This is a genomic window from Shinella sp. M27 (genome assembly GCF_049199905.1).
Lineage (GTDB): Bacteria > Pseudomonadota > Alphaproteobacteria > Rhizobiales > Rhizobiaceae > Shinella.
In genome coordinates this window covers 29,064-84,589 of sequence record NZ_JBLZPK010000039.1, presented here as the reverse complement: position 1 = coordinate 84,589, position 55,526 = coordinate 29,064, and the positions used below count along the sequence as shown (strand labels likewise).

Below are 55,526 nucleotides of genomic sequence, written 5' to 3'. Positions count from 1 at the left end.
GAGTGACGAAAACGCAAAAGGCGCGCGATTGTCATCGCGCGCCAGGAAATTTGGCCCTAGCTGAAGCGAAAGACGTTCAGCCGGCGCTGACGTAGGGCATGACCTCGAGCACGCCGCGATAGATCATGTCGAGCGAGACATAGAGAATGATCGCGAGGCCGACATAGGCGATCCAGCGATGCTTGTTGAGCAGGTTGGCAATGAAGTTCGCCGCGATGCCCATCAGCGCGATGGAGAGCGCAAGGCCGATGACCAGCACGCTCGGATGCTCGCGGGCGGCACCGGCCACAGCCAGAACGTTGTCGAGCGACATGGAGACGTCGGCGACGACGATCTGGGTCGCGGCCTGGAAGAAGGTCTTCTTCGGCGTGTCTTCGAGGCTCGCCTCTTCCGCGCTGCCATGGCCGCCGCGCAGTTCGCGCCACATCTTCCAGCAGACCCAGAGCAGAAGCAGACCGCCGGCGAGCAGCAGGCCGATGATGGCGAGCAGATGCACCGCCACCGTCGCGAAAAGGATGCGCAGCACCGTTGCCGCGATGATGCCGACGAGGATCGCCTTCTTGCGCTGCGCCGGGTCGAGACCGGCGGCGGCAAGGCCGATGACGACGGCGTTATCGCCGGCAAGAACCAGGTCGATTGCGATGACCTGCAAGAGCGCCGTAAGACCGGCAGCCGTCAGAATTTCCATGCGTCCCACCTTCCGATACGCGAGGCCGAAACGGGCCGTCCCCTGCCCGTCTGATTCCGATCAGTACCCTTTTGGATTTGCGCTTTGCAAGGCGAATACACAATTCCGCGAAAATGCCGATCGGCGGAACTGGCCCGCCGATCGCACGATGCGCAACAAAGGACCTCAGATGGCCTGAGGCATGACCCCGTCGCGTTCGATCAGTGCAAAGACCCGTTCCACGGCACAGGGAATGGGGCCGAGTACCGGCCTGCCGAAGCGGGTGCGCAGCTGTTCGGCGGCTTGGCCGAGCGGGCCGCCGCCGATAATCACGGCTTCGGCTCCGGCCAGATCGATGCAGTCGCGCACCGCACCGGCCAGCGCTTCGGCCAGAAGTTCGGCATCGGCCGCAAGAGCGAGCGGATCGCCCGCCGTGCAGCGGACGCCCGCATAGAGATGACCGAGGCCGAGATCATACGCACGCTGATCGATGGCCTCGACGAGTTCAGGCGTCGAGGTGGCAACGGCGAACCGGCGCCCACCTTGTGAAGCCTCGATCATTGACGCCTCGCAGATGCCGACGACCGGCACGTTGACCTTGCGGCGAAGCTCCGCAAGACCGGGATCGCCGAAGGCGCTGACGATGATGCCCGCACAATCGCGTTCATGCGCCGTGCCGAGCTCGACCACCTGGGCGGCTGAAGCTGTCAGCTGCTCGGGCGTCGTGATCATCGGCGGGCTGCGGTCCGCTGTCTCGGCCTTGACATCGAGCCTGCCGCCGGCGGCCCTGAGGGCGATCGCCTGCATCATGTCGCTCGTGGCAAGCGAACTGTTGGGATTGATCAACAGTATATGCGGGGCCATTTCCGTTATGCTCCTGCCTTCAGAGGTTCGACGGCGGGGATGCTTTCGTCCGTCCCTGCCGTATCCGCACGCTGGGTGATGTCTTCCATCGACATGCCGTAGGTCTCCGGTCCCAGCTGGATGCAGAGCGCGAAGACCGCGTACATGGCCGCGGCAAGCCCGAACACACCGCCCATGCCGTAATGGTCGAACAGGGCGCCCGAGATGGTCGGCACGAAGGAACCGGCCGCCGAGCCCGTCGCCAGGATGAAGGCGACGCCGAAGGCGCGGATGCGCGTCGGGAAAAGTTCCGGCGCGTAAATCCAGATCGAGGTGTTCAGAAGAAGCACGAAGAACTGGAAGAGCGCCCCGAAGAACAGCACCAGATAGATGGTCATGCCGAACTGCAGGATGGAGAGTGCGGCCAGGCAGGCGCAGACCGCACCGACCGTCAGCACCCGCTTGCGGGGGAAGTAGTAGCCGAACATTGAGGCCGCGATGGCGCCGAGCACGCTGCCCGACTGGATGATCATGCTGTAGAGCAGGCTGCCCTGTAGCGTGTAGCCCATCGAGACGAAGATGACCGGCATCAGCGTCAGAACGGACAGCTGCGCGCCGTAACTCATCAGAATGGCGATGGATACCGGCACGATGCGGCCGAGGAACGGAGCGCGGAAAAGTTCCTTCCAGCCCCCCTTGGCACGCGGTGCGTCCTGCTCGTTGTCCTTGGAAAGATATTCGCGGACCACGAGGTTTTTCGGTCGGAGCGAACCGGACTCCAGCACCGAAAGCACCTTGTTCGCCTCGTCGATGCGCCCTTGCGAGGCGAGGAAACGCGGCGTTTCCGGCACGAAACGGCGATAGAACACGACGAGCAAAGCCGGCAGCGCGAGCGAGGCGAAAAGCCAGCGCCAGCTATCCTCACCTGGGAAGATGCTGAAGATCATCAGGCCGTAGACGGGCGCCAGGAAGTTGCCGAAGCCGCCCGCGCCGACATTGACGAGGCCGGCGGCCGTTCCGCGGAATTTCGGCGAGCAGAATTCCGACAGCATGGTGACGGCGGTCGAAATTTCACCGCCGACGCCGAAGCCGACGATCGCACGCGCAATGCACAGGAACATGAAGTCCGGTGCCAGCGCGCAGGCGGCCGAGCCGAGCGAGAACAGCAAGAGATTGATCGTCAGCATGACGCGGCGGCCGTAGCGGTCGCCGAGAATGCCCGAAAGCAGGCGGCCGATGGCCGCGCTGCCGAAGGTGATCGTGTTCAGGAAGCCGATATCCGTGCCGGTCAGGCCCCAGTGCTCCTTCAGGAGCGGGCCGGACACGCCGATCGTGTTCTGCTCGAACGCGTCGAACAGGCAACCGATCAAGACCAGTGCGATAATCTGCTTGTGCGCACGTGTGACCCCGATGCGGGTCAGTGCGCCCTCCAGTTGACGGATAGCCGGCGATGATTTGCCGGACTGCACCATGCCTTCTGCTGCCATAGTCTCCTCCTCTTTGGCATCAGTATGAAAATCAATTTTCACATAATACACACGTGAAATCCATTTTTCAATAAACTTTGTTAGCGCTTTTCACAGCACGCCTTGCGAAGTCCGTCGGGTCGACTACAACCTTGATTTATCGGGAGAAGACGGTGAGCAAGATGGGTTCAACGGATCGGTCGTTTCTGTTTCGCGTGCGCGACGCGCTCGACGACCTGCATCCGGCCGAGCGGCGGCTGGGCGATTTCGTCTGCGACTTTCCGGGCGAGCTCGCCAGCTATTCCGCCTCCGAACTCGCCAAGCTGGCGCAGGTCTCCAATGCCACGGTGACGCGCTTCGTGCGCCGGCTCGGCTACGAGACCTATGAAGAGGCCCGCCGCCATGCGCGCGACGAGCGGCAGACCGGCTCCCGCCTATTCCTCGCCGCCTCCACCGATGCGGCCGCCGAGCAATCCGTCGCCGCCCATGCCGCGCAGGGCATCGCCAACCTCGAGGGCACCTTCGCCACGATCACGGACGCGCAGGTCGATACGGTCGCCGATGCGATCCTCAAGGCGCGCAAGACCTGGGTCCTCGGCTTTCGCAGCAGCCACGCCTTTGCCGATTACCTGCAATGGCAGATGACGCAGGTGGTGGAAAACATCGTCGCCATTCCCGGCGCCGGCCAGACGCTCGGCGAACATCTCGTCAGCGTCACCGGCGAGGATGTCGCCATCGTCTTCGGCCTGCGCCGCCGCGTCGCACAGATGGAAACCATCCTGACGGCCATCGAGAAGAGCGGCGCAAAGCTCCTCTACATCACCGACGAAGGCGTCGCCCATCGCGCCAGCGCCGCCTGGCACTTCCGCTGTCAGACGCTCGCGCCCGGCGCACTGTTCAACCACGTCTCGGTCATGGCCGTCTGCCACCTCATCACGACGCGCACGATCGAACGCGCCGGCCCCGCCGGCCGCATCCGCCTGCGCGGCATCGAGCGCTTCGGCGATACGCTCGAAGAGCTGTGAGGGTTTAAGCCCGCGGAAGGCGAACGCGAACGATACTTGCGTGGAATTTTGCGCCGTAAACGAGATCGTCGTCATTGAAATCGTAGGTCGGATTGTGCAGCGGCGCGGATTGTCTGCCGTTGCCAAGGAAGATGAAGCAGCCGGGCACGAAATCGAGGAAGCGGGCAAAATCCTCAGAACCCGTCATCGGCTCGCGACGCAGTTCGACGTTTTCCGGGGCGAAGACATCGGCAGCCGCCGCGAAAGCCTCGCCCGTCAGCGATGCATCGTTCAGAAAATGCGATTACGTCACCTGCGAGGCCGATTTCGTGCTGGTCATCGTCGTGCCCGCCATGGCGGATTACGAAGCCCTCACCCGCCGCCTGTTCTTCGGCAAAGCGCTTCCGCCCCTTCGTGGCGATGGATCGCATCAAGGTGGGCTTGCGCGTTCCAACCTGAACTCAGCCCGTCGTCCTAGCGCGTCGCCTGATGAACCAGCCATCCCTGCCGCCCCGCAACAGCGGACGCTCGACAAGGCGATAGGCGGCAAGACCCACGGCAAGGCCGGCGCAGACGGAGAGGACGAAGGCGAGAGCCGGTGGCAGGCCGAGCAGTATGCCGGCCTTGGCGACGATGGAAATCGCGAATGTGTGCCAAAGATAGATCGAATAGGACGCGTCGCCAAGCATGACGGGAAGCGCAAGACGCGGAATGCCACCATGTTTTTCGAGGGCGATCGTGCCATAGACCAGCGCGCAGGCGAGCGGGCCACAGGTCCATTCGTCGAAAGGCAGCCGCAGCAGGCCGATGGCCGCAAAGCCGGCAAGGCCGAAGCCGACGAGCGTGAAAGCCAGCGGGCGGCCCGGCACCCGGCCGTCGAGCCACAGACGGGCGATCAGCATGCCGGCGACGAATTCGAGGATGATCGGGCGGGTATAGGTAAGGAAGAGAGGCGCATCGCTCTCGACTACGAGGCCGAGGGCGACCAGCAGGCCGAATATCCCGGCCATGCTCCAAAGCCGCAACCGTAGCGGCAGGGCAAGGCAAGCGGCGAAGACGAGGTAGAAGAACATCTCGTAATTCAGCGTCCAGCCCTGCACGAGCACCGGCCAGATCTCGCCGCTGCTCGGAGAACGGATCGGCACGAAGAAAAGCGAGGCGGCGACGTGGCCGGTCGTCAGCACGAGATTGGGAAAGAGCCCCGCCAGAGCACCCGCCACCATGACGCCCGTCGCCAGCCAATAGACCGGCACAATGCGGCGGATGCGATCGAGGAGAAAGCGGCCGGGCGAGACCGGACGCCGCTCGACGATCACCCACATGATGAAGCCGCTGATGACGAAGAAGACATCGACGCCGGCCGCCCCGATGGCAAACGCATGCCCGGTGCGCTCCGCCGCGTGGAAAAAGACGACGGCCAGCGCCGCGAAGGCGCGCAGATATTGCACGCCATAGAGGGTGCCGGACGCAGGTTTCGCCGTCATGCGAAGGCCGCCCTGTGGGGAGCAGAACTCGGGATAGCGCGCCGTCGCCCGTCCGCCAGCTTGCCGGCGGCGAAATAGAGCAGGAACGAGCCGACATGGTAGGGATTGAGGATATCGATCTCCACGAAGGTGCGCACGGCGAGCAGCGCCGCGACAGTGAAGAGCACCAGCGCCTCCGCGTCACGTGCCGCCGAAAGCAGCCGGCAGAGATGCCCGGCAAGGGTGACGACGAGCACCATCGTCAGAAGCAGGCAACCGACGAGGCCCGTTTCGACGGTGGCGGCGATGAAGGTGTTGTGAAAATGGAAGCCGCTGCGCCCGGAGATGAAGAAATCCGCCCAGAGCTTTTCCGCAAGCGCAAAGCCCTGCACCCAGAACGCCTGGTAGCCGATGCCGGCAACGGGCGCTTCGCCCGCCGTCTCGATGCCCTGCTGCCAGAGATAGGTGCGGCCGGTCAGCGTCGCATCCTTGCCGAAGGCGCCGAGCACCATTTCATAACCGCCGCCATAGGCACCGGCGATGACGATGAACACGGCCAGAACGGCGAGCGCCAGGAACAGCATTTTGCGATGGCGGGGTGCCAGTCTTTCCAGCGCCCTGAGCGCGAGACAAAGGCCGGCAATGGCAACGGTCGTCAACACCGAGGTCGCCGATTGCGACGCCTTGAGGCAATAGAGCGCGACCAGCACACAGCCGATGGCGGCAAGCTTCCACAGGCCGCGCTCGACGCCGAGAAAGAGCGCGACGAAGGCAAAGAGCACTGCCAGCGAGGCATAGAATCCAAGCTGGTTCTTCGAGGCGAAGGCGCCGACGAAACTGTAGGTCCCGTCGAGCGGATCGAGGTGATAGACGCCGAAGACCATCGAGTAGAGCAGCACCAATCCCGTACCGATCAGACCGCCGCGCACCAGTGTGCGTGTGTCGACGACGCGCATGGCGATCAGCGCGCAGACGACATGCGAGAGATATTGCACGCCCGCCCGCGCCGTGGTGCCCGGCGCCTGCGACCAGAAGACGGAGAGACAGGCGAAAAGCGCGAAGGCGAAGATCCATGCATAGTGCACGTAGTTACCCAGAACCCGCCGGTAATCGACGGCGACGAGCGGCATCCACAGCGCGTAATAGGCCAGGATGGAGGCCTGACCGAAACGGAAGGAATAGGCGAAGACGAAGAAGGACAGGGCGATGGCGAACGCGGCATAGGCCTCGTTGCCATCGGGTCCGATCAGGCGCGTCTTCGCAATCCGCATCGCCGAAGCCTCACTGCGTCGCCAGATCGAGTTCCACCTTCACGACGTCCCCCGGCAGGACCGGCGTCGTTTCGGTGGCGCGGATCTGCTCGGCCTTGCCCTTGACCGTGCGCAGGATCGAATAGCCGATATTGTCGGCGCTCATCCCACCCTTCAGCGAGGCGGCATCGGCCGACTGCATCAGCGCCTCCGACATCAAGTCGCGGCTCGTGCCGAGCTTCAGCGTCAGCGTGTCCAGCTCCTGCTCGGTGTTCTGCAATTCCTGCGCTAGGGTAGCGTCCCAATCGTTCTGCAGGTTGGTCTCATCCTGCGTCGCCTTGTTGATGTCCTGCTTGGCCTTGAGGGAGGCCGTATCGATGTCGAGCAACGCCGCCTGCAGATCGGCCGTGCGCTGCTCCAGCGCGAGCCGCCGGGAGCTGATGGCGAGCCCCTTCTCGGCCAGCGAATCCACCTTGGAAAGGTCACCCTGCACCAGCTCCAGCTGGCGCGTCTGCGTTTCGGATTTCTTGCCGAGCGCATCGATCTCGTTGGTGAGCAGCGATTTCAGATCGGCGAGCGCAGTCAATTGCAGCCGTAGCCGCTTTTCGCGCGAGGTCATCAGTGCCTTTTCGCTTTCGAGGATCGCGCGCGCCTCGTCCGAATTGTCGAGCTCCTTGGGCGTGACGATCTCGTTTGCCCCGCTCATCTCGGCGGCAATTCGGGCGCGGCGGATGAGGAGGCGATTGCGCTCGGCGACCTGCACGGCCGCCTCGCCTTCCGAGCGCAGGAAATCGCGCGCGAAACGCTGGCCGGGATCGCCGCGCTTGCGGCCGCCGCTCAGGCTGACGGCCTTGAGCACGGTCAGGCCCGGCGCGAAGGGATAGGCGCCGGGCGTCTGCACCTCGCCGGAGATATAGATGGGCCGGTATTCGGCAATCTCCACCGAGGCGGAGGGAAGGTCCTTCAGGCCGAAGAGCACCTGCATCTTCTTGCCGATATCCTCGGCGAGTTCGGCGGAGGTGCGCCCGTCCGCCGGCAGCTGGCCGATGAAGGGCAGCGAGAGCGCACCGTCGGCGCCGATGGCGTAGTCGCCGCTCACCGCACTCCAGTCACGAATGGCGCCTTCGGCGGTCTGCCATTCGGCGACGCGAATGCGCAGCTTGTCCATCACGCCGAGCCGGTATTCCTCCGCGGAGGCTGCGGCCGGCGCGGCAAGGGCGAAGGCGAGGCAAAGCCCGCCGAGGACTTTGACAGAAAAGGCGGTCGCGGCGGATGCCGCGGTCGAATTCGTCTTCATGAAACCCCTCTCTTCGAGCGTTGTCGCCCATCCGACTTGCCGGACGGGCGCGAGAACACTTCGGATCAGTAGCTGCCGCGGGAAAGGCAGACGGCCGGGATGGTGCGCGCGACGATCATGAGATCGCTGGTCAGCGACCAGTTGCGCACATAGTGGGTGTCGAAGGCGACGCGCGTTTCGTAGGACACGTCGTTGCGCCCGCTGACCTGCCAAAGGCCGGTCAGGCCGGGGCGGGTCTGGAGATAGTAGACGGCGGAGCCTTCATAGAGTTCCAGCTCGTCCTCCACCACCGGGCGCGGGCCGACAAGGCTCATCTCGCCCCTGACGATGTTGATGAGCTGCGGCAGTTCATCCAGGCTCAGCTTGCGCAGCACGGTTCCGACCACGGTGACGCGGGGATCGTGCTGCAGCTTGCGCGTGGTGCGCCATTCCTCGCCGGCGGCTGGGTTATCCTCCAGATAGGCTTGGAGAAGCGCATCGCCATTTTCCGCCATGGTGCGGAATTTCAGGCAACGGAAACTCGATCCGTTATAGCCGATGCGGCGATGGCCATAGAAGACCTTGCCGCCGTCGGATAGTTTCACAAGGGTCATGATCAGCACGAAGATCGGGCTGAGCACGATGAGGGCGGCCAGTGCCACCAGAATGTCAAAGCTCCGTTTCGATATCCCCCCTACCGGCGGAGCGCCGGATATTGACGAACTGAAAAACGGCGAACTGGCCGATCGGGTCGCGGACTTCATAGAGATGGCTCCATTGGATTTGCGATTTGGTCGGGTCCTTGGGACGCGTTCCTGCATCCAACGGGGAGTGTATGGTCACAGTTTGTTTTTTGAAGCGTGATCGGTGGACAAAGAAATCAGCCTTGGAACTTCAGAAGATCATCATCTCCTAATTTTAAGGTTTATTCTCCACGCAACAGTATCCCCGGCTGGCACGCCGAAGCATCTTTCGCCTTTTTCACACTTGAAATTCACGAACCTTTGCTTTCATCACTTCTTTTGACGCGCTCGGCCTCCCCGCTTTTACATATCTCTACGTGAAACGGCGCGGCCGCGTGCACCGTGACAGGTAGATAGACGTGCATCTGGAATGAATTTTTGCATTGCAATATTATTTTGCATTGCAAAATTTTCCATTAGAATCCGCTCAAATTGTAACAAAACTTGATCGCGGTCCGCCGCGTGCGCAACCCATCGGATGCAGCCCAAAATCACGATTTCCCGCCATCAGGGAGGCGGTGGTCCCGACTTTGTCCAACCGTGTCGGAATAGGGGCAGGAACGGGGCAGATGATTCTGCCGGATGGCCCTGCGCGGTAACGGAAGCACAACACAATTGGGCGAAAAGCAGGAACCAGGGCCGCATGCGACTGGTTAATACCAAAGATTGCACGGCAGACAGCGGCCCCGTATAGTCTCCCGTGAGCCTCAGAGGAGAAGGCAGATCCACCGATGAAACGTGCGCCGGAAACGAAATGGCGGGACAGCCCGGCCTTTGGGCCGCGTTTCTTCCTGAGCATGTCTTTCGCGCTCGTGGCCTTCGCGATCGTCACCTACATCTCCACCGGCTCGCTTGCGACGACCGCGATCCAGACGGTGATCTGCGCCGTGCTGATCCAGATCGGTTATTTCCTCGCGCTGCTGTTCATAACCTGGCGCACCGCAAAGGCCCGCAAGGCCGAACTGGAGGGTGCCGCCCGCCGCAAAACCGGGCTGGAAGGCACCAAGCCGTCGGTGCCCGTGTCGATGAAGGAGCCGGGCCACTCGCAGTCCTGATTGCGCAGCCGCTTTCGCCAAGCCGTTTTTGTGCCCACTTCGCCTTTCATGCTGCATTGCAGCGCGGCTCGCTCCGCGCATGGTTCAACGCGTGAAAGGGGATCGTCGTGACCCAGGAAGACAAGGTCTGCGTCATCATTGCCGCGAGGAATGCGCAAGACACGATCGGCCGGGCCGTGCGCTCGGCGCTTGCCGAGCCCGAAGTCGCCGAGGTGGTCGTGGTCGACGACAGCTCGGACGACCGCACCATGGCCGTGGCTGCCGAAGCCGACGATGGCAGCAAGCGGCTCGACGTCATCCGCTTCAAGGTCAATCGCGGACCGTCGGCCGCGCGCAATCACGCGATCGCCATTTCGCGCGCGCCGCTGATCGCCATTCTCGATGCGGACGATTTCTTCTTTCCCGGCCGCTTCCGCCGCATGCTCGCCTGCAAGGATTGGGACTTCATCGCCGACAATATCGCCTTCATGGAAAAGGCCGACCCGGCGCATCCGCCGGCCGATTTCGCCCCGAACCCGCGCCGGCTGGATATCGAAGCCTTCGTGCTCGGCAATATCTCGCGACGCGGCGCACCGCGCGGGGAGCTAGGCTTCCTGAAACCGGTCATGCGCCGCGCCTTTCTCGATTCGCATGATCTGCGCTACCGCGAGGACATGCGGCTTGGCGAGGACTATGAACTCTATGTCCGCGCGCTGATCGCCGGCGCACGCTACACGATCATCGAAAGCTGCGGCTATGGCGCGATCGTGCGGGCAAATTCGCTGAGCGGCCAGCATCGCACCAAGGATCTCGAGACCCTGTTTGAGGCCGAACGCACTATCCTCTCGGCCGGCAATGTGCCTCCTCAAGCTGCCGAAGCTCTGCGCCGCCACTGCCGACAGATCGGCCGGCGCCATGCGCTACGCCATTTCCTGGATCGCAAGCGCAAGGGCGGCGCGAGCGCCGCCCTTGCCTATGCCCTGGAAAACCCGGCCAACCTACCCGCCATTACCGGCGGCATTTTCCGCGACAAGCTGGAGGCCGCCCACCGCCGCGTTCGCCCCCGGCAGCCCGTCCCCCAGGCCAGGCTGCGCTATCTGCTGACGACCGACTAGAGATAGTCGCGCCGTACATCCTCCAGCACCGCATAGAGCCGCTCCTTACGCTCGGAAAGGCGCGCATCGGTGCTGAGTTGCGGTTCGGCGCGGCTTGCCTGCCAGAGCGCTAGCGTCGAGGGCGCGGCGAGCATCTGCTTGGCCGCAAGGCGCAGGCCACCGCGAGGTGCGGCCTGTGCGACGGCAACGGCGGCCTCCCCTCTCCCGGCAAACGTCGCGCCATCGTAATCGACGCCCCAGAAGCGGGCGCCCTTGATGATCGCTTCGGCGCGGGTGGAGATGGGAATGCGCCGCGGCCGATGTTCGACGCCGAGCGTTGCCGCCCAATCCTGCCATTTGAAGCTGTTGATATTGGCCGAGGTGCTGACGGCGACCCACGGCACGCGGAAGGCATCGGCCAGGATCGCGCCATGCATGGATTCGGCGATGACGAGCTCGGACTGCGCGATCTCGCGGATCACGTCCTTCGCCTCGCCACGCGGATCGATATAGTGCATGCCCGCGGTCGCGCAGACCACCGGCCAGAGTCCGGCCACCGCCGATTCCCAATGGGGCACGAAGGCGCAAGGATAGCGTTTCGGCTGGTTTGAAAATTCCGGCATGTCGGCGACCAGCACCGCCGGATCGACGATACCGAGATTGTCCGCCACGCCGACTTTCCCGGCCGTCAGCGGCCCGCGCACGCAGCGGATATCCCAGAGATCCTTGTTGCGCATGTCGGGCAGAACACCATAGCCGAAGCCGCTGCCAAGCACGAGTTTCCGCCCCTCCTCGGGCAGGAGGGTCTTGGTCAGCACCGTGCCGACGCCGACGAGCAGCACGTCCGGGTGCACCTCGCGAAACCCCGGCAACAGGAAATCCCAGAGCCAGAGATTGAGGTCGTCACCGAAATTGCCGTGCTGCGATTCCCAGTAATAGGGCTTCATGTCCTCTCCTTGGAAAACGGTGGGTCAGCGGGAAAACTTGCCGACGGCAAGCGCGAAAACGCTGGTGAAGAGCCGCGGATCGCGCACCGCCCAGCGGGCGAGCATGTCGAACTGCGGCAGTTTGCGGTGGCGCACGCGCCGCGCCTGGCTCCACAGCGCCTGGCGCCGCGCCGTCTGCTTGTAGGAGCGCAGAGAGGCGATCTCCGTCGGGCGTTCGGCAAAGCGCTGCTCCAGCCGATCGAGCGCCACCCAGGTGTTGAACTGCTGGCGCAGGAACTGCGGTGAATCGTTATCGACACCGTGGAAGATATTGAGCCCCTCGCCGCGCACCGCACCGGCTTCCGCACTCAACACGACCCGCCGGGCGGCTAGCACGCAATCGCAGAAAAACAGCACGTCTTCCGCCGCAAGCCGGAGTGCCGCGTCGAAACGCACGCGCTCGATCAGCGGCCGGCCGATGACCATCGCGGAGAGGTGAAGGAAGCTCCAGTTCTTCAGCATGACCTGCGTCAGGCCGGGGATTTCGAGGAGAAGCGGATCGTCCGAAAGGCGCACCACGGCCTCGGTCTTTTCGAGGTCGGCGACACCGAAATGATAATAGAAGGCATCGCTGCCGGTGATCGAGGCGAAGTAGCAGTTCGCGTCAAATTGCGACATCGCGCCGACGGCATTTTCGAGGTGATCGGGCGTCCAGCTATCGTCCGAATCAAGGAAGGCGACGAGGTCGGTTTCCGGGGGCACATGGTCGAGCCCGGTGTTGCGCGCCCCGCCCGGACCGGCATTCTCCTGCCGCACGATATGCAGGCGGGCACGCTGTTCGTCGGGAAATCCGATGATGTCGCCATCGGCGGGATAGGGCGATTCATCATCGACGACAATGACATCTAAGTCTTTGAAACTTTGGGAAAAAACAGACGTCAGCGCACGCCTTAGAATGCCCGGCTCCTTCTGGTAGAACGGAATAATAACTGTCAGCTTCGCCATGTTTTCGTCCCTGTGTTCTCTCTAGAAAGACGTTCGTCTGGTCTCCTCCCACCGGGGCGCGGCCGTTTCCGGCGCAGGCTTGTCGTCGTCGTCAAAGCTCCTCTTGCGATACAGGATCCCGCTATGTCCCCGCCCGTGAATGCCAAATCGGTCACCCGAAATGTCGGCTGGAGTGTCCTATCCAAGACAAGCACATTCGGGCTTAAATTTGTCACCGTGCCGATTTTGGCCCGTCTGCTGACGCCAGAAGAGTTCGGCGGCGTCGCCGTCGCACTGGCCGTCGTGCAGTTTCTCGCGATGATCGGCGGGGCGGGTCTCGCCTCCGCCTTGATCCTCGAACCCGATGAAGACGAGGAGACGATCCACTCGGTTTTCTGGGCCAATCTCGCCTTCGCCTGCCTGATGGCGGCGGGGCTCTACATCTGGGCCGAGCCGCTCGCCGGCTGGTTCGGCGCGGCCGATGCGGCCTACCTGCTGCGCCTCATGTGCCTGCTCATTCCGCTCCAGCTTGCCGGCGACGTGGCCTATGCGCTGGTCGCCCGGCGCATGCAGTTCAGCCGGGATGCGCTGTGGAGCATGATCTCCGAATCGATCGCGGCCATCGTCGCCGTCATCCTGGCGCTGGCCGGTTTCGGCGTCTGGGCGCTCGTCGCCCAACTTTTCGTCGCGGGTATCATCCGGCTTGCCGGCCTCTTCTTCGTGTCGCGCTATCTGCCGCGTTTCCAGTTTCGCGCCGAAGGCGTCGTCCGCCTGGGGCGTTTCAGCCTTGGCCTGATGGGCTCGGAAGTCGCCAATTTCGTTACCTTCCAGTCGCCCATGGTGGTGATATCGCGCTTCCTTGGCCTCGCCGATGCCGGCGCCTATTCCGCCGCCAACCGCTTTTCCAGCATTCCCAACCAGGTCGTGCTGTCGGGCGTCATGGGCGTGCTGTTTCCCGCCTTCAGCGCGATGATGCATGATAGGAAGCGCCGCTCGCAGGCGCTAATGCTGAGCACACAGGTGACGACGCTGCTGCTCGCCCCCATGATGTTCGGCCTCTGGGCACTTGCCGAACCCGCCATGCTGCTCTTGTTCGGCCCGCAATGGGCCGCCGCCTGGCCGGTGCTCGGACTGCTCGCGCTCTCCAAGGGGCTGCTCACCCCCTGCAGCACCTTCATCCCCTATCTCAAGGGGGCCGGCCATGGCGGCGCGCTGTTCTGGTGGGCCATCGGCCGCGCCGTCGCAACGACCGCCGCGGTCGTCTTCGGCGCCTATAACGGCACGCTCATCGAGGCGATGGTGGCGCTCTGCCTCGTCAACGCCGTCGTTCTCGTCGGCTATTCCTGGGTCGTCTTCCGAGCGGACCAGACGCCCTTCCTCTCCGGCTTCTACCGCTCGGTCCGCCCGATGCTGACGGCCGCGCTGATGGCGCTGGCCGTGCGCGCAGCCCTCGAACACGGTCTCGCCCCGCATTTTCATCCCGTCCTGCAGGTCGCCCTCGGCATTGCACTCGGCGGCGTGATCTACGCGGCCCTCACCCTTCTCACCGAACGGCCGCTCTTGAAAAAGCTCCTCGATCTCGTTCGCCGGCCGAAGATCGCCGCTGCCGCCGGCGTGCCTTGAGGCCGCCCCAATTCGACAACCCTCGGCCGCAATCGCAGTCATCGCCGACAGAAGGCAGGCTGAACGACAAAAAAGTTTCGGCGCCGCCTGCACCCAAAAATTGCGCCTAAATCAGTATATTCGAATGGACGTCTAAGTATTGCGGGACCGGGGATCGAACTTCCTTCGCGGCAGCGAAATAGACATCTCGTTCGCACCGCCAGCGACGCGACACATGCTGCAATGCAACCTTGTCGGCCGATAAATTTGCTGCGCCGCCATATTTTTTGCCGCCCCGTCGCCCACACTCCTCTTCGTAGGCTCCAGTCTGCTCTTGTTTGAACGCCGTCCGGGGGGATCGGCTCACCAGAGGGGTGACGGACATCGTGACCATCGACGCGACCGTTTCAGCGCGCATCAACCTGATGCGCATCGTGCTGATATCAGGGATCATCTTCGTGCATGTTCCCCACGACCCGGCAACGAGCCCTTATCTCGGCACGTTCGGCGGGCTGGACTGGCTGCGCGTGTTCCTCGCCGACAGCCTGTTCCGCATCGGCGTGCCGTGCCTTAGCGCCATCTCCGGCCACCTGCTCTTCCATCGCGGGCTCGAAGGCTTCGATTACCGCAAGACGCTCAGCAGCAAGGCCTCGACCATCTTCCTGCCTTTCCTGTTGTGGAATACGGCCTTTCTCGTGCTGGTCTACGGCGCGCAATCGCGCGGCATCGGCTTCGGCTACCTGCCTGACATCGTGCATGCCGGCCCGCGCGAATGGATGAACCTCGCGTTGGCAACCGAAAGCTGGCCGATCAACATCCCGCTCTATTTCCTGCGCGACCTCCTGCTGTGCCTGCTGCTGTCGCCGCTCATCGCCGTTCTCGTGCTGCGCTATCCGCGCACCGTGCTCGCGCTGATGCTGGCCTATGCGGTGCTGCCGCTGCCGAACGGCATCTTTCTGAAGAAATCCATCCTGTTCGGCTTCAGCTTCGGTGTCGCGATGGCGCTGCATCGCGTCGACATCACGCGCCTAGATCGCTTCGCCGCCCCGGTCTTCGCTGCCGTTCTGGCGATGGCCGTTCTGCTCTCTTTCGCGCTTTATGCCTTCGGTCCGGAATTTCCGGCCTGGCTCGATATGCTGCGCAGCCTCGCCGCCATTGCCGGCATCTTCGGCGCATGGGCGCTCTCGGCCCTGATCATCCGCACCGACCTCGGCCAGGCCCTGTCGCGGCTCGACGGCCTGAGCTTCTGGATTTTCTGCGGACACTATCCGCTGCTCATCCTGTTCTGGATGATCTGGAACCGGCTCGGCATTGCCGATTACCCGCTGTTTTATGCCGCAAGTCCGGTTCTGGCGCTCGCCATCCTCGTCTCCACCCACGCTGCGGCACGACGCTTTACCCCCGCCCTTGCCGCCATCCTCACCGGCCGCCGCGCAGGCGGCCAGAAACGGCCCTTGGCCGGCCATCCGCCGATGAAGCCCGAAGGCTCCATCGCCCAACGGAGGTGAACATGACCGATTTCCCGAAAACGGCGCTCTGCGCCGCAGCGCTTGCCCTTTCCGCCGCTCCGCTCGCCGCGCAGGAAGGCGCCAACGGCACCTCTTTCGTGGAGGAATTCGACACGCTCGATACCAGCAGATGGTACGTTTCCGATGGCTGGAACAACGGAAAACATCAGAACTGCACCTGGTCGAAGGATCAGGTGGCCGTCGACGGCGGCAAGCTCACGCTCTCCTTCGATGCCAAGCCCGCGGGCGAACGGCAATATTCCTGCGGCGAGGTGCAGACCCGCAAGCGCTACGGCTACGGCACCTACGAGGTGCGCATGAAGGCCGCGACGGGCTCGGGCCTGAACTCGGCCTTCTTCAGCTATATCGGCCCCGCCGACAAGAAGCCGCATGACGAGATCGACTTCGAAGTTCTCGGCAAGAACACGAGCCGCGTGCAGCTCAACCAGTATGTCGCCGGCAAGGGCGGCCACGAAAAACTGGTGCCGGTCGATGGCGGTGCGGACAGCGGGTTCAACGACTATGCCTTCGTCTGGCAGAAGGATCGCCTGCGCTACTACATCAACGGCGCGCTCGTGCATGAGGTGACGGACGCCGCAAAACTGCCGTCCAACGCCCAGAAGATCTTCCTCTCGCTCTGGGGCACCGACACGTTGTCCGACTGGATGGGCCGTTTCGCCTTCGCCGGCAAGGCGACGCTCGAGGTCGAGCGCATCGCCTTTACCGCCGAGGGCGATCGATGCCAGTTCGACGGCTCTGTCGCCTGCCTCACGAATTGACGGAGAGGCCGATGTTCAGGGTTCTCTATCTCGTCCACGACCTTTCCGATCCCGCCGTCCGCCGGCGGGTGCTGATGCTGACCGCGGGCGGTGCGGCGGTCACGCTCGCCGGCTTCCGGCGTGGAGAGAACCGCCTCGCCGAGATCGAGGGTGTTGCGCCGCTAGAATTCGGTGCGACTGCGGATGCCCGCTTTGCGCAGCGCCTCCTCGCGGTGGCGGGGGCGGCGAGCAGGCTTCCGCGTTTGCTCGCCGGCCTTGCCCGGCCGGATGTCATTCTGGCGCGCAATCTCGAAATGCTGGCGCTCGCCAATCGCGCCTCCCGGCATTTCGGCGGCGTGCCGATCGCCTATGAGTGCCTCGACGTGCATCGCTTGCTGCTGAACACCGGGCTTGCCGGCAAGGCTCTGCGCGCGGCGGAGCGCCATTTCGGCCGCGATGCCCGCCTGCTCGTCACCAGCTCCCCGGCCTTCGTCGAACACTATTTCAAGCCGCTGTCCGGCATTCGCGCACCGGCCCATCTTCTGGAAAACCAGGTTCTGGAACTTGATGGCGGCGAAACGCCCATCCAGACACGCACCCGGCCGGACGGCGCGCCATGGCGCATCGGCTGGTTCGGCGCGATCCGCTGCCGCAAATCGCTCGACCTGCTGGCCGCCTTTACGCGACACATGGAGGGACGCTTCGAGGTGGTTCTGCGCGGCCGGCCGGCGCGCAGCGAATTCGACGATTTCAACGGTTTTGTCGCCCGAGAGCCCTATCTCCGCTTCGAAGGCCCCTACCGCAATCCGGAAGACCTTTCCGTCCTCTATGCGAATGTCGATTTCACCTGGGCTGTGGATTTCTTCGAGGAGGGGCAGAACTCGCTCTGGCTCCTGCCGAACCGGCTCTACGAGGGCTGCCGCAACGGCGCCCTGCCGATCGTTCTCGACGGAACCGAAACGGCACGGCTGGCCATGCATCTCGGCGTCGGCGTCTCGCTTGCCGATGCGCGGCTCGATACCCTAATCGACCGTTTCACCAGCTTCGACGAGGCGGCCTATCAGGCGCTTCATGCCAATCTCGTCGCAGCCGGTCCCCGGCCCTGGATCCTCGACCGCGCCGATTGCGCCGCCTTCGTCCAGCGCCTCGCAGCGCTGCGCCAGCCGGCAGAGCAGACGGCAACGCCGCATCCCACCCCTTCCCTCATCGCCAGCAAGGTGGCCAGCGAGGTAAATTGCCATGACCGTTGACGAAGTCGCAGCCGTGCGCTGCCTGATCGTGATCCCGTGCCTCAATGAGGCGCCTTATCTCGAATCGCTGGTGAGCCAGCTCGAACCGACCCTTGCGGAGCTCAACGCGACGCTGGTCGTCGTCGATGGCGGCAGTACGGATGGCACGCGGAATATCGCCCGCGGCCTCGCCGCCCGCTTGCCGAAAATGCACGTGCTCGACAATCCCAGGCGCATCCAGAGTGCTGCCATCAACCTCGCCATCGAGGCCTTTGGTGTTGAGCACGACTATATGATCCGCATCGATGCGCACGGTACCTATCCAAGGGACTATTGCCGCGTGCTGGTGGAGGACGCGCTGGAGACGGGGGCGGATTCCGTCGTGGTCGCCATGCAGACCGTCGGCTTCGGCACGTTCCAGAAGGCGACCGCCGTCGCGCAGAATTCCGTGCTGGGCAATGGCGGCGCCAAGCATCGCGTCGGCGCCGAGAGCCACTGGGCCGATCACGGCCACCACGCGCTGATGCGCATCGCCGCCTTCCGCGCGGTCGGCGGCTACGACGAGAGTTTTACCGCAAACGAGGATGCCGAATGCGATTACCGGCTCAATCAGGCGGGCTACCGGATCTGGATGACGGCGCGCACCAGCATGATCTACTATCCGCGTGCCAGCGCCCTGCCGCTCTTCAAGCAGTATTTCGGCTATGGCCGTGGCCGCGCGCGCAATTTCCTGAAACACCGCGCGCGACCAAGCCTGCGCCAGATGCTGCCCTTGATGGTGGCGCCCGTCGCCGCCGGCGCCTTTCTGGCGGCCTTGACCTGGATTGCCGCCGTACCCTTTGTCCTGTGGGCCGCCGCCTGCCTTGGCTATGGCGCGTGGATGGCGCTCGGCCAGCGCAACCCCTATGGCCCGCTTGCCGCCATCTCGGCCATGATCATGCATTTCGCCTGGTCGGCCGGCTTCTGGCGCGAACTGCTCGACATCCGCCAGCGGAGGATGCCGGCATGAGCGCACCCATCAAAATCGACATCGCCGTCTGCACCTTCCGTCGCGAGATCCTGACGGAAACGCTCGCCTCGCTGGCAACATTGAAGGTGCCGCAGGGCGTCCGCCTCCGCGTCATCGTCGCCGACAATGACGTCGAGCCGAGCGCCTATACGCGCGTCGCGGCGGCAGCGGACTGGATGCCCGTCGAGGTCGCCTATGTCCATTGCCCGGCCGGCAACATCTCGCTTGCCCGCAATGCCTGCCTCGACAATAGCGACGCCGATTTCCTCGCCTTCGTCGACGACGACGAGACGGTGGAGCCGCAATGGCTGTCGCGGCTCCTCTATGCGGCGGAGCTCAACGGCGCGGATGTGGTGCTCGGCCCCGTCCGCGCGCTCTATGCGCCCGGAACGCCCGACTGGATGCGGCGCGGCGATTTCCACGCCACCCGCCCCGTCTGGGTGAAGGGCGAAATCCGCACCGGCTATACCTGCAACGTGCTGATGCGGCTTGCCGCGCCCTCCGTCGCCGGCCGACGCTTCGATCTTTCGCTCGGCCGCAGCGGCGGCGAGGATTCCGCCTTCTTCAGCGGCGTCTACGATGCCGGCGGTCGCATTACATTCGCCGCCGACGCCTGGGTGGAAGAACCTGTGCCCGTCGCCCGCGCACGCTTCGCATGGCTGGCGCAGCGCCGGCTGCGCATGGGCCAGACCCATGGCCGCCTGTTGGCCGAACGGCGCGACGGCCTGGCGCGTATCAAGGCGGCCGCGCTTGCCGGCGCGAAATGCGCGACCTGCCTCACGGGTGCCGCCGCCTTCGTGCTGTTCCCCATCCGCCGCAACCGCTTCCTGCTGCGCGGCCTGCTGCATGCCGGCGCGATCGGAGGCCTGTTCGGCACCCGCGCCATTGAACCCTATGGCAGGCTGGAGGCCGCGCGATGACCGCCCCCGACGTCAGCGTCGTCATCGCCGCCTACAACGCGGCCGAAATGATCGAGCGCGCCATCCGCAGCGCCCTTGCCCAGCAGGGCATCACCGTCGAGGTGATCGTCGCCGACGATTGCTCGACGGATGCGACGCGCGCCACCGTCACCGCTATCGGTGATCCGGCCGTCCGGCTCGTCACCCTCGAGCGCAACCGCGGCCCCGGCGGCGCGCGCAATGCCGGTTTCGCGGCAGCGCGCGGCCGCTGGATCGCCGTGCTCGATGCCGACGACACGATGCAGCCGGACCGGCTTTGCCGCATGATCACGGCCGCCGACCGGGATGACGCCGCGCTCGTGGTCGATAACCTCTTCGTCCTGCATGCCGATGGCCGGATCGAGACCATGTTCCCGGATGCGCTGCTTGCCCGCACCCCGCGGATCGCGCTTGCCGATTTCATCGATTCCAACCGGATTTTCCGCAGCACGCATAATTTCGGCTACATGAAGCCGATCTTCCGCCGGGCTTTCCTGGAGGACAACGACCTCATCTATGACGAGGCGTTGCGGATCGGCGAGGACTATCTGTTGTTTGCCGCCGCCCTTGCCGCCGGTGGCCGCTGTATGGTCGTGCCGGCGCCCGGCTATATCTACCACATCCGCGAAGGCTCGATTTCGCGCGTGCTGCATCTCCATCACGTCGAGGCCATGCTGGCCGGCGACCGGCGCTTCCTCGCCCGCTTTCCGCTGGCGGGCGAAGCCGCAGCCGCCCAGCGTCGCCGCACGCGCAATTTGCAGGAAACGCGTGCCTTCCTCGCACTCGTCCAACATCTCAAGAACCGGTCGTTCGGGCCTGCCCTCAAGGCGGCGCTCGGCGATCCCGTCGCACTCCGGCATCTGGCGATGCCGGTTGCCGCCCGGTGGCGCCGTCTCGTGACGCCACCCCATCGCAAGACGGTCGCGCCCCGCGCGGCCTCCTCCCCAGCGACAGCGCAGGATTATGCGCTAGAGAACAAAGGATAATGCCATGGAGCGAACCAGAACCGTCCGCAAGGCCATCATTCCCGTCGCCGGCAACGGAACCCGCTTCCTGCCGGCCACCAAGGCCATGCCGAAGGAAATGCTGACCATCGTTGACCGCCCCGTCGTGCAATATGCCCTCGACGAGGCGCGCGAGGCCGGCATCGAGCATGTCGTCTTCGTCACCAGCCGCAACAAGCAGGTCATCGAGGACCATTTCGACGACACGCCGGAGCTGATCTCCTCGCTCGAAAAATCCGGCAAGGACGACAAGGTCCGCGAACTCGGCGAGCTGCTGCCGCAGGCCGGATCGGTCAGCTTCACCCGCCAGCAGGCGCCGCTCGGGCTGGGCCATGCCGTCTGGTGCGCCCGCGACGTCATCGGCGACGAGCCTTTCGCGCTGCTGCTTCCCGACATGATCTCTTACGGCCCGCGCGGCTGCCTTTCCGGCCTGATGGACCTCTATGGCGAGGTCGGCGGCAATGTCGTCGGCGTCGAGCCATGCGCGCCCGACGAGGTTTCGCAATACGGCATCGTCGGCAAGGGAGCGGCCGTGCAGCACGGCTTTGCCGTCACGCATATGGTGGAGAAACCGCGGGCGGGTGAAGCACCATCCAATCTTTTCCTCAACGGCCGCTACATTCTCCAGCCGGAAATCTTCGGCCATCTCGCCCGCCAGCAGCGCGGCGCGGGCAATGAGATCCAGCTGACGGACAGCATGCTGAAACTTTCGGGAAGCCAGCCGTTCCACGCCCATGTCTATGAGGGGCGGACCTACGACTGCGGCTCCAAGCACGGCTTCATCGAGGCCAATGTCGCCTTCGCGCTCGCGCGGCCGGATATCGGCGGCGCCGTCTATCAATCCCTTCGCGACATGATGTCGTCGCATGAGGGCCGGATTCGCGCGGCATAAGACCAAAGGCCCCGGATGGGAGGATCCGGGGCCGCCTTCGGGAGGACAGAGTTTCCATCGCGCCGAAAGGCAGAACGGAGCCCCATGCACCAACGCACCGTACCGAACCGCAGCATTCTGCGACGGGAGCCGGATCCGTCCGATAGCTTCATCGACCTCAACCGCCTGCTGACGATCCTCGTTCGCCGGGCGCGGCTGATCGGCCTGTCGGTCGCGCTCGCCGTCGCGTTGGGCGTGACCTATCTCGTGTTCGCGACGCCGGTCTATACGTCGATGACGCAGATCCTGCTCGACGAGGACCTGTCGCGGTATGCGGAAGAGAGCGAGCCGGCGCCGCAGAGCAGCCAGCAGGTCGACATGCGCATTGCGAGCGCGGCCGAAATCCTGAAATCCGGCCGGCTGGCGCTGCGCGTCGTCGACGACCTGAAGCTTGCCGACAACGAGACGATCATCAACCCGCCGCAATCGCCTGTCGCGATCGCCAAGGGATGGGTCAAATCACTGACATCCTTCGGCTCCGCCGGACCGCAGGCATCGGAGGAGGCGCTTGCCAACGGTCGCCGCGAAAAGGCGGCCGCCGTGCTGCAGCAGGCGCTGACCGTCGAGCGCGTGTCGCGCAGCGCCGTTCTCGCCGTCTCCTTCCGCTCGACCGATCCGCAGCTCGCGGCAGCCGTCACCAAACGCTACGCGGAAGCCTTTTTCGAGGATCAGTTGAGCTCCAACTTCACGGCGACGGAACAGGCGTCGAGCTGGCTTCAGGAGCGGCTGACGGATATTCAGGCCCGCGCGCAGGAAGCCGCCCTCGAAGTGGAGCAGTACCGCGCCGAAAACGGCCTCACCACCGCCCGCGGCGAACTAATGTCGGAACAGCAACTCGCCGATCTCAACAGCCAGCTCATCCTGGCGCAGGCCGATGCCGCCAGTGCTTCCGCGCGCTATGCGCAGTTCAAGGCGATCGTCGAACAGGGGCCGGACAAGGCGATCGACAACGCGACCATTCCAGCCCAGGGCGCCGATGCCTCGGGACTTCAGGAATTGCGCAACCGCTACAACTCCGTGGTCAAGCGCGCGCAGGACATCACCAGGAATTTTGGCGCGGACCATCCCCAGGCAATAGCGCTCCGCGCCGAGAAGGAAGACCTCGCCGGCCAGATCTACCGGGAGCTCCAGCAACTGACGGCGAGCTACCGCAACGAATATGACGTCGCCCGCTCACGCGAGACGTCGCTTCGCGAAAGCATCCGGAAGGTCGCCGGCAACAATGCCGATGCGAACCGCTCCTCGGTGCGCCTGCGCGAACTGGAACAGAAAGCGACGGCATTGAAGGCCCTGTCGGAGAGCTATTTAAGCCGTTTCGAGCAGGCCTCGCAGAAGCAGTCCTTCCCGATCGCCAAGGCGCGGGTGATCTCCGATGCCGGCGTCCCCGTCTCGCCGTCCAGCCCCAGCAAGACCATGGTGCTCGGCCTATCCTTGGTGTTGGGCCTGATGGCCGGCGGGGCCTTGACCTTCGTGCAGGAAATGCGCGAACGCGCCTTCCGGCTCGAAAACGACGTGCGCAGCATTCTGGGCCTGAAGCCGCTCGGCTACCTGCCGCTCGTCGGCGGCGCATCGAAGAAGCGCAAGCCGGCGACGATCGGCGCCAAGGCGGTGAAGACGGAGCCGCCATCCGGCGCGGAAGACGATGACGTCATCCCGCTCGAGCGCATGACCCGTGTCGTGCTGGATGCGCCCCGCTCCGCCTTCACCGAGACCCTGCGCAACGCCAAGCTCGCCGCCGAAACCATGCTGCACGGCCGGCAGAACCGCGTGATCGGCGTCACCTCGGCCCTGCCGGGCGAAGGCAAATCCACCGTCGCGACCAATTTCGCAGCGCTGCTTGCCGTCAGCGGCAAACGCACGCTGCTGATCGACGCCGACGTTCGCCGGCCCGGCCTCAGTGCCATGATGAAGCCCGCCCCGCAGACCGGCCTCGTCGAGGTGCTGCGCGGCGAACTTCCCTGGACGCAGGCCGTCAAGACCGACCGCCGCTCGCAACTTACCATCCTGCCAATCGCGCTGCACCCCGGCGAAACCCGCCGGCACGACGCAAATGAGCTGATGTCGTCCAATGCGATGAGAGAGCTCGTCGACGAGGCGCGGCAGCATTTCGACTATGTCGTGGTCGATCTGACGCCGCTTGGACCGGTTGTCGATGCGAAGGCCTTCGAGCCGCTGGCCGATGGTTTCCTGTTCGTCGTGGAGTGGGGCAGGACGTCGGCGAATTTCGTCCGCGACCTGCTCGCCGCCGAACACCGCATCGAGGGCAAAACCCTCGGCGTCATCCTCAACAAGACCGACATGGCAGCGCTCAGCCGATACAGCGATGCGGGCGGCGCGGAGCAATATCGGGAACTCTACGAGCAATATTATACCGACAGCATGAAGGGCATGACGGGCTGACGCGCCTCGTGCAGTCGGCCGGATTTCTCAACCCGGCCGGCACGTTAGCGGGAGTTCGGCCACCCTACCCGGTGTTCGCCCCGCACGCCGCCAGCATCAGGGCATTGCAGTCCGGCAGAGCCTCAATCGCAATGCGGACGGTGCTGCCATCCGACACGGGCCGCCGCAAACTTTCCTTGCGTGCGGGCTGGAAACGAAGCCCTCCAGCGGCATCGAGCGCCTGAAGGCGGGAGCGGGAGATCGCCAGTTCGCTCGCCAGCAGCCGGTCGAGCCGAAGCTGGCTTGGCAGCGGAACCGAGAAAACGATCTCCAGGCTATCTCCACCCGCACATTCCCCGAGCACGGCCTTTTGCACCATGCATTCGGGAAAAACCTCGATGCGCGATGTCTTGCTTCGCAAGGCATTGAGATCGAAGGCGCGCCCATGCGCATCGTTGGATTGCAGCGCCCGCAAGGTCGCGGGTCGATCTCGCGGATGGCCCGGCGCTCGAAAAGCGGGCGGCTCCAGGTCTTGTCGCATTGGGTGCATTTGTAGATGAGCCAAGCATCGAGCTTCTTGCCGTTGGCGTTGAGCCGGAGCCGGTCGCTTGACCGGAACCGCTGCGGTGCGGCGCAGGTGCTGCAGGCAAGAACGGGCTGCGGTGCGTGGACGGGAATGATGGTCCAGCGGACCGTACCGGATTCCTCGCGCTGTATTCAACTAGAGCAAGAACAGACTGCGCCGGGCCATACCCTTGAACGAACACGCGATTTTGCCCCACGTCATCGTGACCGATGACGACGAGGACCTGCGGGAGATGGTCTCCGACTATCTCGCCGGCCAGGGATTTTCCGTCTGCGGCGTCGCCAGCGGCGCGGCCCTTGATGCCGCGCTTTCCGAGCGGCCGGCCGACCTATTGATCATCGATCTCAACCTGCCTTCCGAGGACGGTTTCTCCATTGCCCGGCGCATCCGGGCCGGCTCCGTCGTTCCCATCATTATGCTCACGGCGCCGCGGATGTGGTGGACCGGATCATCGGCTTGGAAATGGTGCGGACGACTCTGTCACCAAATCCTTCGATCTGCGCGAGCTGAAGGCGCGCATCCGCGCCGTCCTGCGCCGTGGGGCGACCCAGCCGGCCGAGTCGGTGGCTCCATCGGTTGTCCGATGAACCACCCTAGACGCTCGCTATTTCCAGCCTCGTACGCTCATGTTTCAACTGTTTCAGCGCGGCGTCGTCAGATCGTCGAGGAAAGCCGCGATATCGCCAAGCGTGAACAGTTTTTCGATCATCGGACAGCCCGAGCGTATCGCCGGATGATGTTCGCACAGCCAATCGTAGAGGCCGGGGCCATCGCCGGCGGGCATGCGGATATCGCAGAGGATCGCATCAAACTTGCCGTCACGCGCGGTAATCTTGCCCCGCGCCTCGTTGCCGCCATGCGTGACGGTAACAGCATAACCGAGGCGGTCAGCGATCTCCGCCACCAGTTCAGCGACCGCCACGTCGTCATCGACCACCAGCAAATGCCGGTTCGGTGCGGGCTGATCCGTCTTTGCCGCGGGCCGTACAGCCTCCGCTCCGCTCGCCTGCACCGTTTCATTGGTGAGCCGGATGATGAAACGCGCACAGCCATCAGGCGCATCACCGAGCGTCAGACTGCCGCCATGTGCTTCCACCAGCCCCTTGGACACGACCAGGCCGATGCCGGTGCCCGCCCCTTGCGGTTTGGTCGTGAAGAACGGATCGAAGATGCGGCTGCGGATCGCCTCCGGCACACCGGCTGGTGAGCGAAACCGTACCCGCCACCCGGTCGGCCTCGATGCCGACGGTGATCCTGCGGTCGGTGAGCCCGCTGATCAATATGGGCCGCGAAAAGCCGCCGTCCGCCGAGCGTGACATCCGTGATGGTGAGTTCGATGGGGATCAATTCGCCCGTCGACAGCATGGCCGGCAGTTCGAGCCGTTTGCCGAGCACATGGCCTGCACCTGTCGCGAGATAGCGGGAAAGACCGTGCTCATGCGCGGCCCGTTGTTCCGGAGGAATGATCAGTTCGGCGATGGGCTCGCCGATGACGGCGTCCCGCGCATAGCCGAAGATCGCCTCTGCCGCCGGGTTGAAATCGACCACAAAGCCTTCGCCGTCGATGACGACGATGCCGTTCGAACCACCGCTGCGTGATAGGCTTCGAGTTCGCGAAACTCCGACGGTGTATTCATGCGCGATCCTTCCGGGAAGCCGGGCAATCCCGGCCGGACCGGAATTGCCCGAAATGGGCGTAAGCTGCGGAAGACTAGCGGCCAAGTGTTTCGCTTGTGTTTCAGCACCCATGCTGGAGGTCACGAGAAGCCGACAAGCGGCACCGGCAGGTTCTATTGCAGCGGCACGATCCTGAGCGGCGTCGCATAGGGCTCGACGCGCAAAGTCCCCTCAGCCTGCACGCTGATCTGCTTCAGCGGCGCCTGTTCCAGCTCGCCCTCCTTGGCCTTGCGCACGGCATAGCGCCAGACCGTCAAGGTCCCGCGCTCGTGCAGCGCGCCTTGCCGATGGCGCCGGCATCCTCGCCGAGTGCCGCATCACCAGGCGTCAGGGCTGCAACGATTTCCTCGTTCTCGTTGACGAAGCTGAACAGTTTTGTGCCTTCCGCCGCAAAGGCAGGCACGGCGAAGCCGGCAACGAGGCCCATGACGAGGCCCATGGCAAAGATAGGGCGAATGGCTGCAAACATGGAATGATCCTCTCCTTGATCTGAGGTCATCCTGCCAGACGACGGTTTCAGCCGTACGCCAGGCTTGTTTCAGCAAGGTTTCGGGGATCGCGGAGAAATGACCACCCGCGGGTCCGCGTCAGGGCGGACCGCGGGCGTTCCTTGTCGTGCCTCAGGCGGCGCGGCGGCGTGGGGCTTCGCCAGCGTTGCTGACGGAGAAGCGCATCACCATGTCGCGCAGGGTATGCGCCTCATCGTTCAGCAGGTTTGCGGCGGCGGTGGTTTCTTCCACCATCGCGGCATTCTGCTGTGTCACCTGGTCCATGTTGTTGACGGCGACGTTGATTTCCTGAAGGCCGGAGGACTGTTCGCGCGCCGAGGCAGAAATGTCCTGGATCAGCTTGTTGACCGAGAGGATCTGCTCGCCGATGCGCGTCAGCGCACTGCCGGTCTCGCCGACCAGCGAAACGCCCTCCTGGACCTGCGCGCTGGAGGCGGAGATTAGCGCCTTGATTTCCTTGGCCGCCTGCGCCGAACGCTGGGCGAGCTCGCGCACTTCCTGCGCCACGACGGCAAAGCCCTTGCCGGCTTCGCCGGCGCGTGCTGCCTCCACTCCGGCATTCAGCGCCAGCAGGTTGGTCTGGAAGGCGATCTCGTCGATCACGCCGATGATCTGGCTGACCTTCTTCGAAGAATCCTCGATGCCCTCCATGGCGGTGATCGCCTTGCGCACGACCGCGTTGGAACGGTCGGCATCCGAGCAGGCCTCGTTGACCTTGGCGGCGGCATCGCCGGCATTGCGGGTGCTGGTATGCATCTGCTCGGCGATCTCGTTCATCGCCGCGGCGGTTTCTTCGAGGCTTGCGGCCTGCTGTTCCGTACGGCGCGAGAGATTGTCCGAGCTGCGGCTGATCTCGCCGATGCCGGCATTCAACGAATGCACGGTCTGGTTCAGCTGCAGGATGGTGCGCTCAAGGCTGTCCATCGTGTCGTTGAAATTGTCGCGCAGCTCCACATAGGACGGCGGGAAGTTTTCGGTGATGCGGCTCGTGAGATCGCCGCGCGAAAGGTTGGCGAGGCCGCGACCGAGCGCTTCCACGACCTTGCGCTGCTCTTCGGCGGCGCGGGCGCGCTCCGTCTCGGTCTGCCGACGCTCGTTTTCGCTCTGCTGACGCTGCTCGGCACTGGCAGCTTCCAGACGGTGACCATCGGCAAGACGATGACGGAAGGCTTCGAGTGCGACGGCGACTTTGCCGATCTCGTCACTGCGCTCCTGACCGGAAACCGGCTGTTCCAGCTGGCCCTGTGACATGCGGCCGACATCACCGAGCAGCGAGGCCATCGGCCGCTGCACGAAGGTGCGCACGGCCAGAAGCAGCGCGCCGATCACGGCCGCGAGAATGAACATGCCGCCGATGACAAGGATCTTCGTCTGCTCGTTGACGACGGAGGAGACGGCTGCCACCGGCACGTCGACCGCCACGGCCCAGCGGGCATTGAGGCCCGGCAGATCGAAGGGATAGACGACACGATAGACCGAGTCGCCATCGCTGCCCACGACATCGTGCAGCGTCACCGTCTTGCCGTCGCCAAGCGCCGCCTTGACCTGATCGCTGCCTTCGGCTGCGTATTCCTTCATCACCTGCGAGGCGTCGGGAGCCGCCAGCCATTTGCCGGTGCCCGAGAGCAGGTAGACACGGCCTTCACCGAACGGACGTTCCGACTTCAGAGAGTCGGCAAGGGAGCCCAACGCGACATCGAGACCGGTCACTGCGGCGAGACGACCGTCGATAATGACAGGTTGCGTTACAGTCATCATCAGGAGATTGTTGGCCGACGGCTCTTCATACGGTTCGGTCGCGGCGCCCTTCTTGCTCGTCGCAGCAAGGCGATAATATTCCGCGTTGCGATCGACGGCGGGGCGCATCAGTTCCAGACCGCTCGCGCCGCGAACCCAGTAAGGCGTGAAAACGCCATCGGCATTCGTGCCCTGTACTGCATCGTCCTTCGGCCCGACCGTGCCGTCGAGGCCCTGCTCGGTATCGACGATCCAGGCGCCGAAGACGAGATCGAACTTTTCCACCTGCGCCGGCAGCATGGTCGTGATCATCGCGCGGTCCAGCTTTCCGGCGGCAATGCCCCGCTCAATCAGGCCCGCCAGGCTGCGCGTGGCACCCGAGAGCGCATCGATCTTGCCGCTCATCGCCTGCGCGGTCGCCTCGGCCTCGGCTTCCGCCTGCTTCAACGTGATGGCGACGGTGCGCTCTCGCACTTGAAGGATGACAATGAGGAAAGTCAGCGCCAGAACGCAGGCAATGGCGACAGCGCTCACGGAGAGCAGCTTGACCGCCAGGGAGCGGGAGGATTTCGGACGCGCAGCGGAGGTTGAAGCCATGAGGTCGGTCCTGTTTCGCCAAGATACCGGCGATGGTTGCAGTAGAATGGTGCTGACGCTGCGGTATTTAACTTAAAAAGTAATAAAATTTTTCCGGGAAATCAGACCTTCCTCGCCGGAGGCGCCCGCCGTTTGATGGAATTTCCGGAAATCGGCGTGCGATGCGCAGGTTGTGGCCGATTGTCAGGCTGCGGCGCTGTCCCCGCGGCTGGATGGGATCAGATCATCCGCCAGCGCGACGGTGTTGCGTCCGCGGTGCTTGGCCTCATAAAGCGCGGCGTCTACATCCTGCAAAAGACGTTCCAACGCCGTCACGGGAGGGAATGCCAGCGCGACGCCCAGGCTGACCGTCACGCAGCCATCCTCAAGGCCGCGATGCGGGATGGCGAGCGCTTCGACGGCGGTGCGGATGCGCTCTGCCTGTGCCAGCGCCTGCAGCGACGTGTGACCGACCGAAAGCACCAGGATTTCCTCACCGCCGAAGCGGAACACATGCGCCCCTTCGTCCGCATTCCCGAGGATGCATTGCGAGACCGCGCGGATGCACGCATCGCCCTCGATATGGCCATGCACATCGTTGAAACGCTTGAAGTGGTCGATATCGAGCAGGATAGCGGCGATGCTGTGCGAAGCGTCGCTCCAGAGCGCATCGCGCACACGGGCGAGCGAACGGCGGTTCAGGAGGCCGCTCAGCTCGTCGCGGTCGGCATTGTGCTCCAGCTGCTGGTAAAGCAGGCTGCCGCGCAGCTGGTTGAGAAAGCTCTGCCGATCCTTCTGCTCCAGGAAATAGGCGCTGACGGCCAGGAAAATCGAGAGCGTCACGTAGAAGGTGACGATGCCGGAATAGGTGACCGCATCGAAGGCGCCGGTGAGCGACGTCGTGGTGAAATGCGAGGCGCACATCAGCACGAGGCCGATGACTATGGCGGGAAACCGCGGGCGAAGCGCGATGACGAAGAACAGGAAGGCGGCGGAATTACCGTTCTGGTAGACGAAGAGATAGGGGCTTTCGCTCTCAACGGCGACGGCCATCGGCAGCGTGACGCCGAGCACGGCGATGGCGACCGAAAGCACGTCGTAAAGCGCGGCATTCGGCCAGCGGCGCACCGCGAGAATGCAGGCGATCACGAAGGGCGTGAAAATGAAGAAACGCACAGTGACGAGGCCGGAAAAGACATCCGCCATCATCGTCCGGTCGCCGAAATAGACGAGATCGTAGATCAGCGTGCCGATGATGCCCCAGATCACGGCGAGCCGCACACGTTCGGCCACATAGCCCTCGCGGAAGCAGGCCTCGATTTCGGGGCAAAAACGCAGGAGACGGAAACCCCGTGCCCTCTGGCGCTCCACGTGTTCCAGTGTCACGACGGTCATCGTCGAATATCCCCATGCAGAACGATTGCCTGACGTTAGGCAAGAATGCTGAACAAGTGCCTAAAGTTGTACGCTTTCTTTCGCCTCACCCTGACCTGGATTGTGGTTGCGCAAACACTTTCCGAGGCGCCTTTCCCATTGACTCCTGTAGCGAGAGGCAGAGGAATTTAGCGCGTAAAATCCGGCGGGTTTGAAACACCGCAGATCCCGGATAGTTGAAGGAGCATGGAACGATGGCGGGCAGACTTGAGGGAAAAACGGCAATCATTTCCGGCGGCGCGACCGGCATGGGCGGGGCGGCCTCGCGCCTTTTCGCCCGGGAGGGTGCGCGCGTCGCGATCGTCGATTACAATACGGCCGCAGCGGAAGAGACGGCAGCGGATATCCGCGCTCATGGCGGCGATGCGCAGGCCTTCACGGCCGATGTTTCGGATGAAGCCGCCGTCATCTCGGCCATCAAGGCCGTCGAGGATCACTATGGCGCGGCCAATGTGCTGTTCAACCATGCCGGCTCGATCATCGTCAAACCCTTCCTCGAAACGACATTAGAGGAATGGGAACGGCTGACGGCGATCAATGTGCGCTCGATGTTTCTCGTCACGCGTGCCGTGCTGCCGGGCATGATCGCGCGCGGCGGCGGGGCCATCGTCTGCACCTCATCGATTTCGGCCGTGGCGGCGACGCCGATGGAGGTGCTCTACGGCACGACGAAGGGTGCGGTGCATATGTTCGCCCGCGCGATCGCCATCGAATTCCGCGATCGCAACATCCGCTGCAACGCCGTCTGCCCCGGCTTCGTGCGCACGCCGCATGGCAACCGCGAGATCGAGGCGCTGAACCGCTATGGCGTGGACGTGTCGGATGCAGCGCTCGCCGCCCAGCAGGGCCGTATCGGCGAGCCGGAGGATATCGCGCGCGCCGCGCTTTATCTGGCGAGCGACGAGTCGGAATTCGTTAGCGGCACGCATCTCTTCGTCGACAACGGCTTCACCGCCATCTGACATTCTATGACGGCGCCTCCGCGGCGCCGTCATCTCCGCGCGCATCAGATCGCGCGCGTGATGCCGCCATCCACACGGATGTTTTGGCCGGTGATATAGGCGGCACCGTCGGAAGCGAGGAACGAAATCGTCGCTGCGACTTCCGCGCTCGTGCCGTAACGTTTCATCGGCACGCCGTCGCGCCGCTCGTCCGTTGCCGGCAGGCTGTCGATCCAGCCGGGCAGCACGTTGTTCATGCGGATATTGTCGGCCGCATAGGTATCGGCGAAAATCTTCGTGAAGGAGGCAAGGCCGGCGCGCGCGACGGCCGAGGTCGGGAACATCGCGCTCGGCTCGAAGGCCCAGGCGGTGGAGATGTTGATGATGACGCCGGACTTCTGCTTCTGCATGATCGGCGTCACCAGGCGCGTCGGGCGCACGGCATTGAGGAAATAGACGTCGATACCAGCATGCCAGTCCTCGTCGGTCAGTTCGAGGATCTGCTTGCGCGGGCCGTGGCCGGCGCTGTTGACCAAGGCATCGACGCGGCCCCAGCGCTCCATCGCGCCATCGACGAGGCGCTTCAGGTCATCGTTCGACTGGTTGGAGCCGGTAACGCCGAAGCCGCCGAATTCCGCTGCCAGCGCCTCGCCCTTGCCGGACGACGAGAGCACGCCGATCTTGAAGCCATCCGCCGCCAGCCGTCGTGCGGCTTCCGCGCCCATGCCGCTGCCGCCTGCGGTGATCAGTGCGACCTTCTGTTCTGCCATCGGATTGTCCTTTCCCGAATGATTGATTGCCCGCATTCTGGCACGGCGGCCCCACCCGCGACCAAACAAAAATGCACTGTTCTTCCTGTAGAAAATCTATCGCTTCAAATACCCTTGAATGCCGCACTCTCCTGAAGAAGCCAGGTGCGCACGGCATGGACGGAGGCGGCGTGCCGGGATTTTCGCGGCGCGACGACGTAGAAATCCACCCCGACCCGCAATTGTGTGCCGAACAACGGCACGAGACGGCCGGCCGTGATATCCTCCTCGATGAAGAAGCTGCTGGCAAGCGCCAGCCCCTGCCCACCGATCGCCGCCTCCAGCGCAAGTGAGGTCTGGTTGAAGCGGATGTTCTTCGCCGCCATGACCGGCGCGGCCTGCCCCATGGCAAGCTCCAGGAATTGGGGCCAGAAATTATGCGCGTCGTGCAGCAGCGCATACCGGGCGAGATTGCCGGGCAATTCCGGAGCGCCGAATTTATCGATGAGAAGCGGGCTGCCGAGCGCGATCACGACATGTTCGAACAGCAGATCGGCTTGCAGGCCAGGCCCGAAAGGCGGGCGGCCGTAGCGCACGGCGAGATCGACGGCGTCCGTCTGGAAATTGGCGATCCTGTCCGTAGCGAGGATGCGCAGGTCGATATCGGGATGCGCCGCCGTGAAATCCGGCAGGCGCGGGATCAGCCATTTCGAGGCAAAGGTCGGGGTGACGCTGATGGTGAGATGCTGCGGCTCAGGCCGAAGGGTCTCCGTCGCCTCGGAAATCAGCTCGAAAGCGCGGCGGATGCTGCCGACATAGCTGCGGCCCGCTTCGGTCATATCAAGGGTTCTGGGGTGGCGCTCGAAAAGCTTCAGGCCGAGCTCCGCCTCCAGCCCGCGGATCTGCTGCGCCACCGCTCCCTGCGTCACGCCGAGTTCCTCCGCCGCGAGCCGGAAATTCAGATGCCGCGTCACGACTTCGAAGACGCGCACGCCATTGAGGGACGGCAGTTTTCCGATGCGGTCGGCCATGCGTGAAATCCGAGAGGAATATAACGACCTTTCTCGTAACAGATTTTCTATCGCGTGGGAAAAGGAGAACTCTTTCGACAGCCTCTTGGCTGCATGGTAGAGAATGGCGGACATATGCAGCGGAGCAGATCGTGACGGCAACCCTTCTGGCGAAAATCTGGGACCAGCTCGGCGCTGCCGCCATCAGCCGCTCGCCGTTCAATTTCTTCCAGCTTGCCACGGTGGGGCTCGACGGCGCGCCGCAGCTTCGCACCATCGTGCTTCGGCGCTGCGATGCCACCAAAGGAACCCTGTCCTTCGTCACCGACATGCGCTCGCCAAAAATCCGGGAGATCCGCAACGATCCACGCATCGCCCTTGTCGGCTTTGATCCGGCGGCTTCGGTTCAGCTGCGCCTTTCCGGTGTCGCCGCAATCACCGACGATGAAGCGGAAAGGCTGGAGATGTGGCAATCGCTTCGGGAGAGAACGCTGATCCTGTTCGACGCGCCGCATGCGCCGGGAACTGTTCTCGACGGCAAAGGCCAGACCTTACAGGCCGGCGAACCGTCGAATGACGAGCCTTATCAGCGTTTTGCGCTCGTCACCGTGACGCTAAGCCGGCTTGAATGGCTCGACCTGTCGTCGGCAAATCACGTCCGCTGCGCGTTCGATCGGGACGGGGCGAACTGGCACGGCGCGTGGCTTGCGCCGTGAATTAACGCTCGCGCGTCATTTCCACTCGTAGGCCTTCGCCGATTTGTACGGACGTTCGGAAATGAACGCCGCGGAGTTTTCCGCCTTCGCGACATACTCCGCGGCATCCGCCTCGTCGTTGAACCCGACGAACACCATCAGCATGGCTCGTGCGGCCGGGTGGCCTTTCTTGCGATAGGAGAAATTGACGGCGCAGTGCGGGTATTGCGTATCAAGCGCCTGCGCGGCGTCGCCAGTCAAAGCAATGAACTGGCCGAGCGCGAAGAAGCGGTCGATGGCGGCAAAGGCTGCCGCCTGCGAAATCTGGCGGTTGGCATCTTTTGCGCCCGGACGGCCGTAATAGAGGCTGTCCGTCTGGCCCTTGCGCCGCTTCGTCTCATAGACGACGAGGCTGCCGGAAGCCGCCAGTTCCAGACGCACATCGAAGGTCTGGAAGAGGTCCGGGCTGCGGTCCAACTCCGCAAACAGGGCGCGCAGCTCCGCGATAGCATCGGCGTAGAAAGAAACGGTCATCGGCTTCATCCGGTCACAAAAGTGCCGCCCGCCTATCATGCAGGCCTGCCGCAGCAAACGGTTTTAGACACTATCGCGCCGAAAACCCGTGCTGGCGGTGAGAAGGCCCCGCGTATAGTCCTGCGTCACCCTATGGGCGGCGAGGTCACCGGAAGCGAGCTCTTCAACGGTCTGGCCGCTCTGCATGACCATCAGCCGGTCGCACATATGGGTGACCACGGCGAGATCGTGGCTGACCATGACGAAGGTGAGGTTGCGGGTGGCGCGCAGTTGTTCGAGCAGGTTCAGCACTTCGGCCTGCACCGAGGCATCGAGCGCCGAGGTCGGCTCATCGAGCAGCAGGATGGACGGTTCGAGGATCAGTGCACGGGCAATCGCCACGCGCTGGCGCTGGCCGCCGGACAGCTGGTGGGAATAGCGGAAGCGGAAGCTCGCACCGAGCCCCACCTCGTCGAGCGCCCGCACGATGCGGTTTTCGGTATCGGCAAAACCGTGGATCGCGAGCGGCTCCAGCAACAACCGGTCGACCGTCTGGCGCGGATGCAGGGAGCCGTAGGGGTCCTGAAACACCATCTGGACCTTGCGGTAGAAGGCCTTGTCGCGCTTGGCTCCAAGCTTTTGGCCATCGACAGCGATACTGCCGGAGGAGACGGGCGCAAGACCCGCGACGGCGCGCAGCAGCGTCGACTTGCCCGAGCCGGATTCACCGACCAGACCGAAGGATTCGCCCGGTGCGACCGTCAGGCTGACATCGTCGAGCGCCACGAAGTCGTCGTATTCGACGCTGAGGCCATCAATGGCGAGAGCCGGCGTCATGTTCTCCACTCCGGTTTGCGATCAAGCACCGGCAGCGGATGCCGGTCCGCGCCGATCTCGGGCATGCAATTCAGCAGGCCGCGCGTGTAGGGATGCTGCGCCTCGGAAAGCTTTGCCGCCGGCAGTTCCTCGACGATGCGGCCGGCATACATGACGATGACGCGGTCGCAGAAGGACGACACGAGACGCAGGTCATGCGAGATGAAGATCAGCCCCATGCCGCGCTCGGCGACCAGCCGGTTGAGGATGGCGAGCACGTCGAGCTGCACCGTCACGTCGAGCGCCGATGTCGGCTCGTCGGCGATCAGCAGTTCGGGGCCGGCGATCAGCATCATGGCGATCATCGCGCGCTGCCCCATGCCGCCGGAGACTTCGTGCGGGTAGAGATCGAAGACCCGTTCAGGATCGCGGATCTGCACGGCGGCGAGCATATCGAGCGCACGCCTGCGCGCCTCCGCCTTGCCGACCGGCTCGTGCGTGCGCAGCGTCTCGACGATCTGCCGGCCGATGGTCATGACCGGGTTGAGCGAATATTTCGGATCCTGCAGGATCATCGCGATGCGCTTGCCGCGCAGAGCGCGCCGCTCGGCCTTCGAGGCCTTGAGGAGGTCGATGCCGTTGAACTCCAGCCGCTTGGCGTCGATCACGCCATGTTCGGCGGTCAGGCCCATGATGGCGCGGCCCGTCTGCGACTTGCCGGAACCGCTCTCGCCGACGATGCCGAGCCGTTCACGGCCGAGCGTGAAGGACACGCCGCGCACCGCCTCGATGACACCGGTGCGCGTCGGGAAGGTGACGCGCAGGTCTTCGACGTTGAGAAGCGCACTCATTGGCCGCTCCCACGCGGATCGAGCGCGTCGCGCAGGCCGTCGCCGAGCAGGTTGAAGCCGAGGCTGACGATGAGGATGGCGACACCCGGAGCGGCGGCCACCCACCATTGATCGAGGATGAAGCGGCGGCCAGAGGCGATCATCGCGCCCCATTCCGGCAGCGGCGGCTGTGCGCCAAGCCCGAGGAAGCCGAGACCGGCGGCTGTCAGGATGATGCCCGCCATGTCGAGCGTCACGCGCACGATGAGCGAGGAAATGCAGAGCGGCATGATATGGCGCAGCACGATACGCCATGGGGACGCGCCCATCAGCTGCACGGCGAGAATGTAGTCGGAATTGCGCACCGTCAGCGTCTCGGCACGCGCGATGCGCGCATAGGGCGGCCAGGAGGTGATGGCGATGGCGATGATGGCATTGCCGATGCCCGGCCCGAGCGCCGCAACGAAGGCGAGCGCCAGAACGAGTTTCGGGAAGGCGAGGAAGATATCGGTGATGCGCATCAGCACCGCATCCACCCAGCCGCCCGCATAGCCAGCGACCGTGCCGACCAAGAGGCCGATGGGCGCGGCGATAACCGCGACCAGCAGCACGACCTGCAAGGTGAGGCGCGAACCGTAGATGAGGCGCGAAAGGATGTCGCGCCCTTGGTCATCCGTGCCGAGCCAATGCCCCGCTCCGGGCGTCATCAGCCGCGCCTTCGCGAGATCGCCGATATAGGGCGAATGGGGTGCGAGCAACGGCGCGAAGATCGCCAGGAAGACGAGACCCAGAATGATAACAAGGCCGATGACGGCGAGTTTGTTGGCGGTGAAACGCCGCCAAGCGACATAGGCGCGGCCGAGCCGTGCCTGCAGGCGCGATTGCGGCCGGTCGGTCAGGAGCCATTCGCGGCGGGTCATGGTGGCGGCGTCGCTCATCGGGACCTCGTGCGGGGATCGAGCATGCGGTAGAGCACGTCGGAGAGCAGGTTGATGGCGATAAAGACGGACCCGATGACGATGGTGCCACCGAGCACCGCGTTCATATCGGCGTTTTGCAGCGAATTGGTGATGTAGAGGCCAAGGCCCGGCCAAGCAAAGACGGTCTCCGTCAGCACCGAGCCTTCGAGCAGGCCGGCGTAGGACAGCGCAATGACCGTGACGAGCGGCACCGCCGCATTGCGCAACGCATGGCCCCAGATGATCCGGGTCTCCGACAGGCCCTTGGCGCGGGCGGCGACGATATATTCCTGACCGAGCTCGTTCAGCATGAAGGAGCGCGTCATGCGGCTGATATAGGCGAGTGAAAAATAGCCGAGCAGCGAGGCCGGCAGGATGATGTGCGAGACGATATCGCGGAACGCCGCCCAATCGCGGTTGAGGATCGCGTCGAGCAGGAAGAAGCCGGTGATCGGCGTGAACGTATATTCGAAGACGACGTCGATGCGGCCGGGGCCGGAAACCCAGCCGAGGCGCGCATAGAAGACGAGCAGCGCAAGCAGGCCGAGCCAGAAGATCGGCACGGAATAACCGACGAGGCCGATGATGCGCACCACCTGGTCGGTGAAACTGCCGCGCCTGACGGCGGCGAGCACGCCGAGCGGAATGCCGAGCAGCGCGCCGATGACCGTGCCGACCGTGGCAAGCTCCATGGTCGCGGGAAAGACCCGGCGGATGTCGGTCATCACGGGATTGGTCGTCAGCACCGAGGTGCCGAAATCACCGCTGAGCACGCCCTTCATGTAGAGCCAGAACTGCTGGTAATACGGCAGATCCAGCCCCATCTCCAGCCGCACGCGCTCCACCACGTGAGCGGGCGCCCGGTCGCCGACGATCGCCAGCACCGGATCGATCGGCACGACGCGGCCGATGAAGAAGGTGACGGCGAGCAGGCCGAGATAGGTGGTGGCGACGACCGCGAGGAAACCCGCCACCGATTTCAGCCTCGCAGAGGCGCGCCGGCTGGCGCGCCTTGCAGGCTTCAGTCTTTCAACAGCGCTCAAGGAGCTTGTCCTTCAGCTCACTGTTTGGTCACGGGTGCAAGGAAGTTCGTATCCATGGACGGACCGAGCTTGTAGTTCTTCACCGTACCCCGCACGCCGGCCGCTTCGATCTGCTGGAAGATCATGACGAAGGGGCTGGTCTCCAGCGCCTGCCGCTGCAGCTTCTGGTACATTTCGGCGCGCTTGTCGTTGTCGCGTTCCAGAAGGGCGGCCTTGGATTCGGCTGTCAGCTCCGGAATGTCCCAGGCATTGCGCCAGGCAAGCGTCTTCACCGATGCATCGTCGCTGTTGTCGGGGTTCGACGTGAAGGCCTCGCCGTTCGAGTTCGGATCCCAGTAATCCATGCCCCACTGGCCGATATAGAGGTCGTGGTTGCGGGCGCGGTACTTGGTCAGCGTCTGCTTGCCGTCACCGGGGATGATCTCGATCTTCACGCCGGCCTGGCCGGCGGTCTGCTGGAAGGATTCGGCAATGCCCGTCACCGGCTGCGTGTTGCGCACGTCGAAGGTCACGGAGAAGCCGTCCTTCAGGCCGGCCTTTTCCAGCAGTTCCTTGGCCTTCGCCACGTCGAACTTGTAGGGGCTCGCCTCCAGCGCGCCGAGCACGCCCTTGGCCTGGTAGGTCTGGCGGATTTCACCGATACCCTTGAGCAGGGTCGAGCCGATCGCATCGTAATCGACGAGATACTTGAAGGCCTCGCGCACCTCGGGCTTGGCGAGGTTTGCATTCTTCTGGTTGAGACTGATGTAATAGACCGTGCCCTTCGGCGCGCTGGTCGTCGCCAGGTCGGCGTTCTTGGAAACGGCGTCGAGATCGCCCGGTTCCAGGTTGCGCGCGATGTCGACGTCGCCGGCTTCCAGCATCAGGCGCTGCGTGGCGCTCTCCTTGACGTGGCGATAGATGACGCGGGCGAGCGCGGGCTTTTCGCCGTAATAATTGTCGTTGCGCTCCAGAACGAGGATTTCGTTGGCGCGCCAGTCGCGAATCTTGAACGGGCCGGAGCCGGCATAGTTGGTCTTCAGCCAGCCATAGCCGAAATCGGTGTCGTATTTGTATTCGTCGCTCGGCGTCTTGGCCTCGGCGTGCTCCATCACCAGCTTCTTGTCGAGCACGGCGCCGACGGTGGCCGTCAGGCAGTTCAGCACGAAGCTCGGCGCATAGGCCTTGTCGACGGTGAAGACGAAGGTGTTTTCATCCGCAGCCTTGGCCTTTTCGGCAACGTTGTCGCCCGTCAGGCCGAACTGGGTGAGGATGAAAGCAGGGCTCTTGTCGAGCTTGACGACGCGCTCGAAGGACCAGGCGACATCCTCGGCGGTAACGGGGTTGCCGGAGGCGAACTTGATGCCCGGCTTTAGCTTGAACGTATAGGTGAGGCCGTCGTCGGAAACGGTCCAGCTGTCGGCGATGCCGCCCTTGACCTTGGTCGTGTCGGCGATATCGAGACGGACCAGCATGTCATAGGCGTTGCCGATGAATTCGGCCGGCGACAGCTCGAAGGATTCGGCCGGGTCGAGCGTGATCGTATCGTCGATCGCCCAGGCCTGGACCAGCGTATCGGCCGGCGTTTCCGCGAAAGCCGGCGCCATGCCGCCCGAGACGAGCAGCAGCGAGAAGGCAGCACCTGCGAGCAGCGGACGCATGCGGCTCGAAATCGTTTCCCTGTTCATTTCCGTTCCCCGTTCTTTGACGATAACCCTCGGCATCCGATCGCCGGACGCCATTTTCGTAAGTCAATCATACTATTGGCCGGAAAGACAACCCTTCTTTCTGGCCGTCCCCATTCCTGAAAAGCCGGCCACCGAGAACCATGGATTTCACGGCGAAACGCCTTTACTCCTTTCATGGAGCGGAGCCCTGCCGCGTCGGGCGCATGGAACGAGGGGGAATGCATGCTTGTCGGAATAACGATCCTGCTGGTCTTTCAATTGATCGGCGAAGTGACGGCCTATTTTCTCGGCGGCTTCGTACCGGGGCCGGTCATCGGCATGGCGATGATCGCCGTGGTGCTGACGCTGACCGGCGGGATGAAGACGCTTCAGCCGGCGCATCAGCAGACCCTGGAAACCTCGCGGTCCATCCTCGCCAATCTCGGCATTCTCTTCGTGCCAGCCGGCGTGGGCATCATCCAGCATCTCGATCTCATCCGCGACCGGGGTTTTGCGCTGCTCGCGATCGTGCTTTTGTCGACGGTGATCACGCTGACGGTGACCGTCTGGGTCTTCATTCTGGTGAAGCGTCTGACCGGAGGCTATGCCGATGAATAGTGCGCTCTGGGTCTATCTCGCCACCTCCCCCCTGCTCTGGCTGACGGGAACGCTGGTCGTCTGGCTCGCCGCCAACGCCGTTACGGGCCTTCGCCCCGGCAATCCGCTGCTCAATCCGATCATGCTGACGATCGCCGTCATCGCCCTCGTGCTCTGCCTCGCCGGTATCGACTACAAGACCTATTTCGAAGGTGCGCAGTTCATCCATTTCCTTCTCGGCCCGGCGACCGTCGCGCTCGGCATCCCGCTTTACGAGAAGCTCTCTCTGGTGAAGAGCAACCTCGTGCCGATGCTGGCCGCCCTCATTGCCGGTAGCCTCACCGCCGTCGGCGCGACGGTCTTCTTCGCCCATCTTTTCGGCTTCTCCTCGTCCGTCGTCGCCTCGCTTGCGCCGAAATCCACAACGGCAGCCGTTGCCATGGCCATTTCCTCCGGCCTCAACGGCGACCCGGCATTGACCGCCGCCGTCGTCGTGCTCACCGGCATCTGCGGCGCCATCATCGTCACGCCGATGATGAACGCCATGCGCATCAAGGATTTCAGCGCCCGCGGCTTCGCCGTCGGCCTTGCCTCGCACGGCATCGGCACGGCGCGCGCCTATTCCGTGGACCCGGTCGCAGGCCTGTTTTCAGGCATCGCCATGGGCCTCAATGCCGTCCTGACTTCGCTGATCGTCCACCTCTTCCTCTAGTCGCCGATAGCGACCACGGTGTGCGGAATTCACCCGCACACCCACCCGCCTTCCCGGAAAATCACATGCCGCACACGGGCGGCGGCACGCTCTTCCCAATCGTTATATTTCATAAGATATAACGTTCAAAGGATAAGCCATGCCGACCCAGCCCCGTCTCCTGCCGCCCGCCACACCCATTTCGCTGCTAGTCTCTCCCGCCGGCCGGCCGCCGCAGGTTGCCGGAGAAAAGACCGGAGCACAGCGCCTGAAGACCTGGGACATTCCCACGACCTTCCATTGCTCGATCATCGGCACCTGCCTGACAAATGGCGAGCTGCGCCAGATTCTGCTCAAGACCAGCCAGGAGGATGCGGAAACCGCGACCGACCACAGCCTGCACGGTCGTGGCGTACGCCTCGCCGGCCAGCGCGACCAGGCGGCGAAAATGCTCAACAAGCGCTCGACAAGCGCCATGAAGCCGCCATCAAGCGTATCCCCCGGCAGGCGGACGAGGCGGCGCTCCGGCGCATCTGGCGCGAAAGCTTCGACCGCGGCGACATTGCCGGCCCGTATTGGGCGCTGATGAGCCATCCCGCAACGCCGCCTGCCCTCGTGCGCGACATCTTCGGCGAAGTGCATATGCTCTCGCATCTCGTCGGCAGCGCCAGCCGCCTCGATATCGCCCGCCTCACCCAGCTGGAAAAGGAACTGGAAACCGAGCGGGAAAAGACAGCCCGGCAGGAAATGCGCTTGAAGACAGCCGCCGAGGAACGCATCGCCTTGCAACAGCGTCTTCGCCAGATGGAAGAGCGAGCCGTCAACGCCGAAGCGCTGGCTGCCCATGCCCAGCGCGCCCGCAGCGAGGACACCGCCCTTCCCAGCCGCGCCGATACCGAGGATACGCGCGCCGGCATGCTCGCCCGACGCCTGAAGGAAGCCGAGGAGCGCTACGACGCCCTACAGCGGGAACACGAACAGTTGCAGGATCTTTCCCATTCGATCCTGCGCGAGAACGAGACGCTCGAGGCCATCATCGCCGCCGAGGACGGGCATGGCGCCAAACACGTTATTCCGCAACAGAGCGGCCCGGTGCTCTATGTCGGCGGCCGACGCAACCTGTTCGATCATCTCCGGTCCTGCGCGGAAACCCGCAACGTCGATTTGCTGCTGCATGACGGCGGCATGGAGGACAGCACGACGCTGCTGCCGGCGCTCGTCGGGCAGGCTGCGACCATCCTCTTCCCGGTCGACCACATCAGCCATGCCGCCGTCGGCCTCGTGAAGCGCCTGTGCCGCGAACAGGGAAAATCCTATCTGCCCCTACGTTCGGCCGGCCTCGCAAGCTTCCTCGCCGCCATATCCGGCGCCGGCGGCGCCTATGGACGTCTCTAGCGAAGCGCCGGCTTGATCTTCAGCCGCTTTGCTGACAGGAGCCGGGAGGTGCGGGCGATCGGGTCGGCACCGCCTGGAGGCCGATAATGCATTCCACTCCCCAAAATCACGCCCACCCGCTCGGTTTTCTCATAGCCTTCGGCACCGGCGGCCTGCTGGCATTGATGGTGCAGTTCAACGGCGCGCTTGCCAACTATGGCAATTCGCTGTTCTCCTCCTGGACCGCCCATGCGACGGGAACGGTTGCCGCTCTGCTTTTCCTCCTCGTTTTGCCCCGCCGCCGCGCATCCGTGGAACCAAGACCACCCGCGCCGCTCTGGGCCTATCTCGGCGGCCTCTCGGGGGCGGCGACCGTCGTGCTCTCCTCCATGGCGGTGAATTCACCCGCCGGCCTGCCCGGCACGCTGGCGCTCGGCCTTGCCGGCCAGCTGGTCTTCGGCCTCGTCGCGGATGGCTGGGGCCTGTTCGGCCTGCCGAAGCGTCGCATCACCATCCGGGATTTCGCCGCACTTGCCCTTGTTCTGGCCGGCAGCCTGCTGATCCTTCTGGCCGGAAGGGGCGCTGCATGAGCCCGTTCATCCTGATTGCCGGTGCAGCCGGCCTGCTCGTCGGCCTCAGCCGCCAACTCAACGGCCGGCTTAGCCTTTCGACCTCGCCGTTGATCGCATCCTTCTGGAACCACTTCGTCGGGTTCATTGCCCTGACGCTACTCGGATTTGTTATCGGTAACCTCTGGCCCGCTGGCGCCGCGAATGCGCCCTGGTATGCCTATCTCGGCGGCCCAATCGGCGTCGTCTTCGTGGCGCTCAGTAGCTGGCTCGTCGCCCGCATCGGTGCCGTCAACACAGCACTTCTCATCATCGGCGGCCAGATGGTGTGCGGCCTTGCGATCGATCTCCTGCAATCCGGCCGGCTTTCGCTCTGGCTCTCAAGCCTCGGCGTCATGCTCATCATGGCCGGCATGGTGGTCGCTCAGCGCCGGCCGCGCGGGTAAAGCTCAGAACGCCGTCACGTCTCAAAATGAGGCGCGGCGGCGTCCGCCCGATGCCTGCGGCCTGGCGATAGACGGCATTCGATTCAAATTTTCCGGCCGGCCTTGAGGCTTTACGCACCGCAACACGCCTCGCAATCATGAGTCGCTTGGTTCGAACGACGAGCCGGCTAGGGTCCACGCGGCGCCATGACGGGGCCGATTCGAGGAAATGAACATGCCCCTGCGACGCTTCCGCTCGCCCCTGCCCGAACTGCCGCCCACCGAACGCCTGGTCCGCGCCATCCGAAATATCGACAAGCATCTCGAACAGGCCCGCAGCACCGGCCAGCCTGCGCCCCTCAGCGCCTATCGCGCCCGCCGCATATTGCAGGAAGCGCTTCGCCGCTGTCTGGAAACGGGAAACGCAGGCCGCACGGCTGCGCATCGCCTGTGCCGGGGCTCTCTCGAGCCGCGGGAAACGGGTTTTTTGAAAGAACCCAAAGATTTAAGGGGTTGCAGTGACGTCCCGTTGCAGACAGATTTGCCCGCTCGCGAATGCAATCGCGACACGCGTGCCTATGAGGGGAAGAGTATGGCGTATGACTGGACCGGAGAATCCACCCGAAAGCGCAACCGTCTAAAGTTGGTTTCCGCCCTGTTTCTGAGCCTCGTCATCGTCGTGACCCTGCCGCTGGCCGTTACGCCGTTTCTCTGAGACTTCCGTAGGCCGGGATGACCGTCCCGCGTGGTGAAAGCGATTCCTCAGGCCCGGACCAGCACCGTCCGGTTCCTTTACACTCCATCTAGGCCTCCCAGAAAACGCGTCTACGCGAATATAATATATCTATGATATCTCGGCTGCAACGCGCTGATCTGCATCCGCAAGTGGGTCGTCTATCCCTTCGTTTTCAAGGCGCGCGGGTACCGCGCGGGCTCGTGCCGTGCAGCTAGGTCATCTACCGCCGTTCCCATGCCGACCTCACCCTCTGCGCCGCCACCGTCCGAAAACACGTCCCGATGCGAGGCGAAAAATCACGTCATCCGCACGTCGAGACCAAGCGCCTCGGCGATGACGATGGTCTGGTCGATCGTGATGATCGCGTCTTTCAGGTGAACATTGGCCGGGTCGATGGCGCTGAGGTCGCTGCCGCGCAGATCGCAGGCCGTGAAGTCCGCGGCATGCAGCCAGGCGCCGGAGAGGTCGGCATCGCGTATCGAGCCACGCTTGCAAAAGGCGCCCGTCAGATCGGCCTCGCGCAGGCGGGTGCCTTTGAAGACGGCACGGCCGAGCACGGCGCCGGGCAGGCCTGTGAAGGACCAGTCACCGCCGGAAACCTGCATCTGGTCGAAATCGCAGGCATCGAACAGGCTGCCGACCAGCTTGCATTCGGTGAAGCGGCTGTCGAAGAATTTGCAGGAGACGAATGTGCAGTTGACGAAAGCACTCGCCTGATGCGTCGAGGCATTGAAGCGGGCACGGCGGAACGTGCATTCCTGGAACACCGCGCCGAGCGTCTGCGCCTCGCTCATGTCGAGATCGGAAAACAGCGTCTTATCATGGCGCTCGCGCTCGATCTGCCTTCCATACCAGTCCGCACCGGCGATCGTGATCTCGGTTTTCGGCGCTGCCTCTCCATATCGTCGTTCCGCCATCGTCGTCCGCCCGGTGATTCTCGTCGGGTCACGATAGGCGCAACGACGGACGCGATGAAGGGGCAGTGCTGAGGCGCGCGCGGCCTGCAGATAGGTCTCGGCAATGTCAGCGACGACGGAGAGCGCAAGCGCATTGGCGTCGCGAGCCTTGTCGAAAATACCGATCGGCGCCTTGATGCGGGCGAGATCGTCTTCGCCGTGACCACGCCCGCGCAACGCCTCGCAGCGCTTGGCATGGGTGCGGCGGCTGCCAAGCGCGCCGATATAGAAGACGGATGAAGCAAGAGCTGCATCGAAGAGCGGCAATTCGCGGTCAATATCGTGGAAGAACAGTGCGACGGCCGTATCGGCATCGAGCTGGTCGGGCGACGGCGCCTGGCCGCGCTCAATGGTCACGACCTCGTAGCCGGAAGCCGTCGCAATCCGCGCCACCGCGCCGGCTTCCATCGGCGTGCCGGCCAGAACCAGGCGCGGCTTCGGGCGGTAGGCACGCACGAACGTGTCGTCTTCCCAGCCGCTGGCGCCCTCGCCCGGCTCGAAAGACAGGGCCTGGGTGCCAGGGTGGTAACGCAGACGCACGGGGCTGCGACGCCGAAGCGCCGTCAGCGTGCGGCGCAGCACCGCACCGTCACGCAAGACATGAATGGCGAGCGTGATGCCGCCGCCGCAGGGCAGCACGATATCGAAGAAAGGCGAGCCTTCGCCGAGGCGGAGATTGCGGTCCATTCCTTTCTTGAGGGCGATGACGGCATCGGCGGCGACGGCCGCTTCCGTGCAGCCGCCGGAGACGAAGCCGCAATAGAGACCGTCGTCGCGCACCGCCATCTGCGCGCCGATGGCGCGGGCAGCACCGCCGCGAATTTCGACCAGCGTGACGAGGGCGCTAGCGTGGCCGTCATCCAGCGCATCGGCGGAGAAAGAGAGAATGTCGATCGCATCGTCAGAGAGGAAAGCGGCTCGGGGTTCGGGTGCGATCCATTCCGGGCTCTCAGCGATACGGGCGGCCATGTCATTCCCCTCCTTGCGTTCCTTCCCAGCGGCGCACGATGCCGGGGTCGAGGTCGAAGAGATCGAGCACGCGGCCAACCGTATGATCGACCATCTCTTCAAGGCTTTTCGGCTTGGCGTAGAAGGCTGGGACGGGCGGATAGATGATGCCGCCCATCTCCGTGACCTGCGCCATGTTCCTGATATGGCCGAGATGCAGCGGCGTCTCGCGCAGCATCAGGACGAGACGTCGGCGCTCCTTGAGCACCACGTCGGCGGCGCGGGACAGCAGGTTGTCCGTCGTGCCCGTCGCGATCTCCGCCATGGTCTTCACGGAGCAGGGCGCGACGATCATGCCGAGCGTCTTGTAGGAGCCGGAGGAGCAGACCGCGCCGATATCCTTGTTGGAATGGGTGGTCGTCGCCAGCGCTTCCAGGTCCTGCTTGGTGAAATCCGCCTCGGCCGCGAGCGTGATGCAGGCGGCGCGCGACATGATCAGGTGCGTCTCGATGTCGAGGTCGCGCAGCACTTCGAGGATGCGCTTACCATAGATGACCCCGGAAGCGCCCGAAATGCCGACGATCATGCGTCTTGGCCGCGTCATGACCTTTATCCCGCTGATTTGAGGAGGGCGGCGGCACGCGCGGACGCCTCATCGCTGATACGCGCACGCACGCCATGGAAATTCGGGCCGCGCGTGGCATCCAGCCCCATGCGCGAGGTGGTGCCGATGCCGCTCGCCGAAGGGTCGAGTGCATTGCCCGGCAGGCCCTCGATGATCACGACATCCTTGTGCGGCTGGAAATGCGTGGCGAGCGCCCAGAGCACTTCCGAATCCTTCGTAATATCGACATCCGCGTCCACCACCACGACATTCTTCAGATACTGGTCCCAGCCGAGAAGGCCGAGCATGACCTGCCGCGCCTCGCCCTCGCGGGTCTGGTTCATCGCGATATAGGCGTGGAAATGCGTGCCGGAGGACGGATAGTGCACGGCGGTGATCGAGGGGAAGCGGGCCTTCAGTTTCTCAACGACCTCGGCTTCGCGCGGCACGCGGCCAAGGTTCAGGTGCTCGGCCGAATTGCCGCCCGCGACGGAGACGAGCATCGCATCGCGCCGGCGCATGATGGTCTCGACGGTGAAGAGGTTGTTGGTCGAACGGTCGGAGGAATAGCCGGTGAACTCGCCGAACGGTCCCTCCTCGACATGCGCCTCGGGATCGATCACGCCTTCCAGCACGATCTCGGCATGGGCAGGAACGCGGATGCCGTATTTCGGCGTGCGCACGACCTGCAGGGGCTCGCCCATCAGGCCGCCGGCCACATCGCGCTCGTCCTCTCCGAAGGCCAGGCGGGCGGAAGCGGCGATCATGAACAGCGGATGGCCGCCGATCACCATGGCGACCGGCATCGGCTTGCCCTTCTCCTTGGCCATGTTCATCAGGCGCCAGAGATGGCCGCGCGAATGCAGCGAGGTCGCCAGCGAATTCTTCGAATGGATCATCGCGCGGTGATAGCTGAGATTGCCCGCCCCGGTTTCCGGGTGCTCGCCGATGATGATGCCCGAGGTGATGTACTTCGCGCGGTCGGTGTCGAAGTGCTTCAGCATCGGCAGTGTGTTGAGATCGACGTCGTCGCCGGAGATGATCTCTTCCGTGATCGGGCCGCTTTCCAGAACTTCCGGCGTGAACGGTCGGTTGGAGCGGGCCTGATAGGCCTCGTGCAGCTTGTCTGCGGTCGAGCCGAGCAGGCGGGCGATACGATCGCGCGAGGCGAAGATATTGCAGACGACCTCTGCGCCAATACCGCTGACATTCTTGAGGTGCAGCATCGGATGCTGGCCCTTGTCCGCGAGGTTCCAGATCAGCGCCGTGGCGTCCTGATCGTCCGAGACCGGCCGGTCGATGGTGATGACGTCCTCGGGATGCTCCGCCTGGTAATCAGCCAGGAAACGGCGGACGTCTTGCTTGTGGTACTGGCTCATCTCTCGGCCTCGGTGCTCGGGGTTGGCGGCGCATCAGGCCGCCCGATATGGTAAAGCCCCCTCATCCGCCTGCCGGCACCTTCTCCCCGGTGGGGAGAAGGGGGAAACCGTAAGGTTCACACCCTTCGCTTCCCTCCGCAGAATGGAAGGGAAAACCGAGGGCGCCGCATCTCCCCTTCTCCCCCACAGGGAGAAGGTGGCCGAAGGCCGGATGAGGGGGTCTTTTGCCCGCCGCCGGAGAGCGGCGGGCATTTCGTTCAGATCAAGCCGGCTGCAGCAGGTGCTTACCGGTGGCGCGGTCGACGCCGGCGTAGCTGTCCGTCAGGCGCGCCTCGGCGTCCTTCACGTCACGCGGCGGCGGTGACGGGTCGATGCCGACGAGCTTGGCGATGTTGTTGCCGAGATAGCCTTCCAGATCGTCCTCGGAGAGGTTGATGCCGTGCGGCGGGTCCTTGCAGAGCACTTCCAGCTCGCGCAGCCACATGCCCGGATCGTTCGGCGGGCTGTCCGTGCCGAAGACGATCTTGTTCTTCGGCAACTGCTGGGCGAACTCCACGATGCGCGACTGGAAGCACCAGCCGGATTCGCAGTAGACGTTCGGCGTATCCATCGCCATCCAGAACGACTCGAACGAGTAGTTGCCGCCCGTCTGGATGCCGAAGTGACCGATGATGAAGTTGACCATCGGGAACTCGCGGATGATCGGGTAGAACATCGTCGGGATCGTGTACGGGCCATCGCCGGTATGGATGAGGACGACGACGCCGAGTTCGGCGCACTTCTTCATCGCCGGACGCAACCATTCCAGCGCACGGTCGGGACGGTAGCCATGCATGTTGGCATGCAGCTTCAGCATCTTGAAGCCGTATTCCTTGACATGGAATTCCAGCTCCGCCGCCCCGTTTTCGGGCCCCCAGCGCGGGTTATAGTTGAAGTTGCCGATGAAGCGGTCCGGATACTTTTCGCACAGCTCGGCGATATAGGCCATGTAGTCGCGAATGCCCTCGCGGCCCTTGCGGTTGCCGTCACGGTAGCCCGTGTTGCCCGGCGGCGGCTGGATGAAGCCCATGTCGATACGGCGCGGCTTGCCGTTGATCATGTAGGGGCCGTCCATCAGCTTGAGCATGCGCTCACCGGTGAAGGGCGTACCCGTATGGCGCCATGCCTCGTCGACGAGGTTGGTCGGGTGAAGATGGGTATCGATGATCATTGTTCACTCCGTTCGTTTACGCGGCGATCTGGACGCCGTGCTGGCGCAGATACGCCTCGGCTTCCTCGACGGTTGCCGGCGGCTTGGTCGGCTCGAGGCCGATCATGCGGGCGAGGTTGTTGCCCAGGTAGTCTTCCAGATCGTCCTCGGAGAGGTTCAGGCCCTGCGGCGGCTCGTGGCAGAGGACCTCCAGAAGGTTGATCCACATGCCCGGCTCGTTCGGCGGCGTATCGGAGCCGAAGAGGATCTTGTGCTTGGGCAGGACCTTGGCGAATTCGACGATACGCGACTGGAGGCACCAGCCGGATTCGACGTAGACGCTCGGCGTATCCAGCGCCATCTGCATCGGCTCGAACACATAGACGCCGCCCGTCTGGACGCCGAAATGCGCGAGGATGAAGTTCACTTCCGGGAACTCGCGGATGATCGGGTAGAACTCGGTCGGGATCGAGTACGGACCGTCGCCGGTGTGCACCTTCACCATCAGGCCGAGCTCGGCGCACTTCTTCATGGCCGGGCGCAGCCAGTCGAGCGCGCGGTCCGGGCGGTAGGCGTGCATATTCGCCTGCAGCTGGACCATCTTGAAATCGAATTCCTTGGCGTAGCGTTCGATTTCGTCGACGCCGTTCTGCACGCCGTAGCGCGGATTGTAGACGAAGCAGCCGAGGAAGCGGTCGGGATGCTCGGTCACCATCTTTTCCGTATAGCCCATGTACTGGCGAATGGCGGCCTTGCCTTCCAGGTCCATGATCTCGTGGGTGTAGATGGTGTTGCCCTGCGGCGGCTGAATAAAGGCCTTGTCCACACGGCGCGGCTTGCCGTTCACATAATACGGGCCGTCCATCATCTTCAAAAGCTTGTCGCCGGTGAAGGGCGGTCCGTCATGGCGCCAAGCCAGGTCCACCAGGTCGGTGGGGTAGCAGCTTAGGTCGATTATCATTCCTGTTCTCCTGTCGTAGAGGGTCCGGTCGATGCGGGGCCGCGCGATGAACGCCATGCCGGCAAAAGCCGGGCGTGGATCCGCGAACTCAGGAAACGCCGATGACGGAGAAGAACGGCCGAGGCCCCGAACGGGGCGCAAACGGCGGGTGTTCCTTTCGTAGTCAGCATCGACATCGCAGCCTCATCTTCCAACAGACGGTGAGCAATTGTCGGTGCTTCTACTCGACGCCAAAAAGACCATGGCGGTGGCTTTATGTCAATAAAAATATCAATCTAAGTTATTATTTTTAAAAGATATTTTTAGAAAAACGCCAGCGACCGCCCGCGCGCTGGAGGGTGCGCGGGCGGTTCAGACAGAAGGTCTTGAGCAGGCAGATAGCGGCAGGAGAAGCGCCGCTAGGCCGCCAGGCAGGCGCGCAAGTTTCTGTCGATGCCGTCACGGTCGAGATTGCGGCCGATAAAGACGAATTTCGACTTCGGCGTATCCTCGCCCCAGGCGTGATCCGGGCGGAAATCGACCAGCTTGTGCACCGCCTGGAGCACGAAGAATCGGTCGTCGTTCGCCACCGAGACGATGCCCTTGGTACGGAAGATGTCGTCGCCGTGTTCGCCGAGATAGTTCTTCAAGAAGCCCGCCAGCTTCTCGCCGTCGAAGGACTGCGGATAGACGAAGGAATGGGACTTCACCGTCGCATCGTGCCGGTGCGGGCGCAGGGCCGTTGCCGGTGCATGATCATGCTTGTGGTCATGATGATGGTCCGGGTGATCGCAGGCAGCGTCGTGGCATTCGAGGTGATGCCCATGGTCGTGCTCCGGATGGTCGCAGGCCGCGTCATGGCAATCGTGGCTGTGATGGCCGTGCGCATCGCCATCGTCATCCATGTCGATGGCGAGGATTTCCGCGCGCTCGCGCACATAGGACGGGCGGAAGCCTTTGACGCCGAGGATGTTGGACAGGTCCACCTGGCCATAGGTCGAGCGCAGGATCGGCGCCGTCTGATTGAGCTTGCGCAGCGAGCCCTCCAGCTCACCGAGGCCTTCCTCGGAGGCAAGATCGACCTTGTTGACGAGAATGCGGTCGGCCGCGACGATCTGGTTGACCGCTTGGTTGTCGCTGCCGTCGAGCACGGGATCGTAGAGGTGCTGGTCGATATGCATGGCATCGACAAGCGTGACGATGGCGTCGAGCTCCACCTCGTCGGCGACGCTGCGGTCGACGAAGAAGGCGGTAGCGACCGGGGTGGGATCGGCGAGGCCCGAGGTCTCGACGATGATGTGGTCGAACTTGTCCTTGTGGCTGAGCAGCTTCTTCATCACGTCGATGAGGTCGTTGCGCACGTCGACGAAGCAGCAGATACAACCGTTCTGCATCTGGAAGATTTCCTCGTCCGAGGCGAGCACGAGGTCGCTGTCGACGTCCACTTCACCAAACTCGTTTTCGATCACCGCGATGCGGTGACCGTGGCGTTCGGTGAGGATGTAGTTGAGCAGCGTCGTCTTTCCCGATCCAAGGAAACCGGTGAGGATCGTGATCGGGAGTTTCTTCGTGGCTGGTTCGATGTGCATGTTCATGCGCCCTTCTCCCTCAAGGCTTTCAGAATGTCTTCCGGGGTGATCGGATAGTGGTGGAAGCGGACGCCGATGGCGTCGTGGATGGCATTGGCGATCGACGGGCCGATGGCGATGATCGGGTCTTCGCCGACACCCTTGGCGCCCCAGGGGCCGCCCGGATCGGGTGCGGCTTCGAGGATGATCGTCTCGATGTCGGGCATGTCCATGGACAGCGGCATCTTGTAGTCGACGAGGCCCGCATTGAGCGAGCGGCCGGTCTTCTTGTCGATGATATAATCCTCGGTCAGCGTGTGGCCGATACCCTGCTGGATGCCGCCCTCGATCTGGCCCTGCGCGGCGATCGGGTGGATGACCCGGCCGATATCGTGCACCGGCACGACGCGCTTGACCTCGACGATGCCGGTCTCCGTATCGACGTCCACTTCGGTGAAGTGGGCGGCGAAGGAGTAGGACTTCGTCGGCTCGTAGGTTCCGTTCGCCACGATGTTGGCGGCGGGAATGCCGCGGGACGGGCCCATGGCTTCCGCGACCGACATGAAGCGGCCCGGCTCGGCCGTAACGAAGATCTTGCCTTCGGAGAGGTCAAGTTCGTCGGCCTTCACCTGAAGCTTCATCGCCGCACGTTCGAGAACGGACGCGCGAACCTTGGTGGCAGCCATCTTGGCGGCGGTGCCGACGAGATAGGTCGTGTGGCTGGCGAAGGCGCCGATATCCCACGGCACGACGTCCGTATCGCCGTGGATGACGCCGACATCCTCGAAGCGCACGCCGAGTTCCTCGGCGACGATCTGGGCCAGCGCGGTGTGCGCGCCGGTGCCGAGGCCGGCAGCCCCGGTGAGCAGCGTCACCGTACCGTCCTCGTTGACCTTCACGGTGGCATTGCCCTGCTCCTTGATGCCCGGATAGGCCGAGGAGCCGTGCATTTCGCAGCCGATGCCCCAGCCCTTGCGGATATGCGGATGCTTCGGGTCCGGCGTGCGGTCACGATTGCGTAGGCTCTTCCAGTCGAGCACGTCCATGCCGTGCTGGAGGCAGATTTCCAGGCCATGACCGAGGATCGGGTGACCGGAGGGCGCGATATCGCCGGCCCGCACCACGTTCTTCAGCTTCAGGTCTGCCGGGTCCATGCCGAGCCGCTCGGCCGCCTCATCCATCTGGATATCGAGCGCGTAGTAGCTCTGCACCACGCCGTAACCGCGGAACGCGCCGTTGATCGGCGTGTTGGTATAGACACAGCGGCCTTCGAGCCGGATGTTCTCGCAGCGATAGAGCGAGGTCGCGGCCGTCGTGCCGACGATGGTGACACCCGGACCGTGCGAACCGTAGGCGCCGGAGTCGTAGACGAGCTTCATGTCACGGGCGACGAGCGTGCCGTCGTTCTTGAAGCCCTGTTTCAGCCAGACCTTGCAGGGATGGCGCGCGCGGCCGGCGACGAAGGTCTCGTGGCGGGTGAACTCCATCTTCACCGGCCGGCGCGTCTCCTTAGCGAGAAGCGCGCACAAAAATTCGTGCTGGAAGCAATCCTGCTTGGCGCCGAAGCCGCCGCCCATGTGATCGACCAGCACGCGCACCTTGGTGAGCGGCAGGCCGAGCACTTCGGCGAGAATGCCGCGCACCATGAAGGACGACTGCGTCGAGGTCCAGAAGGTCAGCTTGTTGGAGCCGTCCCAATCGGCGATGCAGACATTCGGCTCCATATAGGCCGGATGCGGTCGCCCGCCGGAGAAGGTGCCTTCCAGCACGAAATCCGCCTGGGCAAAGCCGGCTTCGATATCGCCGCGGTTGACGCGCACGGGATCGAGCACCAGGTTGCCGCCGGGGCCGACCTCATGGATGAGCGGTGCGCCCGGAAGAGCCGCCTCTTCGGGCTCGATGACGGCGGGCAAGGGCTCATATTCGACCTCGATCAGGTCGAGCGCCTCGTCGGCGATTTCTTCGCTGATGGCCGCGACGGCGGCGACGCCCTCGCCCCAGAAGCGCACCTTGTTGTCGAGGATATACTGATCCTTGGTGCAGGAGGCCGAACGCGGATGCGGCGAGCCGTAATGCAGCACGCGCGGTACGTTCTCATGGGTCAGCACGGCCTTGACGCCGGGATAGGCGAGCGCCTTGCTGACATCGATGCTCTTGATGCGGGCATGCGCGATCGCGGCGCGCTTGATCTTGCCGTGCAGCATGCCGGACAGTTTGACGTCGCCGGTATATTCGGCCTCGCCCGTCACCTTTTCTAGCACGTCGTCGCGGCGAACACTCTTGCCGACGATCTTGAATTCGCGCTCTTCGATAGGGGTGTTGATGTTCATGATCTTGCAGCCTCCATCTCGAGCGCGGCGGATTTGATCGCGTCGAAAATCTTGGTGTAACCGGTGCAGCGGCAGATATTGCCGCTGAGGCCGAAGCGGATGTCCTCATCCGTCGGGCGCGGATTGTCGTCGAGCAGCTTCTTGGCCATCATCAGGATGCCCGGCGTGCAGAAGCCGCATTGCGAGGCGCCGTGGCGCATGAAGGCATCCTGCAGGGGATGCAGCGTATCGACGCCCGGCTGGAGCCCTTCGACGGTCTCGACCGTGCAGCCCTCCGCCTCGACGGCGAGCATGAGGCAGGCATTGACCGGCTGGCCGTCGACGATGACGGTGCAGGCGCCGCAGTCGCCGACGTCGCAGCCCTTCTTGGTGCCGGTGAGGCCGACATCGTCGCGCAGCGCGTCGAGCAGCGAACAGCAGGTCTCGACGGTCATGTCGCGCGGTTCGCCATTGATGGTGAGTTCGACGATCCGTTTCATGCGGAGGCCTCCAATGCCTGTTTGATCGCGCGGCCGGTCAGCACGCCGACCATGTCGCGGCGGTAATCGGCGCTGGCGCGCACATTGCTGATCGGCGTGCACTCTTCCATCGCCTTGTCGGCGGCACTCCTGACGGTGGACGCGTCGAGCCGCGTACCGCGCAGCATGGCTTCCGCCTGCGGTGCCCGCAGCACGGTCGCGCCGACGGCGCCGAGCGCGATGCGGATATCGCTGCACACGCCGTCATCCATGGACAGGCTGACGGCGACGCCGACGGTGGAAAGCTCCATCGCCTTGCGGCGGCCGTGCTTGAGATAGGCCTTGCCAGCATTGTCGCCGGCCGGCGGCACGGTGATGCCGGTGACGATCTCGCCCTTGGCGAGCACGGTCTTGCCGGGGCCGGTGAAGAACTCGGCGAGCGGCACGACGCGCATGTTGGTGCGGCTGTAGATGTGGATGAAGGCACCGTCGGCGATCAGCGGCGGGATCGTGTCCGCCGACGGCGAGGCACGACAGACATTGCCGACGACGGTGGCGCGGTTGCGCACTTGGATGGAGCCGAGCGAGGCGAAGGCCGCGCGCAGGTTCGGATAACGCTCGCGCACCAGCGCAAGACGCTCCAGCCGGCCGACGGTCACCAGGGCGCCGAAGGTCAGGCCGCGGGTTTCGTCATAGGTGATGTCGGAGAGGCCCGGAATCGTCTTGATATCGACGACGTTGCGCACACGGCGCAGCCGCTCGCGGATCTCGACCAGCAAATCCGTTCCGCCGTTGAACAGAAAGGTGTCCTCGCCGAGATCGGTGAGAAGGCGGGAGGCCTGCTCCAGCGTGTCTGCCCGGTGGTATTCAAAGCGCCTCATGGCGTTCCTCTTGAATTCTGGCTTCCTGCGCTCTGGCCGGAGGCTCTGGGCT

54 protein-coding genes and 4 pseudogenes (1 of these 58 only partly in view) are annotated in these 55,526 nt (G+C 64.0%); 24 read left to right on the top strand and 34 right to left on the bottom strand.

Going from position 1 to position 55,526, the window contains the following annotated elements:
* Positions 1-6, top strand: partial view of a GntR family transcriptional regulator gene (locus tag ACOZK4_RS16025; RefSeq protein ID WP_313528463.1) — the 3' portion only. 696 nt of this gene lie to the left of the window's left edge; the window shows 6 of its 702 coding nt (coding positions 697-702); its start codon lies beyond the left edge, outside the window; it ends in the stop codon at positions 4-6.
* Positions 7-76: 70 nt separating this feature from the next.
* Here the strand turns inward: ACOZK4_RS16025 and ACOZK4_RS16020 are convergent, their stop codons facing one another.
* From ACOZK4_RS16020 to ACOZK4_RS16010, 3 genes are all read right to left on the bottom strand, one after another.
* A complete protein-coding gene (locus ACOZK4_RS16020) occupies positions 77-688 on the bottom strand; it encodes a TerC family protein (RefSeq protein ID WP_421592736.1) in 612 nt (203 codons plus the stop codon).
* 165 nt (positions 689-853) lie between these two features.
* Entirely contained in the window at positions 854-1,531 is a 678-nt protein-coding gene (locus ACOZK4_RS16015; protein ID WP_421592735.1) for an aspartate/glutamate racemase family protein, read from the bottom strand.
* Between the two features lie 5 nt (positions 1,532-1,536).
* Positions 1,537-2,997, bottom strand: a complete 1,461-nt coding sequence (locus ACOZK4_RS16010; RefSeq protein ID WP_421592734.1) for an MFS transporter — start codon at positions 2,995-2,997, stop codon at positions 1,537-1,539.
* Positions 2,998-3,158: 161 nt separating this feature from the next.
* Here ACOZK4_RS16010 and ACOZK4_RS16005 point away from each other — a divergent pair, with 161 nt between their 5' ends.
* Positions 3,159-4,001 (top strand): MurR/RpiR family transcriptional regulator, encoded by an 843-nt coding sequence (locus tag ACOZK4_RS16005; RefSeq protein ID WP_421592807.1) that lies wholly within the window; start codon positions 3,159-3,161, stop codon positions 3,999-4,001.
* 4 nt (positions 4,002-4,005) lie between these two features.
* Here the strand turns inward: ACOZK4_RS16005 and ACOZK4_RS16000 are convergent.
* Positions 4,006-4,275: pseudogene (locus tag ACOZK4_RS16000) on the bottom strand (M20/M25/M40 family metallo-hydrolase); the annotation flags it as partial.
* A 4-nt stretch (positions 4,276-4,279) separates the two neighbouring features.
* Between ACOZK4_RS16000 and ACOZK4_RS15995 the strand changes: the two are divergent.
* A pseudogene (locus tag ACOZK4_RS15995) lies at positions 4,280-4,439 on the top strand (AsnC family transcriptional regulator); the annotation flags it as partial.
* A 2-nt stretch (positions 4,440-4,441) separates the two neighbouring features.
* Here ACOZK4_RS15995 and ACOZK4_RS15990 read toward each other — a convergent pair.
* The 4 genes from ACOZK4_RS15990 to ACOZK4_RS15975 form a co-directional block, all read right to left on the bottom strand.
* Positions 4,442-5,464, bottom strand: coding sequence for an acyltransferase family protein (locus tag ACOZK4_RS15990; protein ID WP_421592733.1), 1,023 nt, complete (start codon positions 5,462-5,464; stop codon positions 4,442-4,444).
* Positions 5,461-6,714 (bottom strand): O-antigen ligase family protein, encoded by a 1,254-nt coding sequence (locus tag ACOZK4_RS15985; RefSeq protein WP_421592732.1) that lies wholly within the window; start codon positions 6,712-6,714, stop codon positions 5,461-5,463. The genes ACOZK4_RS15990 and ACOZK4_RS15985 overlap by 4 nt, the downstream gene beginning before the upstream one ends.
* Before the next feature lie 10 nt (positions 6,715-6,724).
* Positions 6,725-7,990 carry a polysaccharide biosynthesis/export family protein gene (locus ACOZK4_RS15980; protein ID WP_421592731.1) on the bottom strand — a complete coding sequence of 422 codons (1,266 nt, stop codon included), beginning with the start codon at positions 7,988-7,990 and terminating at the stop codon, positions 6,725-6,727.
* A 65-nt stretch (positions 7,991-8,055) separates the two neighbouring features.
* On the bottom strand, positions 8,056-8,733 hold the full coding sequence (locus ACOZK4_RS15975; RefSeq protein WP_421592730.1) for a sugar transferase: 678 nt from the start codon (positions 8,731-8,733) through the stop codon (positions 8,056-8,058).
* A gap of 710 nt (positions 8,734-9,443) precedes the next feature.
* Between ACOZK4_RS15975 and ACOZK4_RS15970 the strand changes: the two genes are divergently transcribed.
* Together ACOZK4_RS15970 and ACOZK4_RS15965 are read left to right on the top strand one after the other, a co-directional pair.
* Positions 9,444-9,767: an exopolysaccharide production repressor protein gene (locus ACOZK4_RS15970; protein WP_421592729.1), complete on the top strand. Its 324-nt coding sequence runs from the start codon at positions 9,444-9,446 to the stop codon at positions 9,765-9,767.
* 101 nt (positions 9,768-9,868) lie between these two features.
* Positions 9,869-10,861, top strand: coding sequence for a glycosyltransferase family 2 protein (locus ACOZK4_RS15965; protein WP_421592806.1), 993 nt, complete (start codon positions 9,869-9,871; stop codon positions 10,859-10,861).
* Here the strand turns inward: ACOZK4_RS15965 and ACOZK4_RS15960 are convergent.
* Together ACOZK4_RS15960 and ACOZK4_RS15955 are read right to left on the bottom strand one after the other, a co-directional pair.
* A complete protein-coding gene (locus ACOZK4_RS15960; RefSeq protein WP_421592728.1) occupies positions 10,858-11,787 on the bottom strand; it encodes a polysaccharide pyruvyl transferase family protein in 930 nt (309 codons plus the stop codon). The two genes, ACOZK4_RS15965 and ACOZK4_RS15960, sit on opposite strands and share 4 nt — an antisense overlap.
* A 24-nt stretch (positions 11,788-11,811) precedes the next feature.
* Positions 11,812-12,771, bottom strand: coding sequence for a glycosyltransferase family 2 protein (locus tag ACOZK4_RS15955; RefSeq protein WP_421592727.1), 960 nt, complete (start codon positions 12,769-12,771; stop codon positions 11,812-11,814).
* A gap of 123 nt (positions 12,772-12,894) precedes the next feature.
* On the opposite strand from ACOZK4_RS15955, the gene ACOZK4_RS15950 reads away from it, so the two are divergent.
* From ACOZK4_RS15950 to ACOZK4_RS15910, 9 genes are all read left to right on the top strand, one after another.
* The gene (locus tag ACOZK4_RS15950) at positions 12,895-14,373 is read left to right on the top strand and encodes a lipopolysaccharide biosynthesis protein (protein WP_421592726.1); all 1,479 of its coding nucleotides are present in this window, start codon (positions 12,895-12,897) and stop codon (positions 14,371-14,373) included.
* Positions 14,374-14,744: 371 nt separating this feature from the next.
* Positions 14,745-15,860, top strand: a complete 1,116-nt coding sequence (locus ACOZK4_RS15945) for an acyltransferase family protein (RefSeq protein ID WP_421592805.1) — start codon at positions 14,745-14,747, stop codon at positions 15,858-15,860.
* Between the two features lie 2 nt (positions 15,861-15,862).
* Positions 15,863-16,639: a glycoside hydrolase family 16 protein gene (locus tag ACOZK4_RS15940; RefSeq protein ID WP_421592725.1), complete on the top strand. Its 777-nt coding sequence runs from the start codon at positions 15,863-15,865 to the stop codon at positions 16,637-16,639.
* Positions 16,640-16,650: 11 nt separating this feature from the next.
* Entirely contained in the window at positions 16,651-17,868 is a 1,218-nt protein-coding gene (locus ACOZK4_RS15935) for a glycosyl transferase family 1 (protein ID WP_421592724.1), read from the top strand.
* Complete coding sequence (locus tag ACOZK4_RS15930; RefSeq protein ID WP_421592723.1) at positions 17,858-18,856, top strand: glycosyltransferase family 2 protein; 999 nt, start codon at positions 17,858-17,860, stop codon at positions 18,854-18,856. Before ACOZK4_RS15935 ends, ACOZK4_RS15930 begins: the two co-directional genes overlap by 11 nt.
* Complete coding sequence (locus ACOZK4_RS15925; RefSeq protein WP_421592722.1) at positions 18,853-19,776, top strand: glycosyltransferase family 2 protein; 924 nt, start codon at positions 18,853-18,855, stop codon at positions 19,774-19,776. Before ACOZK4_RS15930 ends, ACOZK4_RS15925 begins: the two co-directional genes overlap by 4 nt.
* The gene (locus ACOZK4_RS15920) at positions 19,773-20,780 is read left to right on the top strand and encodes a glycosyltransferase family 2 protein (RefSeq protein WP_421592721.1); all 1,008 of its coding nucleotides are present in this window, start codon (positions 19,773-19,775) and stop codon (positions 20,778-20,780) included. The genes ACOZK4_RS15925 and ACOZK4_RS15920 overlap by 4 nt, the downstream gene beginning before the upstream one ends.
* Positions 20,781-20,784: 4 nt before the next feature.
* Entirely contained in the window at positions 20,785-21,690 is a 906-nt protein-coding gene (locus ACOZK4_RS15915; RefSeq protein ID WP_421592720.1) for a UTP--glucose-1-phosphate uridylyltransferase, read from the top strand.
* A gap of 84 nt (positions 21,691-21,774) precedes the next feature.
* Positions 21,775-24,129: a polysaccharide biosynthesis tyrosine autokinase gene (locus tag ACOZK4_RS15910; protein ID WP_421592719.1), complete on the top strand. Its 2,355-nt coding sequence runs from the start codon at positions 21,775-21,777 to the stop codon at positions 24,127-24,129.
* 64 nt (positions 24,130-24,193) lie between these two features.
* On the opposite strand, the pseudogene ACOZK4_RS15905 reads toward ACOZK4_RS15910, so the two are convergent.
* A pseudogene (locus ACOZK4_RS15905) lies at positions 24,194-24,666 on the bottom strand (DUF1062 domain-containing protein).
* A gap of 260 nt (positions 24,667-24,926) precedes the next feature.
* Here ACOZK4_RS15905 and ACOZK4_RS15900 point away from each other — a divergent pair.
* Positions 24,927-25,061, top strand: a pseudogene (locus ACOZK4_RS15900) (DNA-binding response regulator); the annotation flags it as partial.
* Between the two features lie 273 nt (positions 25,062-25,334).
* Here ACOZK4_RS15900 and ACOZK4_RS15895 read toward each other — a convergent pair.
* The 6 genes from ACOZK4_RS15895 to ACOZK4_RS15870 all read right to left on the bottom strand — a co-directional run bounded on the left by ACOZK4_RS15895 (position 25,335) and on the right by ACOZK4_RS15870 (position 30,588).
* Entirely contained in the window at positions 25,335-25,865 is a 531-nt protein-coding gene (locus tag ACOZK4_RS15895; protein WP_421592804.1) for a response regulator, read from the bottom strand.
* Positions 25,766-26,443, bottom strand: coding sequence for a PAS domain S-box protein (locus tag ACOZK4_RS15890; RefSeq protein WP_421592718.1), 678 nt, complete (start codon positions 26,441-26,443; stop codon positions 25,766-25,768). The genes ACOZK4_RS15895 and ACOZK4_RS15890 overlap by 100 nt, the downstream gene beginning before the upstream one ends.
* Positions 26,444-26,484: 41 nt before the next feature.
* Positions 26,485-26,628: a hypothetical protein gene (locus tag ACOZK4_RS15885; RefSeq protein ID WP_421592717.1), complete on the bottom strand. Its 144-nt coding sequence runs from the start codon at positions 26,626-26,628 to the stop codon at positions 26,485-26,487.
* Positions 26,625-26,840, bottom strand: coding sequence for a hypothetical protein (locus ACOZK4_RS15880; RefSeq protein ID WP_421592716.1), 216 nt, complete (start codon positions 26,838-26,840; stop codon positions 26,625-26,627). Before ACOZK4_RS15880 ends, ACOZK4_RS15885 begins: the two co-directional genes overlap by 4 nt.
* 151 nt (positions 26,841-26,991) lie before the next feature.
* Complete coding sequence (locus ACOZK4_RS15875) at positions 26,992-29,214, bottom strand: methyl-accepting chemotaxis protein (RefSeq protein ID WP_421592715.1); 2,223 nt, start codon at positions 29,212-29,214, stop codon at positions 26,992-26,994.
* Between the two features lie 183 nt (positions 29,215-29,397).
* Positions 29,398-30,588: a GGDEF domain-containing protein gene (locus tag ACOZK4_RS15870; RefSeq protein WP_421592714.1), complete on the bottom strand. Its 1,191-nt coding sequence runs from the start codon at positions 30,586-30,588 to the stop codon at positions 29,398-29,400.
* Positions 30,589-30,821: 233 nt separating this feature from the next.
* Here ACOZK4_RS15870 and ACOZK4_RS15865 point away from each other — a divergent pair, with 233 nt between their 5' ends.
* On the top strand, positions 30,822-31,589 hold the full coding sequence (locus ACOZK4_RS15865) for an SDR family NAD(P)-dependent oxidoreductase (protein WP_421592713.1): 768 nt from the start codon (positions 30,822-30,824) through the stop codon (positions 31,587-31,589).
* A 44-nt stretch (positions 31,590-31,633) separates the two neighbouring features.
* Here ACOZK4_RS15865 and ACOZK4_RS15860 read toward each other — a convergent pair whose 3' ends face one another.
* Positions 31,634-32,338, bottom strand: coding sequence for an SDR family oxidoreductase (locus ACOZK4_RS15860; protein ID WP_421592712.1), 705 nt, complete (start codon positions 32,336-32,338; stop codon positions 31,634-31,636).
* Between the two features lie 104 nt (positions 32,339-32,442).
* Complete coding sequence (gene gcvA, locus ACOZK4_RS15855) at positions 32,443-33,348, bottom strand: transcriptional regulator GcvA (protein ID WP_421592711.1); 906 nt, start codon at positions 33,346-33,348, stop codon at positions 32,443-32,445.
* A gap of 2 nt (positions 33,349-33,350) precedes the next feature.
* Here gcvA and ACOZK4_RS15850 point away from each other — a divergent pair, with 2 nt between their 5' ends.
* On the top strand, positions 33,351-34,043 hold the full coding sequence (locus ACOZK4_RS15850) for a pyridoxamine 5'-phosphate oxidase family protein (protein ID WP_421592710.1): 693 nt from the start codon (positions 33,351-33,353) through the stop codon (positions 34,041-34,043).
* Between the two features lie 15 nt (positions 34,044-34,058).
* Here ACOZK4_RS15850 and ACOZK4_RS15845 read toward each other — a convergent pair whose 3' ends face one another.
* The 6 genes from ACOZK4_RS15845 to ACOZK4_RS15820 form a co-directional block, all read right to left on the bottom strand.
* The gene (locus ACOZK4_RS15845; protein ID WP_421592709.1) at positions 34,059-34,556 is read right to left on the bottom strand and encodes a hypothetical protein; all 498 of its coding nucleotides are present in this window, start codon (positions 34,554-34,556) and stop codon (positions 34,059-34,061) included.
* Positions 34,557-34,619: 63 nt separating this feature from the next.
* A complete protein-coding gene (locus ACOZK4_RS15840; protein ID WP_421592708.1) occupies positions 34,620-35,372 on the bottom strand; it encodes an ABC transporter ATP-binding protein in 753 nt (250 codons plus the stop codon).
* The gene (locus ACOZK4_RS15835) at positions 35,369-36,202 is read right to left on the bottom strand and encodes an ABC transporter ATP-binding protein (RefSeq protein WP_421592707.1); all 834 of its coding nucleotides are present in this window, start codon (positions 36,200-36,202) and stop codon (positions 35,369-35,371) included. The genes ACOZK4_RS15840 and ACOZK4_RS15835 overlap by 4 nt, the downstream gene beginning before the upstream one ends.
* Complete coding sequence (gene nikC / locus ACOZK4_RS15830; protein ID WP_421592706.1) at positions 36,199-37,119, bottom strand: nickel transporter permease; 921 nt, start codon at positions 37,117-37,119, stop codon at positions 36,199-36,201. The genes ACOZK4_RS15835 and nikC overlap by 4 nt, the downstream gene beginning before the upstream one ends.
* On the bottom strand, positions 37,116-38,183 hold the full coding sequence (locus ACOZK4_RS15825; RefSeq protein WP_421592705.1) for an ABC transporter permease: 1,068 nt from the start codon (positions 38,181-38,183) through the stop codon (positions 37,116-37,118). The genes nikC and ACOZK4_RS15825 overlap by 4 nt, the downstream gene beginning before the upstream one ends.
* A gap of 17 nt (positions 38,184-38,200) precedes the next feature.
* Complete coding sequence (locus tag ACOZK4_RS15820; RefSeq protein WP_421592704.1) at positions 38,201-39,850, bottom strand: ABC transporter substrate-binding protein; 1,650 nt, start codon at positions 39,848-39,850, stop codon at positions 38,201-38,203.
* Positions 39,851-40,072: 222 nt separating this feature from the next.
* On the opposite strand from ACOZK4_RS15820, the gene ACOZK4_RS15815 reads away from it, so the two are divergent.
* The 7 genes from ACOZK4_RS15815 to ACOZK4_RS15785 all read left to right on the top strand — a co-directional run bounded on the left by ACOZK4_RS15815 (position 40,073) and on the right by ACOZK4_RS15785 (position 44,200).
* Positions 40,073-40,447, top strand: coding sequence for a CidA/LrgA family protein (locus ACOZK4_RS15815; protein WP_421592703.1), 375 nt, complete (start codon positions 40,073-40,075; stop codon positions 40,445-40,447).
* Positions 40,440-41,138 carry an LrgB family protein gene (locus ACOZK4_RS15810; protein WP_421592702.1) on the top strand — a complete coding sequence of 233 codons (699 nt, stop codon included), beginning with the start codon at positions 40,440-40,442 and terminating at the stop codon, positions 41,136-41,138. The genes ACOZK4_RS15815 and ACOZK4_RS15810 overlap by 8 nt, the downstream gene beginning before the upstream one ends.
* Before the next feature lie 139 nt (positions 41,139-41,277).
* Positions 41,278-41,703, top strand: coding sequence for a hypothetical protein (locus ACOZK4_RS15805; RefSeq protein ID WP_421592701.1), 426 nt, complete (start codon positions 41,278-41,280; stop codon positions 41,701-41,703).
* Positions 41,703-42,512: a DUF2325 domain-containing protein gene (locus ACOZK4_RS15800; RefSeq protein ID WP_421592700.1), complete on the top strand. Its 810-nt coding sequence runs from the start codon at positions 41,703-41,705 to the stop codon at positions 42,510-42,512. The genes ACOZK4_RS15805 and ACOZK4_RS15800 overlap by 1 nt, the downstream gene beginning before the upstream one ends.
* A gap of 86 nt (positions 42,513-42,598) precedes the next feature.
* Positions 42,599-43,081, top strand: coding sequence for a DMT family transporter (locus ACOZK4_RS15795; protein ID WP_421592699.1), 483 nt, complete (start codon positions 42,599-42,601; stop codon positions 43,079-43,081).
* Positions 43,078-43,506, top strand: a complete 429-nt coding sequence (locus ACOZK4_RS15790) for a DMT family transporter (RefSeq protein ID WP_421592698.1) — start codon at positions 43,078-43,080, stop codon at positions 43,504-43,506. The genes ACOZK4_RS15795 and ACOZK4_RS15790 overlap by 4 nt, the downstream gene beginning before the upstream one ends.
* 214 nt (positions 43,507-43,720) lie before the next feature.
* Positions 43,721-44,200: a hypothetical protein gene (locus tag ACOZK4_RS15785; RefSeq protein WP_421592697.1), complete on the top strand. Its 480-nt coding sequence runs from the start codon at positions 43,721-43,723 to the stop codon at positions 44,198-44,200.
* A gap of 317 nt (positions 44,201-44,517) precedes the next feature.
* On the opposite strand, the gene ACOZK4_RS15780 is transcribed toward ACOZK4_RS15785, so the two are convergent.
* The 9 genes from ACOZK4_RS15780 to ACOZK4_RS15740 form a co-directional block, all read right to left on the bottom strand.
* Complete coding sequence (locus ACOZK4_RS15780) at positions 44,518-46,146, bottom strand: XdhC family protein (protein ID WP_421592696.1); 1,629 nt, start codon at positions 46,144-46,146, stop codon at positions 44,518-44,520.
* 1 nt (position 46,147) lies between these two features.
* Entirely contained in the window at positions 46,148-46,729 is a 582-nt protein-coding gene (locus ACOZK4_RS15775) for a UbiX family flavin prenyltransferase (protein WP_421592695.1), read from the bottom strand.
* Between the two features lie 5 nt (positions 46,730-46,734).
* On the bottom strand, positions 46,735-48,108 hold the full coding sequence (locus tag ACOZK4_RS15770; protein WP_421592694.1) for a UbiD family decarboxylase: 1,374 nt from the start codon (positions 48,106-48,108) through the stop codon (positions 46,735-46,737).
* A 262-nt stretch (positions 48,109-48,370) separates the two neighbouring features.
* Positions 48,371-49,318, bottom strand: a complete 948-nt coding sequence (locus tag ACOZK4_RS15765) for an amidohydrolase family protein (RefSeq protein WP_421592693.1) — start codon at positions 49,316-49,318, stop codon at positions 48,371-48,373.
* A gap of 16 nt (positions 49,319-49,334) precedes the next feature.
* The gene (locus ACOZK4_RS15760; RefSeq protein ID WP_313531614.1) at positions 49,335-50,258 is read right to left on the bottom strand and encodes an amidohydrolase family protein; all 924 of its coding nucleotides are present in this window, start codon (positions 50,256-50,258) and stop codon (positions 49,335-49,337) included.
* 398 nt (positions 50,259-50,656) lie between these two features.
* Positions 50,657-51,832 (bottom strand): CobW family GTP-binding protein, encoded by a 1,176-nt coding sequence (locus tag ACOZK4_RS15755; protein ID WP_421592692.1) that lies wholly within the window; start codon positions 51,830-51,832, stop codon positions 50,657-50,659.
* Positions 51,829-54,135: a xanthine dehydrogenase family protein molybdopterin-binding subunit gene (locus ACOZK4_RS15750; RefSeq protein ID WP_421592691.1), complete on the bottom strand. Its 2,307-nt coding sequence runs from the start codon at positions 54,133-54,135 to the stop codon at positions 51,829-51,831. Before ACOZK4_RS15750 ends, ACOZK4_RS15755 begins: the two co-directional genes overlap by 4 nt.
* The gene (locus ACOZK4_RS15745; protein ID WP_117370105.1) at positions 54,132-54,614 is read right to left on the bottom strand and encodes a (2Fe-2S)-binding protein; all 483 of its coding nucleotides are present in this window, start codon (positions 54,612-54,614) and stop codon (positions 54,132-54,134) included. Before ACOZK4_RS15745 ends, ACOZK4_RS15750 begins: the two co-directional genes overlap by 4 nt.
* The gene (locus tag ACOZK4_RS15740) at positions 54,611-55,474 is read right to left on the bottom strand and encodes an FAD binding domain-containing protein (RefSeq protein ID WP_421592690.1); all 864 of its coding nucleotides are present in this window, start codon (positions 55,472-55,474) and stop codon (positions 54,611-54,613) included. Before ACOZK4_RS15740 ends, ACOZK4_RS15745 begins: the two co-directional genes overlap by 4 nt.
* Positions 55,475-55,526: the final 52 nt, after the last annotated feature.

Bases quoted from the DNA above. Each gene is read 5' to 3' on its own strand.
- ACOZK4_RS16020 (WP_421592736.1), bottom strand. From the start codon at position 688: ATGGAAATTCTGACGGCTGCCGGTCTTACGGCGCTCTTGCAGGTCATC.
- ACOZK4_RS16015 (WP_421592735.1), bottom strand. From the start codon at position 1,531: ATGGCCCCGCATATACTGTTGATCAATCCCAACAGTTCGCTTGCCACG.
- ACOZK4_RS16010 (WP_421592734.1), bottom strand. From the start codon at position 2,997: ATGGCAGCAGAAGGCATGGTGCAGTCCGGCAAATCATCGCCGGCTATC.
- ACOZK4_RS16005 (WP_421592807.1), top strand. From the start codon at position 3,159: ATGGGTTCAACGGATCGGTCGTTTCTGTTTCGCGTGCGCGACGCGCTC.
- ACOZK4_RS15990 (WP_421592733.1), bottom strand. From the start codon at position 5,464: ATGACGGCGAAACCTGCGTCCGGCACCCTCTATGGCGTGCAATATCTG.
- ACOZK4_RS15985 (WP_421592732.1), bottom strand. From the start codon at position 6,714: ATGCGGATTGCGAAGACGCGCCTGATCGGACCCGATGGCAACGAGGCC.
- ACOZK4_RS15980 (WP_421592731.1), bottom strand. From the start codon at position 7,990: ATGAAGACGAATTCGACCGCGGCATCCGCCGCGACCGCCTTTTCTGTC.
- ACOZK4_RS15975 (WP_421592730.1), bottom strand. From the start codon at position 8,733: ATGAAGTCCGCGACCCGATCGGCCAGTTCGCCGTTTTTCAGTTCGTCA.
- ACOZK4_RS15970 (WP_421592729.1), top strand. From the start codon at position 9,444: ATGAAACGTGCGCCGGAAACGAAATGGCGGGACAGCCCGGCCTTTGGG.
- ACOZK4_RS15960 (WP_421592728.1), bottom strand. From the start codon at position 11,787: ATGAAGCCCTATTACTGGGAATCGCAGCACGGCAATTTCGGTGACGAC.
- ACOZK4_RS15955 (WP_421592727.1), bottom strand. From the start codon at position 12,771: ATGGCGAAGCTGACAGTTATTATTCCGTTCTACCAGAAGGAGCCGGGC.
- ACOZK4_RS15950 (WP_421592726.1), top strand. From the start codon at position 12,895: ATGTCCCCGCCCGTGAATGCCAAATCGGTCACCCGAAATGTCGGCTGG.
- ACOZK4_RS15940 (WP_421592725.1), top strand. From the start codon at position 15,863: ATGACCGATTTCCCGAAAACGGCGCTCTGCGCCGCAGCGCTTGCCCTT.
- ACOZK4_RS15935 (WP_421592724.1), top strand. From the start codon at position 16,651: ATGTTCAGGGTTCTCTATCTCGTCCACGACCTTTCCGATCCCGCCGTC.
- ACOZK4_RS15930 (WP_421592723.1), top strand. From the start codon at position 17,858: ATGACCGTTGACGAAGTCGCAGCCGTGCGCTGCCTGATCGTGATCCCG.
- ACOZK4_RS15925 (WP_421592722.1), top strand. From the start codon at position 18,853: ATGAGCGCACCCATCAAAATCGACATCGCCGTCTGCACCTTCCGTCGC.
- ACOZK4_RS15920 (WP_421592721.1), top strand. From the start codon at position 19,773: ATGACCGCCCCCGACGTCAGCGTCGTCATCGCCGCCTACAACGCGGCC.
- ACOZK4_RS15915 (WP_421592720.1), top strand. From the start codon at position 20,785: ATGGAGCGAACCAGAACCGTCCGCAAGGCCATCATTCCCGTCGCCGGC.
- ACOZK4_RS15910 (WP_421592719.1), top strand. From the start codon at position 21,775: ATGCACCAACGCACCGTACCGAACCGCAGCATTCTGCGACGGGAGCCG.
- ACOZK4_RS15890 (WP_421592718.1), bottom strand. From the start codon at position 26,443: ATGGGTGCTGAAACACAAGCGAAACACTTGGCCGCTAGTCTTCCGCAG.
- ACOZK4_RS15880 (WP_421592716.1), bottom strand. From the start codon at position 26,840: ATGTTTGCAGCCATTCGCCCTATCTTTGCCATGGGCCTCGTCATGGGC.
- ACOZK4_RS15875 (WP_421592715.1), bottom strand. From the start codon at position 29,214: ATGGCTTCAACCTCCGCTGCGCGTCCGAAATCCTCCCGCTCCCTGGCG.
- ACOZK4_RS15870 (WP_421592714.1), bottom strand. From the start codon at position 30,588: ATGACCGTCGTGACACTGGAACACGTGGAGCGCCAGAGGGCACGGGGT.
- ACOZK4_RS15865 (WP_421592713.1), top strand. From the start codon at position 30,822: ATGGCGGGCAGACTTGAGGGAAAAACGGCAATCATTTCCGGCGGCGCG.
- ACOZK4_RS15860 (WP_421592712.1), bottom strand. From the start codon at position 32,338: ATGGCAGAACAGAAGGTCGCACTGATCACCGCAGGCGGCAGCGGCATG.
- gcvA (WP_421592711.1), bottom strand. From the start codon at position 33,348: ATGGCCGACCGCATCGGAAAACTGCCGTCCCTCAATGGCGTGCGCGTC.
- ACOZK4_RS15845 (WP_421592709.1), bottom strand. From the start codon at position 34,556: ATGACCGTTTCTTTCTACGCCGATGCTATCGCGGAGCTGCGCGCCCTG.
- ACOZK4_RS15840 (WP_421592708.1), bottom strand. From the start codon at position 35,372: ATGACGCCGGCTCTCGCCATTGATGGCCTCAGCGTCGAATACGACGAC.
- ACOZK4_RS15835 (WP_421592707.1), bottom strand. From the start codon at position 36,202: ATGAGTGCGCTTCTCAACGTCGAAGACCTGCGCGTCACCTTCCCGACG.
- nikC (WP_421592706.1), bottom strand. From the start codon at position 37,119: ATGAGCGACGCCGCCACCATGACCCGCCGCGAATGGCTCCTGACCGAC.
- ACOZK4_RS15820 (WP_421592704.1), bottom strand. From the start codon at position 39,850: ATGAACAGGGAAACGATTTCGAGCCGCATGCGTCCGCTGCTCGCAGGT.
- ACOZK4_RS15815 (WP_421592703.1), top strand. From the start codon at position 40,073: ATGCTTGTCGGAATAACGATCCTGCTGGTCTTTCAATTGATCGGCGAA.
- ACOZK4_RS15810 (WP_421592702.1), top strand. From the start codon at position 40,440: ATGAATAGTGCGCTCTGGGTCTATCTCGCCACCTCCCCCCTGCTCTGG.
- ACOZK4_RS15805 (WP_421592701.1), top strand. From the start codon at position 41,278: ATGCCGACCCAGCCCCGTCTCCTGCCGCCCGCCACACCCATTTCGCTG.
- ACOZK4_RS15800 (WP_421592700.1), top strand. From the start codon at position 41,703: ATGAGCCATCCCGCAACGCCGCCTGCCCTCGTGCGCGACATCTTCGGC.
- ACOZK4_RS15795 (WP_421592699.1), top strand. From the start codon at position 42,599: ATGCATTCCACTCCCCAAAATCACGCCCACCCGCTCGGTTTTCTCATA.
- ACOZK4_RS15790 (WP_421592698.1), top strand. From the start codon at position 43,078: ATGAGCCCGTTCATCCTGATTGCCGGTGCAGCCGGCCTGCTCGTCGGC.
- ACOZK4_RS15785 (WP_421592697.1), top strand. From the start codon at position 43,721: ATGCCCCTGCGACGCTTCCGCTCGCCCCTGCCCGAACTGCCGCCCACC.
- ACOZK4_RS15780 (WP_421592696.1), bottom strand. From the start codon at position 46,146: ATGGCCGCCCGTATCGCTGAGAGCCCGGAATGGATCGCACCCGAACCC.
- ACOZK4_RS15775 (WP_421592695.1), bottom strand. From the start codon at position 46,729: ATGACGCGGCCAAGACGCATGATCGTCGGCATTTCGGGCGCTTCCGGG.
- ACOZK4_RS15770 (WP_421592694.1), bottom strand. From the start codon at position 48,108: ATGAGCCAGTACCACAAGCAAGACGTCCGCCGTTTCCTGGCTGATTAC.
- ACOZK4_RS15765 (WP_421592693.1), bottom strand. From the start codon at position 49,318: ATGATCATCGATACCCATCTTCACCCGACCAACCTCGTCGACGAGGCA.
- ACOZK4_RS15760 (WP_313531614.1), bottom strand. From the start codon at position 50,258: ATGATAATCGACCTAAGCTGCTACCCCACCGACCTGGTGGACCTGGCT.
- ACOZK4_RS15755 (WP_421592692.1), bottom strand. From the start codon at position 51,832: ATGAACATGCACATCGAACCAGCCACGAAGAAACTCCCGATCACGATC.
- ACOZK4_RS15750 (WP_421592691.1), bottom strand. From the start codon at position 54,135: ATGAACATCAACACCCCTATCGAAGAGCGCGAATTCAAGATCGTCGGC.
- ACOZK4_RS15745 (WP_117370105.1), bottom strand. From the start codon at position 54,614: ATGAAACGGATCGTCGAACTCACCATCAATGGCGAACCGCGCGACATG.
- ACOZK4_RS15740 (WP_421592690.1), bottom strand. From the start codon at position 55,474: ATGAGGCGCTTTGAATACCACCGGGCAGACACGCTGGAGCAGGCCTCC.